Origin of the sequence: Bombiscardovia coagulans (genome assembly GCF_002259585.1) — a bacterium.
Lineage (GTDB): Bacteria > Actinomycetota > Actinomycetes > Actinomycetales > Bifidobacteriaceae > Bombiscardovia > Bombiscardovia coagulans.
In genome coordinates this window covers 1-55,046 of record NZ_MWWS01000006.1, presented here as the reverse complement: position 1 = coordinate 55,046, position 55,046 = coordinate 1, and the positions used below count along the sequence as shown (strand labels likewise).

Below are 55,046 nucleotides of genomic sequence, written 5' to 3'. Positions count from 1 at the left end.
CTGGAGCAGGTCCCAAGGGTTCGGCTGTTCGCCGATTAAAGCGGCACGCGAGCTGGGTTCAGAACGTCGTGAGACAGTTTGGTCTCTATCCTCTGCGCTCGTTGGAATCTTGAGGAGACCTGCCCATAGTACGAGAGGACCTGGGTGGACGAACCTCTGGTATGCCGGTTGTCACGCCAGTGGCACGGCCGGTTAGCTACGTTCGGATGGGATAACCGCTGAAAGCATCTAAGCGGGAAGCCCCCTCCAAGATAAGGATTCCGTGCACTCTTGAAGTGTGAGAGGCCCCATGTAGAACACGTGGTTGATAGGCCGGATGTGGAAGCTCTGTAAGGGGTGAAGCTGACCGGTACTAATGGCTGATGGTAATCATAATCCCAGCCTTTGATAGGGGTTGGTTGATGAGAGTGATGAACGTGATCAGGCGTGAAGCATGCGTGATGGTCAGGGTCGTTCTGCAAGCAGTCTAGTAATGAATGGATTATATGAAACGCGTCTACTAGCCGGTTCCCCGATTGTCACCCGGAACCTCACTTCTGTTGTGGAGGTGGTGGGATAAGTTAAGATTTGCGGTGGTCATAGCCTGGGGGATACGCCCGGTTCCATTCCGAACCCGGAAGCTAAGGCCCAGCACGGCAATGGTACTGCACTCGGTAGGGTGTGGGAGAGTAGCACACCGCCGCATTACACGTTATGGGTAGGACCCTGGGAAGCGTTTGTTTCCCAGGGTCCTACTGTATGTGATGGCGTGTGCTGGCGTGAGAGTGGTGTGTGAGAGTGGTTGTGTGTGAGTGTGTACGTATGTGAGTGTGGCTGTGTGAGAGTGTGTTGGTTTGGTAGTGCCGATCTTGAGTTGCTGGGGTGGTATTAGTGGTCTTGGGTGGTTGGTTTGGTCTTGGATGCTGGGTGTGTATGTGAGTTTGTGAGTGTGCCTGAGTGTGCCTGAGTGTGTTGGTGTGGTTGGTGGTTTGTGGTTGGTTGTTGGTTTGGTCTTGGGTGTTTGGTGAGTGTGAGGGTGTGCTGGTGTGTGAGTGAGAGTGCTTGAGTGTGTGAGGTGGTGCTGGTGTGATGATGGTGCCTGTGTGATGATGGTGGCTCTTATGTGTGGTGGTCGCTTTGGGTTTCGAGGGCGGGTGTTCAGTGCTTTGTAGTTGTAGGCTTGCGGAGACTGGCTTACGATAGTATCCCACCAGGTAAGTGGGTGGAGCGTATTCTGGTAGTAATGAGTGGTTTAAGCTGGTGAAAGTTTGGTTATAAGGGTTTTAACTGTATACCAGTCTTCTCACCCAACAAACACCAACCAACAACACAATGAACGTGAAACTGGTTACAGTGGTCAGAATTCTTACTATGAACGGCTTAAAACGAAAATACGCAAAGAGATTTAGATAGATGTATGAGCATACTTCAGTACCAGCTCTGGCCTACAGAGTTTCGCCTATTAGAAACAGCGTCTACTACCTTCAAGATTTTACGGTGATTGCTGTTTCGTTGGTGACAGCTTAATCATGTCTTATTGAGAATGCAGACACCTTGTTTAAGTTCGGTATCAAAGAGTTCACAATAGATAATAAAATACTTTTTTGATCAATTATTTTATAAGTACAAGTAAGGGGCACCCAGAGTCGGATGCCCCGTATAGATTTTTCTGGATAAAGTTACCTGTCAGTCCTCAGTAAGTTGACCATTACTGAGTGTTAGTAGTTTTTGAGCGTGTGCTAAGACAGCTGGACGGTGAGAGACAATGAGATAGGTCTTGCCCTGCTGGTTGGAGACTAGAGCATCTATTATCTTTCCCTCAAGTAAGGCATCCATGTTGCTAGTAGGCTCATCTAACGCTAGGAAGGGCGCTTGGCTTAAGAAGGCACGAGCAACTGCCACACGCTGTTTCTGACCCTCTGAGAGCTCTGAACCGTTTGCGCTGAGTACATGTTCTAAACCGTCTGGCAGTTGAGCAATGACATCGTCGAGACGTGCCTGCTGAGCGGCTTGTACAATCTCTTCTGTGCTGGCGTCAGGTCGAGCAATGGCGATGTTCTCTGCCAAGGATTGGCTGAAAATAAATGTATCCTGACTGACCAGTGTTTCCAAATTACGAAGGTCTGCTGTACGGATAGATTCGATGGGTTGGTCACTAATGGTGAGCTGGCCGCCAGAGCGCTCGCGGAAGTGCATCAGCAAGTCAATAAGGGTTGTCTTACCGCTACCATTATCTCCTTGTACTCCCACAACAGTGCCAGGTTGAATATCGAAACTAATGCCGTTCAATATTGGCTTGGTGTTGTCGGCCTGGTCACTATAGGAGAAGCTTAGGTCCTGGGCATTGATGCCAGTGAAGGAAGCGACCGCAGTGCCATCAGTGTTCTCTGTAACAGCTGGTTTCTCATCTAAGAGTGAGAACACACGTTTTGCGGCTGCTAGAGTGGGTTGGATGCCAGCGCTCAATCGAGCAACCGAGGTGATTGGTGCGAACGAGGCAGCGAAGCCAACGAAAGCGATGATCAGCTCTTGGAACGAAATCTGGCCTCTGAAAGCAGTAAAGATACCAACGATGCAGAAAGCTGTAAAGGCAAGCAAAGTAAAGATTTGTGTGAATAGGTTATTCCAACCGGCATTGAGCCCAGTCTGGTTGCGAGCATCCAGCATGGTGTCTGTAGCCTCGTTTAGGCGCTTGCGTGTGTTGGAGGCGGCACCTAAGCCGATGAGCTCACTGCGGCCTTCCAAGGACTCTAGCAGAAGTGTATGTAAAGATCCTTGGGCATTGCGCTCTTCTAAAGCTACCTGGTAGTTGGGATCCGCAGATAAAGCCGGGACGATGAGAAGAGTGAGATAGCATACAAGAGCAAACAGTCCAAGGAATGGGTTCAAGCAGAAGATCACTATTGTGTTAATGACGGCAGTAAAGATGGCGATAGCTATCGGGGATAGCGTATGAGCATAGAAGATCTCTAGCAGCTCAATGTCATGAGTGATGACTGTGACTAGGTTGCCTCGCCCACGTTTAGCTAATACTGCTGGAGCTAGTGAACGCATCTTATCAAAAACAGTGTTGCGAATGTCGCGTAAAGCACTAAATGCCATCTGATGGTTGAAGAACTGCTCACCATATGCAAGGGGACCTCGCATAAGAGCCATGACAACAGCGGTTGCTGCAAAAATACGCCAGTATTGGCTAAGACTTGTGTCTCCAATAAAGACACCAAGAATGGCAGCTGAGCCACATATAAGCGTGCCTATAGAACACAGGTGGCCTAAGGTTCCACATACGATGGCCCTGATTTCTATTGGCATGAGTGGACGCATGAATTCAAGCAACCGTTTCATGGTCGCTAAGGTACCTGTGGGGGCTATGGTTGGTCCATCGACAGATTCGTCTACGGTTGTATTGCTGCGGGTAGACGCTGATATTGCAGTAAACGGTTGACCTTGAGATGATAGTTGTTCGAGTCTGTTCTGTTCCTGCCATTGTTGGGCAAACAGTCCAGGTTGAAGAGTTAGTTGTTCGAAGCTGCCAGATTGGATTATGTGACCCTTGTCCAGCATAAATATGCAGTCTGCCTGACGTACACTCGCTAGCCTGTGCGTAATGGTGATCACGAGTGCTTCTTTACTGAGCTTGTTCATCAGTGCAGCTAAGCTCTGGTCGTGTTCACGGTCTACGGCGCTGGTTGCCTCATCAAAAATGTATATAGGTGAATGGCGCAGGAGTGCCCTGGCTATTATGAGCCTTTGACGTTGGCCTCCAGAGAGGTTGGCACCAGACTGTTCAATTGGGCTGTCTAAGCCGCCGCGTTCATCCAAAAGTTCCTGCAAGTCGGTTTCTAAGAGAACTCGAGTGAGATCTTCGTTGGAGTATTCCAATCCAGCTGGATCGAGATTGGAACGCACTGTACCAGCAAAAAGATGGTCACTCCCCTTGACGACGGTAATGAGGGAGATTAACTGTTCTTGGGCAAGGCCAGAGACTTCTTTTCCGTCGATGGTGAGTGAGCCTTCGTATCCTGGTAATCTGCCAGCTAACAGTGAAGTGAGAGTACTTTTGCCAGATCCAGAAGCACCAACTAGGCCATAGTGGCCTGTGGTCGGTAAATCAAGAGTGATATCTTCCAAGGCTTGGAAACCGCTAGGGTATGAGAAGGAGAGGTTGTTCAAAGCAACGCCTGTGGAAAGTATCTGGGTGTTTTCAAATTCGCCATTCGTGGCAATGCTTTGTGTTGTATCGAATTGAGAGTCCCCGGTGTGTTCAGCAGTAGTTTGTTTGCTGCTTAGGTCAGCTCTGACTGCAGCAACAGCCTTACCTTGCTTGATTGCTACCGTTGCTGCGTGTGTATAATACACCATCTGGCGTTCAGGACCGAAGAGACGAATCCCAACTATTGCTACTACTATTGCCGTTAGCATATTCAAGGGATTCATGCGATCCATGAAAATTGTTACTAGCGTTGCAAGTATGGTGGATAGGTAGATTACCCCATCTGATCCTATGAGACTGCGTAACTGACCGGCAAGTAGCTTCATAGTAACTTTACGGAAGCCCTCTGAGTCCTCACTGAGCTTGTCTGCTTCGGATTGGTCAGCATGGAAAATTTTGAGCGTTGTCAAGCCACGCAAGGCTTCCTCAAAGCGAATGCCGATATGGTTGTACTTTTTTAGGTGGGCAACTTGTTCGGCCACCTGCTTAGAACGCATCATGTTGGCAGAAAGGGGCAGGAGCAGCATTCCAAGCATGATGATGAGGCCCGCGGCCCAGTTTAGAGGAATTAAGACAAGAGCTGCAACCACAATCATCAGCAAGGATTGTATAAGAGTGGGGAGGAAAGTGGTGAAGTAGTCGGAGATTGACTTGATGCCTTCAGTAGATAGCATCGCCATGCTCTGATCAGACGTCTCTTCTCTTCCCTTGGGTATGTCAACTACAGCTTGCTGAGTGTTAAATAAGGATTGGTAAAGGTCTGAGGAAAGTTCCGCGCTCAGTTGGTCGCTGATGCTAAGCGAGGTCTGATTCGCAATCATGTCAGATAAGGCTTTAATTGCGGTAAGCGACAGCAGCCAAATGATAGTTGTAACTGGATCCAAGGTGAACAGCGCAATCCAGCTAGGAGGAATAATTCCGAAAATTTGGGTTAGGCCAAAAAAGGCAATGAGCAGTAAGAGAATCTCGGCTAGCGAACCGATAGCTTGTAGGATTCCCATAAGGATGGAACGGCGCAGGTCTGTACCTGGTAACTTAAGAAGTTCTTTACTAATCATTTCACTTGCTTTGTCTGTTGGTCAACGAAACGTACTATCTACGACCCTAGCAAAATCGTTAACCTTGGACAATAGGCTGATAGTAATTGTCTCGTGATACAGCAGCTAGTGAAAGGGTTATTGGGTAGAGGTTAATGTGGCATCAACGTTTTTGGGGCTAGCTGAGTACCGTCGTTCGTCATTCATAGTGGCAAAGTTAAGGCCAATGAGGATGCCACCACCAATGAAGTTGCCAAGCATAGCAACAAAGACGACAGCTATTGCTAGTCGCACATTGACTAGTCCATGTAGTCCTAAAATGAGGAAAAGAGCAGAATCTGCAATTGAGTGTTCGAATCCACAGAAGGAGAAGACAAAAACTGCAACTACCATGATGGTGCACTTAGTAAAATCATTAGTTAATTTGCCGTTATAAACCATGAGCATGGCTATGTTGATACAGAAGTTGCAGAAGATAGCACGCACAAGCAAGTCTGTTACGCCACTCCAGCCGTTCAGCACATAACCAGTTTTAGTACTAGCAGCAGCTAGCATCTGAGTCAGTGTCGAGCCGGAGATAATTGTGGAAAAGCGCAGAATGGTAGCCACAATCAAGACGCCGATTAAGTTTCCTAGCAGGCAGAGAGTAAGAATACGGAGAGAATCCAGCCAGCTGATTTTCCTATGGTAAGAGCCTATGGTAATTACCATCATGTTTGAAGTCAGCAGTTCAGAATTGGTGTAATAGATTAAAACCAAGGCCCAACCAAAGGTAAAAGCTCCTATAACACGGCCAACTAGTATCAGCCCTGGATTCGTAGGGGCAGCTGAGAACTGTCCAACGATCGAGAAGAAGGCTGTGAAAAAAGTGGCCACGAGGATGCCGGCCATTATGGCCCTTTGTAAGTATTTGCCAGTCATCTTGCCAGTCATGGTGTTTTTACTGTCAACTACTTCTAGCACGTTCGAGATAAAGGTGCGCCCTGGGAAGAGCGGCTTGAGGGACTCATCGATGTTGGCAGAAGGAGCTGATGCTGCCTGTGAGTTCGCAAGTGGTTCGTTTAGTCTCTGTTGTATAGGCATAATTCTGTTTCTGACTGGCATAAGTGCCTATATAGCAATGTTTGCCATAGGCAAATGTGCCAACATCCTCATGAGTTGATTTTCGTGTTACATTTTCAACTTAGCGTAAGCATTAGATTCTTATCAAATATGGCATAGGCGCTTATACTTTTCCTGTTTTAACTTTAATTGTTGAAAAGAAAAGCTCGGAAACTTATCATACAAAGTTTCCGAGCTGCTTGTGGAGCTAAGGAGACTCGAACTCCTGACCCTCTGCTTGCAAAGCAGATGCGCTACCAGCTGCGCCATAGCCCCGTACTTCGCAGATTCATAAAGAATCTAGCGTGGGCCCGGGAGGACTTGAACCTCCGACCTCATCCTTATCAGGGATGCGCTCTAACCAGCTGAGCTACGGGCCCGTACTGCATGATGCGTAATCATACCAACAAAGAGATTACCATATGGCGTGTAAAAGTCAATTCGTATGAGCTTCGAGTGTCTTAGCTAGTGGGTGGAAATCATCGGGTTGAAGGAAAATAGGTATATGTCTTCAATATGTTGCTCACAGGTACGTTCTGGCCTTGGTGCTGCTAGTGTAGCTCAGAACGAGTATTCAAGGCAATGGGTACAAACAAATAATGAACAGGTACTCGTGATACGCAAAAATATCCGCAATGCCTACTTGCGTGTGAAGTTACCTGACGGTCATGTTGAAGTGACTGCCCCCTTGACAATGTCTCAGGAGGAGATTCTACACTTAGTAAGGTCTCGCTGGGCTTGGGTCCTACGTATGAAAGCTCGGATCAGTGATGCGCAGCAAAGTCTCCAACATGATCATATGTCAGATGAGAAGGGAGATAATGCAGAAGAACGAATGAGTCAGGCGCGGCAGATTATTGCCAGTCAGCTGCCGGAATTATTGTCCAAGTGGGTGCCGATTGTGGGTAGGGAACCTAGCTCGATTACGCTCAGGCAGATGAAGACGCGCTGGGGCTCTTGTACTCCAGTTACGGGAAGGATTCGGCTCAATGTAGAGCTGGCTTGGTTGGAGCCACAGCTTTTGGAATATGTGCTCGTTCATGAATTGACTCATCTTCGCGCTTCAGGGCACGGTCCACTCTTTCAGCACCTTATGAGCTCATACCTGCCACAGTGGAAAAGCCTACGTAAGCAGTTAAATCAACATGTAATTGTGTGAGTAGGTTCCGAGTGTGAATAACTATGTGAATATATTTTCCTTCAACCACATTTGCTTCAAAGTCTTTCCATAAGCTGTAAGTGCGGGTATCTTGGCAAGTAGGCGGTCACTCTCAGAGTAGTGGGTGTTACGCGGGTAGACTGTCAATACGATAGAAAGGTGGTACGGGACCGTGAGTACAGAAGCAGGAATGTCTCAGAAGAGGCTTGCAGTTGTGACAGGTGCATCCAGCGGTATTGGGGCAGCTTCGGCCAAGGCATTGGTGGAGGCGGGCTGGGAGGTTGTGGGTCTTGCCCGTAGAAGAGAGAAACTCGAGGCGCTCGCCGATGAGTTAGGTCAGGCCTTTTCTTATCAGGTGTGCGATATAACTGATGAAGATTCTACTCAAATTGCAGTGGAGGCTATCGTAAGCAAGGGGCCAGTTAAGGCATTAGTGAACTGTGCAGGTGGGGCGATTGGGAAGTCGCCAGTGGCAGCTTCAAAGATAGAAGACTGGCGGGCCATGTATGAGCTAAATGTTTTGGGGACTCTTCGTATTACACAAAAGCTGTTGCCTTCTTTACAAGAGTCTGAAGGTAGTGTCTTAGTTATATCCTCCACTGCGGGCATTGAACCTTATGAAGGTGGTGGCGGATACTGCGCCTCTAAATCGGCAGAAAGGGTTATGGCTCGCATTTTGCGATTGGAGCTCATCGGTGAGCCAGTAAGGGTAATTGATATTGCGCCTGGTATGGTCCATACTGATGAGTTTGCTCTTAAACGTTTTGACGGTGACCAGTCCAAGGCGCAAGCAGTCTATGCAGGAGTGCCTAATCCTTTGACCGCTGAAGACATCGCTGACTGTGTCCAGTGGGCTCTAGGCCAACCGGACACCGTAGATATTGATCAAATCGTTGTCCGTCCTCGGGCTGAAGGTTCCTACACTAAGGTGTACCGCAAGTAGCAATCGTTGTTCCGGGTGCATGAGAGCAGCGCACTCTCAGCAGTGTTAGAGGGTGAACGGCCCAGTGCACCCGCTGTGAATCTGGGGAATTCACGAGTAGAGGATGCGAAATTGAGAAAGCTCATAAAATGCGTCTAACAGGTATGCAGGTTACACGCAGAGGGCTGGCTCAGTTCACGGAAAAGGTATACCAGTGAAAACTTGCTGCCGAGCAAGAAGGTAAGTTCTTTCTGCTGGTTTGATGAGCCAACAGCGGCAACGGAAGCAGTTTTGTGAGTAACTATGCTCAAGATGGACTGTGGGCAGAGATATACGAACGTAATTTATTCATCATGTCCCCGTGGTGTTCCAGTGAGAATGCAGTTTCGGGGTCTGACCAATAGTGGTCCTCGTAGAGCCAAACAGGCAGAGGCTTTCGTTCTGGAGGCTCCCAAGTATACCGAGGATAGACATGTGCATGAAGGTAGTTGTCGGTGTTGCCGAGGATGTCGTAATTAATGCGATCAGGTTGACAAACGGATAAGATTGCGTCGCCTAAGATGGACATGTCGAGTAAAAAATCAGATCGTTCGTTCATGCTTAAATCATTAAGAGAATCAGTCTGGTGTTCTGGTAAAAGAATGCACCAACCGGGTAAAAATTGCATATCACCCAGTACAGCGAAACCGCTCTTCATACGGGCTATAACAGTAGGATTAGTTCCTTGGCGGGCCGACTCAATGCGGTCACTCTTCCAGTCTTCACTCATAGTTGTTCATGCTCCTTCAGCACAGTGGAAGCAAAGCGGTCGTGGCACTGTGTGCGTGGTGACCGCTTTGCAGAAACTGCATAAATCAGATGAGATGGCTTCTCATAAACCATTGGAAGTGCTCAAGTTCTTGGACATGATCTTGAACAATGTTAGATGAAACAATATCTACGTCGTCGAGCTGTTTGATTGCTTCACGGTCGGCTTTGATGAAGTCGGTATAGTAATCATTGAGGGCCTTGAGATAGTCAAGAGCTTCTTGACGTCCGGCAATATCGAAGCTGTTGTGCGTGCGGTTCTTGATAATATCGTCGGGGCGTCCGTCAGCTTGGCCACCGAGCGTGGCTATGCGTTCAGCTGTTTCATCGGCCATTGCAAGTACTGCATCGACTTCGGGATCCATCATCTCATGAATACCGATAAAGTTCTTGCCTTTCATATTCCAATGGGCGTGCTTTAAAATAAGCGCGCATTCTTGTTCGTTGCTTAAACGGCTTTGTAAAATCTCAATAGCCTTTTTGCTGGAAGTCTCGTCGAGTCCGGGAACTGTGAATTCTAATGCCATAATTGCTCCTTCATTGGCTGTCTGCCGGATAGATTCCGGTCTAGCGCTGCATCTGGCAGGGGGCCAGTCGTTATAAGACTATGCCTTACATTCAAGAGTAGAACTCTCCGGCAGGAAGTCAACTTGAGACCAACATGTGGATTCGCGTGAGCGTTTTTAGCTAGTGACTTGTTCGTTGTCGCGCTTGCGAACCTCAATGGTTTCGATACGTCTGCCATCCACTTGGGTGACGACCATGTCGTAGCCATCGTCTGAGTGCAACACCTCGCCAACTTCGCCCAGCTTGCCAGTGTGTGCTAGGAAGTAACCCGCCACGGTCTCATAGGGACCATCTTCGAGTTCAATGCCAGTTACGTCAGCAAAATCTTCAATGGTCATGCCTCCTTCGACAGTGGCTACTCCATCGACAAAAGCTGTACGGTCGGGCCTTGCACCGCCTTTTTCTTCAGGTAAGTCGTACTCGTCACGTATGTCACCAACAAGTTCCTCGGTCATGTCTTCCAAGGTCACAATGCCATCCGTGCCGCCGTATTCATCGATAACGACTGCTAGGTGAATGCCGCGTTTGCGTAAAGTTTCAAGACTTGGTAGGAGCCTCGAGGTGCCAGGAAGAGAAATGCCTGGTCTCGTTACATCGGCTACGGTCTGAGCCGTGGGGTCGCGCACGTCAAGCAAATCACGGACGTGCACAAATCCCAAGACGTCGTCAAAGTCGCGACCGGTCACTGGATATCTGGAGTAAGGCTCCTTGCGAACAAAATCAGCTGCCTTCTCCAGCGTCATGTCTCCACTAATGAAGACCACGTCAGCTCGTGGCCTCATGACCTCTGCCACACTGGTTTCAGAGGCGTCAAAAACGTCGCCTAGAATCATGCGTTCATCTTTGCTTAAATTGGTATTAGATGATACTAGAACTCGCAGTTCATCATCGCTTACTTCGGTGTCAGTCTGCTGAGGATCGAATCCTAATAGTCGGACTAAACCATTGGTATTTTTAGCAATAAGCCATATGAGAGGCTTGCAAATAGTCGAGAAAACATCGATGGCAGGCACCACAGCACGAGCTATCTGTTCAGTGCGTTGCATGGCAATTCGTTTGGGGACAAGCTCAGAAATCACAATCGAAAAATAAGAAATAATCAGTGTCAATACGATAGTCGTTAACGTAGAAGCCAGGCTATTGGGAAGACCCCATGAGATGACAAGAGGGACTACAGAAGGGGCGATAGATGATGCCCCGAAAGAGGCTGACAAGAAGCCAGAAAGGGTGACTCCTATTTGGACGGTTGACAGGAAGGTATTGGGGTCTCGAGCGATTTTGGCTACGCGAGCCCCTCGAGCGTCCTCTTGTTCCATTTGATCAAGTTGGGAACTGCGAAGTGACACCAGCGCTAATTCAGTGCCAGAAAAGACTGACCCAATCACTAAAAAGATAAAAACCAGCAGAATATTAAGCCAAAGCTCCATACCACTAATTTACGGTACATCTGCGATAAACGCAGGAAATGGACTATGCCTATGTGCGTTATAGAAAGGTCAGAGACTCAAAACTCGCACTTTACTATCTGTAGTTGCGAGTTATCAGTCGCTCATTGTGTCGCAAAGGCACATAAATCGCAACAGATAGTGATGTGCCCATGTTTGACCACAGTATTCGGTAGTTCTCGTGATAGCTACTCGATATTCCTACACTCGCTAATATGAAACACAATAAACGAGTAGATGCTCTGGTAAGGCAAGCCGAAAGCCAGGGTCGCTGCTGTTTTGGAAGCAATAATGCCGAGTATAAGGCTCTGCACAGGAGGCTGCGCGTAGGTGAGTTGGTAAGTCCATACCCTAACCTCTATGCACGTTCTGCTTATTGGGTGACGCTCGATCCAAGCCGGCAAACAGTCCAGGTTGCTAAAGCCTTAGGGCTGCAACACAAAAACTGGGTATTTGCTGGTCCTACAGCCGCGGCCATATGGGGTTTGGAACACGAATGGAGTATTCATCATAAGCGCATACATATTGCTAGAAAGTACGGGCAGGGTGCGGGTAGTAAAACGTCTTGCAAGCAGCTCAAATATGTACGGATGAAGGAGGTATCTGCCTGCCGAGTAAGCAACTTGAGGGTAACTAATCCGGCGCGCACATTGGTGGACTGTGGGCGAATGTATACCTTTGAAGAAGTGCTACCGATGTTTGATTCAGCTCTTCGAAAGCGACTCACGACAGCAGCAAAGGTAGAGCTTGAGTGTTGCACAGTGCGCAAGGGTCGTCACACAATACTTCGATTGCTCTTTTATGCCAATCCATTAAGTGAGAACGGGGGTGAGTCGGCTTGCAGGGCAGCAATTATAGAAGCGGGATTCCAGGTGCCACAGCTTCAGTGTGAGTTTCGAGATCCGTTGGATAGGAGCAAGGTGGTGCGCGTCGATTTTGCCTGGTTTTTAACGGATGGGCGCACTGTAGTTTTGGAGTTTGATGGCACAGGTAAATATGTGAGTCCACACATGGTTGGAGGACGCAGCATTCGCCAAGTAGTGGCCGATGAGCGTGAGCGTGAAAAGCTACTTTATCGGGCAGGAGTTAGTGGGATTGTGCGGATTAATTACGAGCAACTGCGCTTGCGAAAGCCCCTGTTGGCTGCACTGAGACAGATTCGAATTCCACAGAGGGTAGGTTCATAGTGAGAGTATATTCGCAAAAATATGAGCCTAGCCTTTGGTCGGTTGCGCACGAAGGTTCTGGAAGACTGTACTCATCTGACGGACTGACTGGGAGTTGGATTGTGGGCTTATAGTCACTTGTTGGCGTTACAACCGCAGGATTGGCGGATGACGAGTTTGGCTTCCACGAGTTGGACGTCCGGTGTTGTTTCTGGTTCGAGGGCTGCCTGCATGGCTTTTTGGGCAATGTCGTGTGCATTTTGCTGCATGGTGGTCAGTTGGGGCCATGTGTAGAGAGAGTCGACGGTTCCGTCAAAAGAAACGATGGCAACATCCTTGCTAACATGAAGTCCTCGTTCGTGGATAGCACGAAGTGCTCCCAAAGCTTCCAGATCTGAAGCAGCAAAAATTGCGGAAGGTGGAGTTGCTGAATTCAGAAGTTCGGTAGTGGCCTCATAGCCACCTTCCCGCGAATAAAAGGATTGGATTATCGGACCTGGGTGTAAATTAGCGTCAAGATGGGCGTCATACCAACCTTGAACTCTCTTGTCGATAGAGTTTTTGGGAGAACCGCCGAAGAGCATGGCAACCGAACGATGTCCATGAGAGATAAGGTGCCCTACGGCTTGGTATGCGGAGTCATAAAAGTCTGTAGAAACGCATTTAGCTCCTGAAATGGGGCGTGGTTGATCCATGAAGATGAAGTGGGCTTCATCAAGATGGGACATATTAAGCTGGGCGTAATCCCTTGTAGATGATAGGAAAATGGCATCTACGTTACGTTCTATTAGCTTTTGTATGGCCTTGCTTTCTGCCTTTTTGTCACTATGAACGTTCATATAAAAGAGGGAGTATCCGTGTGCTGCGGCTATGTTTTGAAGCTCCTCATAGATGCCTGCACTAAAGGGGTTGGAAAAATCAGGGACTATAACACCCAACATTTTAGAGAAACCAGTACGTAGTGCTCGTGCGGTGGAATTTGGATGGTAATTTAGAAGTTGAGCTGCTTTTTTGACTCTTTCGGCAGTGTCTGGAGAAACATTGCGCGGCCCGTTGTTGAAAACATAGCTAACTACAGCTGTTGAGACATTGGCTAGACGGGCCACGTCTGCCCTCGTAGCCCGCTTCCGGGGTGAGGTTTCGGTGAACTTGCCTTCTGTCATACATGTCCTGTCTCTCAACTTGAAACACTGTTCTTTAATAATACCTTTTTTATTCTATCTACACGGGTAGATTCTCTTTAATTCTCACTGTTTTATTTTTCTGTAGTGTGATTTAATGTACAATTCCAGGAATCACTTGTGTGATAAATGAATGTTCGATATAGATTGTATGTAGCTTTCGTTTGGATAAGAACTGCTTGACATAGTTTGGAGCGAAACTAATTTTGATAATAGTATCTACACGTGTATACTCGATTCTTATCGAAGGTAGTTAGACAATAGTTCAATGCTGAGCCTGATTGCCACAGTAGGAAAATATCTACGAAGGAGTAGTTAATGAAACGAATTCGATATGTAGCCGCAGCCCTGTGTGGTGTTCTTGCGCTAGGATCTTTAACGGCATGTGGTTCTTCCTCGGGAAGTAAAAAAACTGTTGAATTTATGACCATGCAATCTATTGGCACTCCTCAGTTGAAAGCCTTAGAAACCATTACTAAAAAGTTCGAATCAAAGAATCCTGACATACAAATTAAACTGGTGCCAGGAACCAATACCAACGAGAATGACATAAAAGTACGTCTCGCTGGCCACAATCCTCCTGATATTTGGAACACCCATGGGTGGTCTCGTGATCGCTATGCTAACTTCCTGGAGCCACTTGAAAATCGTTCCTGGGCTAAGAGGATGAAGCCCTTGGGCGATGATGTGTTTAAAACCAAAGATGGCAAGTTCTATGCTTTGCCTGCCGACATTCAGGTTTCTGGAATCATGTACAACGAGACAGTACTGACACAAGCAGGAATTGATCCGAAAGCAATTAACTCTTGGGATGCTTTCAAACAAGCATGTGAGAAGCTTAAGAGCAAGGGGATAACTCCAATCGTCTCCAGTCCTAAAGACCCGGGGCCAAATGGCGATTTAGCTGACTACATTTTACCTGGAGTCTATAACGAGGCGCAGCTTTCTTCTCTCAAACGAGGTACATTTGACACCAAAGTTTATGAAGCTTACACCAGCCTGATTAGCCAATGGTCTAAAGATGGTTATTTCAACGTGGATTACACCTCAGCAACCCTAGATGATGTCGCGAGACTCATGGCATCGGATAAGGCTGGTTTCTACTTCCGATCTAATGGTAATGCCCAGTTGATTGCATCCTATAATCCAAACGTCAAGTTGGGTTTGATGCCCATTCCATCAAACACTGGTGATCCTTACTTCTCAACGGGAGAAGACATGGCCTTTGGAGTATCTAAGACCAGCAAGGTGAAAGATGCTGCTCTCAAGTACATCGATTTTATGGCTGAACCCGAAAATATGCAGGAGTTGGTCAACATACTCATGAATGACTCAGCTCTTACAGGTGTTACATCGGCGCTCGGGCAATTTGAACCCTCGTATAACTATTGGGTTAATGAGCGCAAAACCAAGACGGTGCCCTTCTTTGATCGAATCTACCTACCCAATGGCATGTATAACACTTTGGCTAAATCGACTGATGGTTTGATCACAGGGCAGCTTAATCCTCAAAGTGCTGCAGACCAGGTTAAGACTTCCTTCGAAAGTCTCAAAAATCAGAAATCTTCCTGACATGCAAACTAGGTCCGTTAGTTTGTATGCACAAAATGTGTCTTATCGATTGGGGAAAGCTGAGTAGTCAATCATGAAAGATGACGAAAGAACAACAAGTCCCTCGCCTTCTGCTGTGTCACAGGGGAATATTGGCACGGTGGAAGAAGAGCGAAGGTTGGGTGACCATCGCCAGGCAGGCAATAAGGTTCGCCCCCATAGCTCACTCAAGGGAGCCTCGGTTAATCTGTTTTATATACCTGCCCTCGTGGTGCTGGTTGTGTTCATTATTTACCCCCTCATCTCTGGTATCGGTCTCTCTTTCACCAATTGGGATGGGTACAATGAGGCTAAATCATTCGTGGGTCTGGCTAACTACAAGCAGATGCTCACAGATGCGAATTTTAAGCAGATTGTGGTCAATACGTTCATTTATGGCATTGGTAGCACAGTCATTCAGCAGATTTTAGGCCTAGCTTTGGCCTTGCTGCTGAATGCCAAGATTAAAGGGCGCACTCTCATGAGGGCAATTATCTACCTGCCCGCTTTAGTTGCTCCTGTGATTATGGGTATCATGTACTACTTTGTATTCCAATATCAGCAAGGAGCGCTCAATGCACTGCTTGCAGCGGTTGGTATGAGCAAAGTTGCGTGGTTTAACAATGCTGGATTTTCAGTAGCCATCATCGTTATCGTTAACTCCATACAGTTTGTAGGTGTCTCGATGATTATCTACTTGGCTGGCTTGCAAACTATGGACCAGGAAGTAGTAGAGGCGGCTGAGGTGGATGGGGCTTCAGGTTGGAAGAAATTCTGGAACATCACCCTTCCTATGCTAGCCCCATCGTTCACTACCAGTGTGGTACTCAATCTTATCGGTGGCCTAAAGCTATACGACATGGTGAAAGTGCTTACAGGTGGTGGACCTGGTTACTCTACGAATTCCATCTCTACCTACATCGGTACGGTCTATTTTGACAATCAGGCAGCTGGCTATGCCTCAGCTATAGGTGTTTTCCTTTTCTTCCTGATTGCAATTGTTACCTGGCTGGTCAACAAAGGCTTGGCGAAGTTGGATTGGGAGGCCTGATATGTCGAGTTCATCGATGAGCGTCAACAAGACCGAACGCGATTACAAGCGTGGTCGCTGGGCTATGTATCTCTTCTTGGTCATTGTCTGCCTAGTGCAGCTGTTGCCCTTCTATTTTGCTATTACAACTTCGTTTAAGCCTGCGGACGATATGTCGTCTGTTGTAACCTTGCGGACCCATGACCTGGCTTGGTCTAATTGGTTGCAGGCAGTCAACGAGGGTGGTATTCCTCGCTCAATTATCAACAGTGTCATTATTACCGTCGGTACTACCTTCTTGGTTTGTACCCTTGGTGCAGCGGCAGCTTATCCACTAGCCCGCCGCCAGACTAGGTGCAACAAGTGGGTATCATCCTTCATGTTGTCGATGATGATGATTCCGCCGTTAAGTATTTTGGTTCCTCTGTATTCGTTCTTAGTAAACATTAATGGGGTTAATAATTACTGGGGTATTATTTTGGTTTTAACCGCCACAAACTTACCGTTAGCTGTCTTCTTATACACAGCCTTCATCCGTTCAATTCCACCTGCTATTGATGAAGCCGGTTCATTGGATGGTGCCAATAAACTGACAGTATTTGTTCGCCTTATATTGCCTATGCTGAAACCGGTGACGGCAACGGTGGTTATCATGACAGGGTCGACAGTCTGGAACGATTACGCTTTGTCTAGTTACATCCTGACCGATCCGCAGGCCCAAACTATAGCTCCCCGAGTGGCCTCATTCTTCTCGGCGAATACTAACAATTTAGGAATAGCTGCAGCCGCTTCACTCATGGCAGCAGCGCCAATTGTTATTGCTTATATGTTCCTCCAGCGTTACTTCATAGCGGGCATGATCGCAGGATCGGTTAAGTAGGAGTCATTAAAACAGAATGCATGGCTTAGCGTAGCTGTGCCAAAGGAAGGATTTCACATGTTGTTCCCATCCGCATCAACTACTGCGAAACAACAGACCCGTCTGATGTTGTCAGAGGCTAAAGCTGGCGACGATTTACCTCAGGTATGCTCGCTGTGGGCTAGTACAGATGGAATGTCTCCTGTGAGTGGCCCAGCTCAGAAGATAGGGCGTACTCCGCTGCTGACAGAGCATTCGCAAGATGTATATATACATCCCGGAATTGAGGGGCAGCGAATACTGCCGCACCCTAACGGCATTTCTACAGGTCAGGATTGGTCACCCCGCTTTATACTTGATCGCGATCCTGAGTGTAGCGAGCAGAAGCTATGCATGTCTGCCAAGGATGAGGACTGTGGTTTAGAGGTAACCACGTGTATCGAAACGTTAGCCGGTGGTTCCTTGCGTATCCGGCATACAGTACGAAACATTGCTCCAGGTTCATACTTGCTGCAAGGTCTCAAGGTGCGCATACCGTTAGCTGACAATCAGACAGAAATTCTGGATTTTGCCGGCCGTCATGAAAAGGAGCGCCAGCCTCAGCGTCACGATGTACACGATGGTGCTTGGGTTAGGGAATTCCGTTGGGGGCGTACTGGTTTTGAGGGGCCTGTCATTATGGTGGGAACTCCCGGTTTTAACTTCCACCAGGGCCAAGTAGTGTGTGTGCAGCCAGCTTGGAGTGGCAATACTGTGCTGTCAGTTGATCGTAACAGTGCAACTGCTGCGGGAATTAGTGCTGGCGAGCTGCTCTTGCCCGGTGAAGTGGTACTGGAAGAAGGGCAGGAGTACAAGAGTCCTTGGGTCCTTGTGACAGCTTCTAATGCTGGTATGGACCCCATCATGCACAGTCTTCACAGCTGGGAGCGAACACTTCCCGCGCATCCGAAGAGTCAGCCCGTTACCTTGAACGTTTGGGAAGCAGTCATGTTTGACCATGACCTAGATAAGTTGCAAGATATAGCCGATAGGGCTGCGCGTATTGGTGTTGAGCGTTATGTGTTGGACGACGGTTGGTTCCACCTACGTCGAGACGATACAGCTGGCTTGGGTGACTGGTGGGTAGATAAGGAGGTATGGCCTCAAGGTCTGACCCCATTAGTGGATTATGTGCATGACAAGGGCATGCAGTTTGGCTTATGGTTTGAGCCAGAGATGATTAACCCTGACTCTGATACTTACCGACAGCACCCTGATTGGGCCATGCGTGCTCGCCAAGAAAACCCGCTACTTCAGCGCAACCAGCTGGTTTTAGATTTGACGAATCCTGAGGCTTTCGAATACGTCTATCAGAAGGTGAGTGCTGTCCTAGAAGAACATCAGATTGATTATGTGAAATGGGATCACAATCGTGACCTCCTGGAAGCTGGTTCAGATTTACATGGTCGGTCGCCGGCTGTCCATCAGCAAACCTTGGCGTATTACCGGCTTTTGGATCGTTTACGTGAGCGCTTCCCCCATGTGGCATGGGAGTCATGTGCCTCTGGCGGTGGACGCATCGATATGTCCGTTATTGAGCATGTGAGCCGTTTTTGGAATTCAGATATGACAGATGCTTTGAGTCGGCAGCTCATTCAACCCTGGACCATGCAAACGGTAGCTCCTGAGTATATTGGTGCCCATATCTCCCAGCCGTGCTCCCAACAGACTCATCGTTCGTACAGCTTAGATTTTAGGGCTGCCACTGCCGTCTTTTATTCGTTCGGTATCGAGTGGGATATTCGTGATGCTTCTGACGCTGATTTGGAACGTTTAGGGGCTTGGGTTGCCTGGTACAAGGAGCATCGTGATTTTCTGCATTCAGGTGATGTTGTTCGCTTAGATACAGCAGATGAGGCAGTGCTTGCTCAAGGTGTACTTGCGCAAGACGGTAGCAGGGCTATCATCGCCCATATTCAGTACGAAGAGTCAAGCAGTAATCGCGGAATCTTCCTTCGTATACCAGGTCTAGATCCCACTGCTCAGTACAAGCTGACATGGACCAGTCCTATCCAACCAGAGGCGACCCTAGAAACATTCGATGTTCTAGGCCCTCTTGGTCAGGAGCATGTGTCGGGTGAATATCTTGCTCAGGTGGGCTTCCGTATGCCTCGCTGCAGGCCAGAAACAGCAAGAATTGTTGACATAGAACGCGTGTAGTGTCCTCTTGGCATGGCTCAACGTGAGAGATGTTAGCCGCTTGCTCTGGTGACTTTTTCTGCGGTGGTGTGGTGATGCAGGAACGACTGCCAAGTGTTGACTTGAGTATGTATCACCGCTTAGTTGTGAAGAGGCAGTTTAGTAGGCCATACCCATAGCTGAACGGACCTGATTCAGGGTCTCCTCAGCTATAGCGTTGGCGCGCTTGTTGCCGTCTTCGAGGATGTCTCTCACGGTATCCATATCTTGAGCTAACTCGGCCCTACGTTCACGGTGAGGTGCTAGGAATTCATTGACTGAGCTGATGACATACTGTTTCAAGGCACCTGCGCCCGAGTCGCCAATCTCATTGGCAATCTCTGCCGGATCGCGTCCCGTGACAAGTCCTGCTGTAGTGAGTAGGGCAGAGACCTGTGGGCGAGCTACCGGGTCAAAGGTGATGCGGCGCTCAGAGTCTGTCGGACTCTTTTTAATTAACTTGGCAGTTTCCTCAGCGGTAGATCCCAGCATAATAGAATTGCCATAGGATTTGCTCATTTTGCGGCCGTCTAAGCCTGGTATTTCGGGTGCTTCAGAAAGAATGGCAGCAGGTTCTGGGAACACGGGATTGTTGCGGGCATAGCGTTCGTTGAATCGACGGGCGATAGTGCGAGTGAGTTCCACGTGTGGCAGGTTATCCTTCCCGATAGGAACGACGTTAGCCTTACAGAAGAGGATGTCACAGGCTTGGTGAACTGGATAGGTGAGCAGTAGGCCTGTGAGTGCATGCCCCGAGGCTTCCATCTCAGATTTGACTGTTGGATTTCTGTGGAGCTCTGCTTCTGTGACTAATGAGAGGAAGGGAAGCATGAGTTGGTTTTCTGCGGGGACAGATGAATGAGTGAAAATCATGGTTCGTTTCGGGTCAATGCCGGCCGCCAAATAATCTAGAACCATGTTGAGTACGTTGTCGGTGATGTGATCAGTGGTATCACGATCGGTGATGACCTGGTAGTCGGCAACTACAATATTGGTGTGTACGCCTCTGTTTTGCAGTTCGACTCGACTTTTGATGGACCCAAAGTAGTGACCTAAGTGCAAGCGTCCTGTGGGTCTGTCTCCAGTAAGCATAGTAAAGGTATCAGGCTGAGCATCCAGTTTTTCCTGTACAGCATCTGAGCGTTTCTTCGCTGCTAGGAAGCTGGCGCTTACCTCATTGCCTGCTGCTGTAACTTGCTGCTCGCTGCCCATGACTGCTGCTTTCCTTGTTCGGCTCCTCGAAAAAAGTGAGGTGAAACTTGTCACTAAATATTGCTTTTATCGTAAAAGTTCGAGCCGACAAGCGAGTAAGTGGTAATCTCGAAAGTAATGCACATATAAGAACACGTTGCTCAAGAGCACAAACTGGCGAAGGGGGTCGGATGGGCCGCGGACGTCAGAAGGCTAAGCAGACAAAAATAGCCCGTAAGCTCAAATATCTGACAACTGATACTGACTACAATCAGCTCCAGAAGGAGTTGGCTAGTCGGGGATCTGTTGGGAATCAGGCTGATTCATTTGAAGTAGCAGAGGAACAGCTTGATGCCAAGGAGAGCTTGGGGTCTGAGCATTCGGACATTGATCCGATTACTGCTGAGAAGCATTCAGCTAAGCCTTCAGTAGACGATGACTTAGACGATTACGCACGTTGGGCCGCTGAGGCGGCTGCAAAGGCTACTTCAGGTGAGATGCCGGTGGTAAAGCCTCGGCGTAAGCCGATACCGATTCCAGTGCCTGCTGCCCTCAAGCACAGGCACTCTGCGAGTGTAACGCCTAAGACACCTGTAAGTAAAAAACAATCGGAAGAGGTTGCCTCTGCAACTGGGGGGCAAACTGCTGAGAGTAAAACTGAGAAGAAAACTTCAACGGTCAAAACCTCTACTACAAAGGCTTCAAGTGCCTCAAAAAGTACTAGCAAGTCAACTGCTAAAAAGCCGGCGGCTGCTAAGAAAAAGACAGTAGCTACTAAGGCTACAAAACCTGCCAAGGCAACCAAGGCGGCTGAAGGTAAATAGCCTAAGAATTAGCCTAGTTATGTAAAAAGGCAGGAACTTGGCGCACAAGCTGATATCAGTGCTGCCGTGTTCCTGTCTTTTATATGAGGTTTTACACCAAAGGTAGGAGCTCAGAAAGGTCATCGCGCTCACCAACGGCGGATATGCGCCCAACTTCTTTTTCTTCTCTCCAACTCGTGATGCCAGTGGCCATACGCAGCCAAACATCTGGTTCTAGTTCAATGACGTCAGGTGGAGTCAAGTTATGAGGATCGGAAGCTGGGCCTTCCAAAATTTTTACGGCAGCCCAAGGTGACACGCGTACCTCTACACCCTGCCCAGGAGCTTTTATTTCCAGCATGTGGAGCGAGTATCTGATTGCCATAGCTATCTGCTGACGAGGTAAGTCTGGATTGATACTAAGCCGTTCTTCATCCTTGCTTGAAGTCATTTCCTGCGCCTTGGCTTTATCCCTCCATGCTAGGAAGTCACGGCGTCCCTCTGCAATGTCACTTTCACGTATAGCGCTCATGTTCTATGTCTTTTCTTAATTGACTTCTGCTAGATAGTAATAAAGCTCCGTGCAAAACCTATTTGGTTCATTGCACGGAGCTTCGTAGTTACCTGTCTGAAGGCCACCAGTACTGTGTCTTAGATTTCCTGGGCAACTGACTCAAAAGAGGAATCATTTCCTGCTGTAACTGCAGAATTCTGTTCTCCACTTTCTTCTTGTCCTGGCAGACCTAGATCAACTGGTGAAGAGGAGTTCTCCCATGGTTCTTCCCAGGGGTCATACTCGGGGTTCTGCTGCTTGTACACAAAGAGGGCCACGACAGCCGCTAGCAGAGTGCCGAAGAGCAGGGCAAAGAACTTCCAGCCGCTTGAAGATTTGTTCTCCATATTGCTTCCTTTCAACGAATCTCGCCGACTTCCCGCATAGTCGGTTCTCCTATTCTCTAAGTGTAGTAGACACATTGTGGTGGTTGCGTGTGTCTTCTAGTGATTTTTAGTGTTTTATCATCATATTGATGACTTCGTGTTGTTAGGTTGAATCATTTTGCTGCCATTGAAGGCAAGCAAGCTATGGATGAAATCAGTCTGGGGAGACCAAGTAGGATGGGAGCATGACTTACCAAGGCTCTCTTTTAGCGCATGATACTCGGTCTTTCCAGAGTGGGGCTGCTAGCCGTTTGAGAAGAGCGCTCAAGTATTACTGGGGCAGAGAACAGTACAATCCAACACCGGAGTATGGGCAGACTACCAATGGATCTCCGTATTACCCCTATGGTGCACCCGAGCAACCGATGTCAAGCAGTCCTCAGCCTAATAGACAGATGAGTAGGATCAGGTCTCGGTTGCGTTTGTATTGGCTCAATGATGGTCCGGTAATAACCACCATTATTACAGTTCTTTGTGTGATGGTTTGGCTTTTAGAGCTCTATGGTTATTACCTGAATCCCAGCTTTTATGAATCCTTGCTGAATAATGGCGCTTTTATCCCCCTTTTGGTCGGACACAAGCCTTGGATGTATATCACGTCTATGTTCTTGCACGCCACAAATGTGACTCATATTCTCTTTAATATGTTGACGTTGTGGACAGTCGGTCCTGTATTGGAACGGATGATGGGGCATTGGCGTTATCTAACGCTGTATCTATTGAGCGGTGTTGGTGGGGGTGCAGGCTTGTTGGTATCGGCGGTGATCCGTCCAGCAGATTGGCTGGTCTCCGCAGTAGGAGCCTCCGGCGCTATTTTTGGTCTTTTTGGCGCTGTTTTGGTGGTATACAAGCGCTCAGGAACTGACATACGGTCTTTATTGGTCTTTGTGGGTATCAACTTAGCTATGCCGCTCTTTGTACCAGGAATTGCCTGGCAAGATCATGTTGGTGGATTTATCGTCGGTGTGTTCTTTACTCTACTGCTGAATTCAAGAGCAAGATTCTTACGGGGGAAAAGTTTAAACACCAGAATGTGGATAAGTGGACTACTTGTTCTGTTTCTGTTGATTGCGGTGAGCCTGCTCTGCTGCGGGTATCGTCCTACAAATGGCATAATGATGCCGTTTTAAAAGGTTATAGCTGCTCACTTGCATCCATGGAATTACACACTTGTAATCTATCCACAAGTGTGAGTAAAGGTGTGGATAAGTGGAGGATAAGAGGTGGATAACGGTGGATAAGTAGGACATTACCTCCCAAAAGAGCTGACAAGGGTCTCAGATATCCACATACTGGCTAGAGGATTATTGAATATGCCATGGGTTAGCCGGTACTTATCTACAAACAACTGATACTCATTCATATATACTCAAACGGGCCTCACAAAAGTGAAGCCCGTTGTTAATTCGTTACTGTATCACAGTGGAAGAAGTATGAAACTCAATAGTCTCTATCGCCACCACATAGTCATCAGGAAGCCAACCAGCAAAATACCGAAGCCAACTAACAAATTCCACTGGCCAATGTGTGGAATGGGGAAACTTGTGTGCCCCATGGTGGCAGCCAGATAATATACAACAATCCATATCAGTCCGAGGATCATCAAGGTGATGAAAAGAGGGACGAACCAGCGTGGATTAGCGCGAGTGCCCTTAATAGTTTCCTCAACTCGTTTGGTGTTTTCTTCCTGTCGTTGCACAAGGCGCCGCATTTGCGGGGTCATGTGTTTGGTATCTACTTTCTGATTAAGTACAGCCTCGATTTTATCCATCGAAATGCCATATTCATCATCAGCATCTGTCTGCGTCTCAGTTGTCTGTGACTCCCCAGCCTCAGAAGCGCTTTCCTTCGCTCCGCTGAGCTTACCGTTTTCAGATACGTCGTCATCGCGGTCTTCGCGCTCTGCCATGAGAATATTCTCCTTTAATAGCTTATAAAGACATAGTAGCGGTTACACTCTAAAGTAACTATATCGCAAGCGGGAGAAGGGAGCTGCATGGCCGGGGAAAAGCCAAATGGGAATGACGGGCAGAAAGCCAAGCCACATGCCAAGCATGGTATGCATCATTCTGCCCTAGGAACGCTGAGCGTGGCACTCATTCTTGCACTCGTTGGGTATATGTTGGCTATTAATGTACGAGTGAACCGCACTGTAACGTCTACCTCCGATACGACCGGCCTTGTAGAGGAGCGAGAGAACAAGGTGGGCGATTTGCGGCATGAGATCAACCAAATGAGCGCTCAAATTGATTCGCTCAAAAACTTTACTAATAGCAAAGATGTATCGCAGATTAGTGAAGAAGCAGGTTCTGGAACAGTGTTGAAGGCTGTACGGGGACCAGGAGTGACTGTGACGCTCAATGATTCGCCCCTCTGGCAGCAAAAAGTGGATGCGACAGGTTCAGCTGTCAATATTAACGACTACGTCATCCACCAACAAGATGTTGAAAGCGTAGTGAACGCTTTGTGGGCGGGCGGCGCTGAGTCCATGCAGATTCAAGACCAGCGTGTACTTCCAACAACTGCTGTACGTTGTGTTGGCAACGTGCTTCTGTTGCATGGGAAAAAGTATTCTCCACCCTTTACTATTGCAGCTATTGGGCCAGTCGATGCTATGGTTTCCTCTTTGGATGAGTCACCATCAGTGCGTATATACAAGGAGTATGTAGCCACACTGGGGTTAGGCTGGAAGTTGGAACGTTCCGATAAACTTGAGTTTCCGAAGGCGACGTCCATGCTACAGCCACTTCAATATGCAACCGTCGATGAGAAAGCACAACAATGAACGAGGAAACGTCAGAAACGAGTAAACACCGCTCATCTGTCACTCACCATAAGAAACAGCAGGGGTCTGTATCACGAGTGGCTGGTATTGTAGGCGAAATTTTGGCCACATTAGCAATCTTATGTGGACTCTATGTTGTTTGGCAGCTGTGGTGGACTGGTATCCAGTCGCAGCACACACAGTACGAGACACTGAAAGCTACGTCTTGGTCTGCACCTGCCTCTCCAACAGGGGGTAAAGAGAAGGTAGCACCCGAGCAAACCGGCCCTATGCCTGTTCAGCCGCAAAACGTAAAACGCGGCGATCTTGTCGCTCAGCTGTACATTCCCCGTTTTGGTGCTACATGGGAACGAAATGTCGTTGAAGGAACTTCTGCTGACTTACTGGCATATGGCGGTATCGGCCATTATTCACAAAGTCAGATGCCCGGGCAAACTGGCAATTTTGCGCTCGCAGGGCATAGAGCTGGGTATGGCGAACCGCTTTCAAATGTAGACAAATTACGTGAGGGTGATCCGATAGTGGTTCGTACTCAAGACTATTGGTATGTGTACCACTATACGAATAAAAAAATTGTGGATCCATCCGAAGTCAGTGTGATTGCACCGAACCCTGAACATCCCGAAGAGGAAGCAACAAAGGCAGCAATTACATTGACTACTTGTGAGCCTAAATATGCGACAGCTGCTCATAGGTGGATTAGCTGGGGGGATTTTGATTATTGGGCCAAAGTCTCTGATGGTATTCCTCGAGAACTAGCTGCTAACAATAATGGTGGTGTGACTTTTGAAAGTAAACGAAGCCCATCGCCGCTGGTAAAGTTTGGATCCCTACTGCCGGTTATGACTCTACTCTTACTGGCATATGTGGTTATTTACTTATCTGCTTTGCTTGCTTGGCGTTATCCTAAGCTGAAAGCTATTTCTGATGGACGTGAACCTCGGCCTTATCTCAGTATGTATGGCTGGTTGAGTCGCCATCAATCTGGTATTAAACCAGTGAGATGTGTTTTAATGGTCCTATTAGCGCTCGTGGTAGCTTGTGCCATGTTCGAGTGGGGCTTCCCCTGGATGGCTGCTCACGTTTCCTTTATGCGCAGTATTTCTAATTTCCCAACGGTATAAGGTATAACGTGATCGGGAAGGGACTTGCAGTAACGAGATAGCATTACTAAGTGAGGCGGCAGGCTGAAAATCTAGCCTGCTGTCTCACTGCTGAGTAACAATCGTGGGATACATTCAAGGTATATTTTTGCACGCTGCTTAGGCTAAGCTACCCTGATCCACGAATGATTGGACATCTGGTTGTAAGCGTGCATATTTTTCGACTGTACCCTCGAAATCTACGAAGTAGAGCTTATACCAGGTAAGGAAAGTGAAAATGTTCCATACCTGCCGGCGGCTGTCGGTATCTCCCCGATAGTTGGCATCCAGTAAGTTTACGATCTGCTCTTGGTTGAAGATATCACTAACCCATTCTTCCTGGAAGAGTTCCCGTACCTGCTTGTAGTAGCGCTCCTGCCGTAGCCAAGACTTAATAGGTACGGGGAAGCCCATTTTGGGCCGTTTTGCCCACTCATCAGGCAGATGACGACGGGCTGCTCTACGGAATATGTCTTTACTGTTGTGACGGTTGAAGAGCATAGAGGAAGGAATTGTACTAGCCATCTCTGCCACTTGACGGTCTAAATAGGGGACCCTCAATTCAAGAGAGTGTGCCATTGAAATCTTATCTGCCTTCTGCAAGATATCGTTGAGCATGAAATGGTGAAGATCAATATACTGCATCTGCTTCACATCTTCCGCGTCTTTGACTTTGGCAAAGTCTTCTTGATACAAGCTGTTGACCGTAGTATCGTTGCGGTACTTGGGCTGAAGCAGGTCATTGGCCTGGCGTGAGCTGAAGATGGTTGGCTGTGCCATGTCGTACGCGTAGGCCTGCCCGCAGTAATATTCTGCTGGATTGGCTGTATGCGTGTAGAGCTGAGTTCGTCCGGGGAAGTTGGGTAGTTTTGCTAGAACATGCCCAATGCTATGACGCAATCCTTTAGGCAACTTCCCCATGCTGTCAGCCAAGCTGCGAATAAAGCTATTTCTGGAGTGATCTCCGTAATTGACATAACCAGCGAAAAGCTCATCAGCACCTTCACCTGAAAGCACCACCGTCACCTTTTTACGGGCTAACTTGCACAAGTACCACAGGGGAACCACTGATGGGTTGGCGTCCGGCTCATCAAGGTGGTATTGCATCTCTGCGAAGTCACGGAAGGCTTCATCCGCATTCACTGTAGTCTTGTTGAAGTTGAGGCCCTCGTGGTCAGCAAGTGCTTGGGCAGGACCTACCTCATCAAAAGGACCTTCCTCGAAATTGACAGAAAATACTTCTTGCGGCCGTAAGAGCGAGGTGACATAGGAGGAGTCCACACCCTCGGAAAGGAAGGCACCTACTGGCACATCTGCTACGGTGTGCGCTTTTACTGATTCCTGAACTGTCTGGTCAATAACATCGATAGTCTCTTCTGGCGTACGATGGTAATCCACCTTGTAAGAGGCATCCCAATACTGATGAACTTGGAAGTCATCGTCTTGCAACTGGAACCAATGTCCTGCTGGGAAGCGGTATACGCCCTTAAAGAAGGTTTCTTTTAAGTCGTTGTACTGGTTCATTAGGAAGGGCTTTACAGCAGCTTCATTGAGCTCTGCTGTAAAGTTGGGTTCTTTGAAAAATGATTTAATCTCGGATCCAACAATGAACGCGGAACCTTTTCGGTAATAGTACAGAGGCTTGATACCGAAGAAATCTCGAGCACCAAGCAGGGCTTTCTTGTTGTCATCCCAGATAAGGAAGGCAAACATGCCTCGAACACGCTGTAAAAGGCCGTCCATGCCCCACTCTTCGTAACCATGGAGGAGTACTTCGGTGTCAGCTTCTGATTTGAAGGTATGACCAGCATCAAGTAGCTGACGGCGTAGGGGTTGGTAATTATAGATTTCACCGTTGAAGGTGATGACTATGGAACCATCCTCGTTAACAATGGGCTGCTTGCCTGACTTGAGATCAATGATAGAAAGTCGACGGAATCCAAGCGCTGCTTGGTCATTAACATAATAACCTGAACCCTCCTGATTCGGGCCCCGATGCTGGATCATCTTCATCATTGCCTGGATGGTGATGTCCTTATCGAGGACTTCGCGGTCACGAAAAGCGATAATGCCGCACATACCACCCTCCTCTCATAGCAAGTTAACTGTTGCAAAGCCATTGACTCATAGATATTAGAACAAGGTGATGAGAAGACGCTCTGGGCTGAGCAGGTCCGTGGGCTTGTACGGCCCACGGGTAGATCTACTAGTTTGCCCCTGAACTTGAACCTGATGATGTACCGGGCGAGGGACTTGAAGATGCTGTAGTAATAACAGTAACAGTTGATCCCTTATCAACATTGCCAGCCTTATCTACTGACATAACCACAGCTGTACTGTCAGATGACCCAGAGATTTTGATAGACAGTCCAGCAGCTTCGAGCTTCTGCCTGTATTCACCCAAAGTTGTCACACCAGATGTGAAGTAAGGCACGGGAATACCGCCATCCTTTGTGGTCAGTGTAATGGTATCGTTGTCTTTGTCGATTGGAGTGCCAGCCTTAGGATCTTGGCTGACGACCACTGACCTGTCGTCAGAAGGACCGTTAACCACAATCTTCTTCGCTCCGTTGAGCATGCTTCTAGCATCAGCTAGAGTTTTATTGCTCACATCTTTAAGCATCATTCCATCTGAGACAGTCAGGGTTATCATCGAACCTTGGGCGACAGAGCTACCGACTGCCGGTTCAGTGGAAATGACCGCATCTTTAGGAACGGTATCAGAATGGCTCTTTTGGATAGTGACGGTGAAACGCTGCAACATATTGCGGGCGTCATCCTGCCTTTTACCTGTTACGTCTGGAACCTTCGTCATGCCAGAGGAAATGTATACGAGGATGCTAGAACCTTTGGGGGCCGATTGACCTCCAGCAGGGTCTGTGCGGGTCACACGGTTCTTAGCTACGTCGGCGCTGTCCTCAATTGAGGCAGAGGGGCTCACTTTGAAGCCCGCTTTTTCTAAGGAAGCACGTGCTTCTGCCTGGCTTAGGTTCTTCACGTCCGGGATTCTAGTGGACTGAGGACCAGAGGAGAACCAGACAGTGACTGTAGAACCTTTCTTAGCTTTCACTCCGCCCTTAGGGCTCTGCTTAGTAAACGTGCCTTCAGGTTCTGCTGAGTCGGGATCTGATTTTTCTGCGTACTCGAAACCAGCGCTAGTGATTTTCTCCTTGGCCAGAAGCCTAGACATCTGCGTATTAATTTCAGGCACGGTAGCTGTATCGTATTTGTCTTTACCCAGATAAGCCCAGGCTCCAAGCCCCACTAGGATAAGAGCTAGGGCAGCTGCAATGGAGGAAATGATAATCTTCTTCTTGCGTTTCTTGGCATCTTGGGCGGCTTTTCGAGAACGGGCTTCATTGGCAGTCTGCGCTGCCGCTGCCGCTAGCTGGGGGTTCATATCACTAATAGGTGCAAAAGCCTGAGTTGCTGCAGTTGCATCGTCGATAGGTGAGAGGGTAGAGGTGGCTGCCTCCCGCTCTGCTGCTTTACGGGCTTTCATATTGGCGAGATCCGTTAGAGGATTAAAAGCGGCAGCGACCGGTGTGCCACCATTCATGAATGACATAATGTCATTCTTGAATTCAGAAGCTGTAGCATAACGATTCTGGCGGTCTTTCGCCATTGCCTTTGCGCAAATCGAATCCCACATCTTGGGAAGGCCCGGCACAATAGCGGATGGTGGAACAGCGACTTCTGAAACGTGCTGATAGGCAATAGCGACAGCTGAATCCCCATTAAAGGGTGGGTGCCCGGTCAACATTTCATAAAGTACACAACCAGCCGAGTAAAGGTCGGAACGCATGTCTACGTTTTCGCCGCGAGCCTGTTCTGGGGAAAGATACTGAGCAGTACCTACAACCCCTTGGGATTGAGTCATAGTGGCAGCAGAATCATCTAAGGCTCGAGCGATGCCAAAGTCCATGACTTTGACCATGCCTTGCTCAGAGATCATGATGTTTCCAGGTTTAATGTCCCGGTGAATAATGCCCATGTGGTGGGAATATTCTAAAGCATTCAGAACGCCTAACATCACCTGTTCGGCATCCTGCTGGCTTAGAGCACCATTGGCCTTGAGAATGGCGCGCAGAGTCTGTCCTTTGACATACTCCATTACCAGGTAGGGTACCCTCTCCTGATTGCCTGACTCATCGGATAAGACTTCTTCCCCTGAGTCATATATTGAGACAATGTTAGGGTTGTTGAGTTGTGCCACTGAGTGTGCTTCACGGCGGAAGCGGCTCAAAAAGATTTCGTCGTTGGTAAGGTCCGATCGCATGATCTTAACTGCAACGGTACGACCTAGACGAGTGTCGATCGCAGTATGAACCTCGGCCATGCCACCACGACCAATGAGCTGGCCAATCTCATAGCGTCCATTGGCCAAGGAAGCGGGTAGTGCAATGCTCATAGGGAATCCCCTCCGTTTGCTGTCCGAGGATTGTCGGTTACGATTCGTGCTCTTGAATTAAAACTTGTTATTAAGTCCGTTACAGCGTTGCTAGAGATATTCACAGGGTGGTAAACCATGGCTGGCTTGTTGGCAGGCAGAGACGACTTGTGGGGTAAGCTAACCACTAATCGTGGCAAAGGCCTACGTCTATCAAGTGACTGAGTGTCAGTCACTTGCCGGTTCAGGAGTCGTTGCTCAATTTTAGCGAGAGTGCTCGAAACAGCTAAGGCATCCTTGGGCCGGTCAAGTGGTTCTTTGGTAAGCATGCACATTACGAATTGGGCCAGCTGTGTGTCCACAGAGTCTGGAAGAGGCGGAACTGGATCGTTGACATGGGCAGCAGCAATGTCTACAGCTGTGGCACCGGTAAATGGTCTATGCCCGCAGAGTCCTTCGTATGCCACCACCCCTAGCGAATAGATATCGGATTGGGGAGTAGCTGTTAGTCCTTGAGCTTGCTCAGGCGAAATATACTGGGCTGTTCCAACTACCATCCCGTCTTGAGTGATCTGGCCTTGGTTGCTGGAGTATGAAACACCGAAGTCAGTTATTTTGACTTCGCCGGTATGAGAAACCAAAATATTTGCTGGTTTCACATCCCGGTGAATTACTCCATGGCAGTGAGCTACGTATAGTCCTCTTGCTGTTTGAATGAGGATGGGAAGTAATTCTATAGGATCTACTCTGCCCTGCTGCTTATATACGTCCGCTAGAGAACCGGAAGGCACATATTCCATGATAATAAACCCAATACCATCATGTTCGTAGTATCCGAAAAGAGCAGCAATGTTGGGGTGTGCCAGGTTAGCGGAGTTATGAGCTTCGGCGCGCAGACGTTGGATGCGAGATTCCTCATTGGTTATATCTGGGCGCAGAGCTTTAATAGCGACATCTCGCTTGAGCTCAATGTCGTATCCTTTCCAAACTTCACCCATGCCCCCCTGGGCTAGTAGCTGATCCAATCGGTATCGTCCGTGGATGAGCTGTCCTTCGACCAGCTTCATTTCAGCCCCTCCTGTATCACTTGCTTCATGATAGGCCCTGCAGATGCCGCCCCAAAGCTATTGGTGGAATGGACTACTACTGCTACTGCAATCTTAGGCTGTCCAGCAGGCGCAAAGCCGATTGTCCAACCGTCATTCGTATCGTTATTGACACCAATTTGTGCAGTACCAGTCTTGGCCGCTACCTTGACACCTGGAATTTGCAAGTTGGGAGAATCTTTAGTAACTACTCCTTCCATCATGCCAGTTAACGCTTGGGCCGTATTTCCTGAGAATGGTTCAGCATATACAGTAGGTGACGTTTCACTAAGTACACTCAAGTCTGAAGAGCGCACACGGTCTACTAATGTTGGTTGCATCAGTTTCCCCCCGTTTGCTACTGCAGCGGCAACCATAGCATTTTGCAGCGGCGTGGTGACAGTGTCTCCTTGCCCAATCGAAGCTTGCGCGAGTTTATCCGGTGTTGCTTCAGCTGGGAACTTGGAAGCAGTAGCTTTCATAGGCTGACCTGTGGAATTAGTGCCATCAACACTTAAGGTGGATCCGTAGCCGAATTTTTTGGCTTGATCGGCGATGGTTCCTCCGCCCAGACTGACTCCTAACTGAGCGAATGCTGTATTAGAAGAGTATGCCAAAGCGTCTTGCAAGCTTAACTTACCACCGTAACCGTTACCAGCTCCTGTGGCGTTGGTTAAGCCTATGTTAGTGCCAGGTAACGTGTACGTCGCACCGGCTGGAATCTCTGTGTCCGGGTTGTACTTACCGGATTCCAATGCGGCAGCTGCTACGACCACCTTGAAAGTGGACCCTGGTGGGTAGAGCTCAGAAGTAGCCCTATTAAGCATAGGATTGTCAGATCGATTGATGATCTTGTTATAAGATTCCATTGCGGCGTTAGTGTTATGAGTGGCAAGTTCATTCGGGTCATACGAAGGAGTAGAAACCATGGCTAATATTCGGCCAGTTGAAGGCTCAATCGCCACTACAGATCCAGACTTTTGCCCCAGGGCTTGGTAAGCCACCTGCTGGAGTCGCGGATTAATTGACGTTTCAATCGAAGCACCCCTGTTTTGAGCACCTGTAAAGAGGGTTTTAATCTTGTCAAACCACAAGCTGTCAGCTTGACCAGTCAGAAGACGGTTACGAGAGTTTTCAATACCACGATCGCTACCGTTTGTAATGGAATAGAATCCAGTGACTGGTGCGTACGTTGGACCCGCTATGTACTTACGTTGGTACTGGAACGTGTCGTTGATATGGTCCGAGTGGGCCAAAATTGTGCCGTCAGAGGCCAAAATAGAACCGCGAGGAGCACCATACTCGGCATACAGTGCACGTGTATTACGGCTGTCATTGTTGAGGGCATTGGCGCGAATACCCATAATTGTCGTGGATGAAAGACCTAGAATGACAAAAAGAACGATGACGGCGGTAAACAGTTGACGGAGTGCCTTGTTCATACGCTTGCCTCCAGTCTGATTTTGTTGAACATCCTGGCGGATCCCTGAGAGCCTAACTCCTGTTCTTCCTGCTGCTGGTCAATCTCATGTTCGCGCAAAACAGCAAGCGCTTCGTATCTAAAGGTGTCAGAAGATACTTCAGGCGCTGGTCGGTTAGCTGCATTTGAGATAATGATAAGCAAAATGGCAAGAATGCAGTTAGCTATGAGAGAAGAACCACCTGCTGCCATATAGGGCATGGTCAAACCTGTTAACGGTATAACGAGGGTGATGCCTCCTACTACGGTGAAAACTTGGAAGGCCATCGTGAAAACGAGTCCAGAGGCTAGCAGTTTGCCAAAACCGTCCTTAATTTTCATGGCAACGACCATGCCTGTAGCAACAATGACCAAGTAAAGAGCTAGTACAACGAGTAGTCCTGTTAAGCCAATCTCCTCACCAAGAGAAGAATATATGAAGTCAGAGTTAGCCAGTGGTGTGATCCAAGGATGACCTTGTCCCAGGCCAGTCCCTAAGAGTCCGCCAGTAGCTAACCCGAAAATGCCTCGTACCAGCTGCCCTGATCCGCCGAAGTCCTTGTTGTATTCTTCAGGGCTGAAGGGATGGAGCCAGGCATCTACACGCGCTCCAACATGGGCAAAGAGAAGAGTTGCAGCTACTGCGCCAATGATAAAGAAGACTGCACCAATGGCAATCCAAGATTTGCGACCTGTAGCCACGTAGAGCATTGAAACGAACATTGCGAAGAACATCAGCGAAGTGCCTAAATCGTGCTGAAGAATCAAGACGCCTAGGGAGAGGGCCCAAACTACGATAATGGGCCCCAAATCCCGCATGCGCGGCATGCGCATACCTAGGAATTTTTTACCGGCAACCGCTAGTTGATCCCTGTGGTCGAAGAGATAAGCAGCAAAAAAGAAGGCTAGAAAAAGCTTGGCGAATTCGCCCGGCTGCAATGTGTGAGAGCCGATACCTACCCAGATGCGGGCACCACCAATTTCCCGACCGAAGTGAGGAATCATCGGAGAAAGCAGGAGGACGATACCGACGACCATACTCACATACGAGAATTTTCGTAGGACACGGTAATCTTTGAGTGCTACAGCTAGGACGCCACTTAAAACGATCGCTAGGCACAACCAGACTAGCTGATTGATTCCGGCAGAGGTAGGGTTGCCAACTTTTATGTTGCGCATATCAATCCGAGCAATCATGGTGATGCCCAGAGAGCTCAAGACCACCAAGCAGGGAAGGATTACCTGGCTGGCATATGGCTGGTAAATCTCCAGTACGACCCACAGTGCGATAAAGAGAAGTGCCGTGACTGGCAAGAGAATCGCGTAGTTTTTTGGGATGCCACCCTGTGTCCGCTGGAACATCTGGAAAAAACCAATGAAACCAGTAAAGAGTGCTAAGAGCAAGAGGGCCATACGGCGTAATCGTGTGACTATCATATTGTCGGTGTGGCCCCCTTCCTTATCTCTCCTGGCTTGATAGAGGGCTTGCCACTGGGCTGTCTACTAGGCGCACTTGGAGTGCTAGTACTTTGATGCTTGTTCTTACCTGAGCCACTTTCCTGTAAGTTGTGGGATTCGTGTCGGATGAGGTTAGCATGTTCTTGGGCTTGCTCGCGTGACGAAACAGTGATGCCTTGTTGCAGTTGTTCGCGCCAAGACAAGGGCAGTTTGTGTACCGATATGTCAGTATGTTCAACCGGATGTGACAAGTTCAATCCGAAAACGTTTGTGGGTACGCCTTGGTAAATGGTGACTACAGAAGCATCTTCACCTAGGTAATACTGCTGTTGGCTCCAGTAATAAGCGCCATATGTTCCTGCACCCAGCAGTGAAATAATAGTTACAATGGCACCAGCAATCATTAACTGAAGGTGATGCTTACGAGCACGCTCACGCTTGCGGCGTTGGTTGTACTCCTGATTGATGGCCTTAGCAACATCTGGGTCGTAGGGGTCTGCTGTCGCAGAACCATCCTTCTTATGGACAATGGGGATTTCTCCAGTATCCGGTATAGCTCGATCTCCTGCCTCTTCACGGCTTTCAGAAGGTTCGGCAAGTCGCAGAATTTCATTGTTGCCTTCGGGCTCTCCGCCGGATTGGTCAACTTTCTTGTGCTCCAGTTTAGGTGCCTTATGGTCGCCATCAGATGCAGGATCGGTCTGGACGCTTTGAGCCAGTGCTGCTGCTCGCTGGGCGGGCGAAGTTGTTGTTTCTTCCTGCAGATGCGGAGCTGCTGCTACATTCCGGTGCACGATGTCTGCCAGGGCTTCTAAGTTACTTGAAGCCGCTCCTCCTATAAGAGGAGTTTGCTGTGGCAAGTCGATGGCGTCTGTATCGACCGAAAGGGTAGCGTCACCAATTACAACTGTCACATTGTCAGTGGAACCGCCCTTAAGTGCCATGGTCACCAGTTGTTGTGCGCACTCTTCTTGGTCCGTTACCGAGGATAAGGTTTGGGCGATGGTAGAGTCTTCCAATACCCCGCATAAGCCATCTGAGCAGAGCATCCAGCGGTCACCGGGCTGAGCCTTGTGAATGGCAATATCTGGATGAGGATCAATGTCGAAATCACCGAGAACGCGCATAACCACATTACGCTGTGGATGATTCTTGGCTTCTGCTGCTGAAATACGACCAGTGTCAATCAAGTGTTGTACGTATGAATGGTCCTGAGTCATCCGTAATAAACGACCATCGCGTAGAAGGTAACCTCGAGAATCACCGATGTGTGCTAGTACCCAATGGCCTCCAGCTAGAGCAATTGCAGTAACAGTGGTGCCCATGCCGGAAAGCCTGCGCTCGCGTTTTGCCTTTCCTACAATAGCATCATGAGCTGCAATGACAGACGTATCCATCATCTGAGCGAGACGCTTTACATTACCGCTTTGGTTGTCATACTCAATGTGAGCTAAGGAACGAATAGCAATCGTTGAAGCTGTATCTCCACCAGCATGACCGCCCATACCATCGCACATAGCGATCAGGTGTTGGCCTGCAAACGAAGAATCCTGGTTATCGCTACGCACGTAACCTGTATCAGAAACTGTTGTGGAACATATCAACAGTTCTTCGCCTGAGTTGGTTGATCTCGTCATAGCGCTTACCTCAGTTCAAAGGTGGTGGCACCGATACGAACCGGTACGCCAGCAGGCAAGATCGTGGGTGTTTGGATGCGTTGATCAGCTACCACTGTTCCGTTGGTCGATCCTAGATCTTCAATAGCCCACTCGTTTGAAATCGGATCTTGGTAGATACGTGCATGATGGGAAGAGACAAATTCGTCATCTAAGACCAGTGAGTTAGAAGCTGCTCGGCCCAGGGTAATAGGTTGCTGCCCTAGTGGTAACGAGGATCCAGCAAGTGGCCCATCAATAACAACGAGTAAGGATGGATTTGCTGGTGCTGGTTGTCTGTGCCCGCCTCTTGCATGAGCAGGTTCTTCGACAACCACAGACGAAGCTGGTGTCACTGCCTTCTTAGCGGCACGCTGACGCCTGCGCTGGGTGCGTGAAACCTTTGGGCTGAACGTTTCGATATCTTTTTTTAACGATCGAATCGCCAGCCAAAGGAAGACCCAGAGCAGTATCAGGAAGCCATATTTTAAAATGGCGAAAGTTAGTTCGGTCAGCATATGTAATTCGACCTTACTGCAAGGTCTAGGCTTGTCCCTCTTCTTGACCTTGCGAGGAAGCCCAGTAGAGGATCCGTGTGCGCCCAATAGTAATCGTGTTGCCATCGAGCAGGGTGGCGGCCGGTACCTGGTGGCCTTCCACATAAGTTCCGTTAGTAGAGCCCAAATCTCGAGCTATAACGCCTTTGTCGCTGATGTCGATTTGTAAGTGCTTGCGAGAGATTCCAGGATCGTCAATGACAATATCGCAAGCTGATCCTCTGCCAATCACCGTGGTTGGAGCAGTGAGTAGGTATTGGCGACCGTTAATCTCCAAAACGGGGCAATCCGTGCTTGCTTCTGTTGACGTAACAGGAGCGGCATTACCTTGCACTGATTCTGAAGACAGGTGGAAATCGCCCTTACTGAGTTCAAGGTCTTCCTCGAAGATCACCACTACGGGTCCTACAAAGGCGTAGTGTTGGCTCTCTGCATACTTCGTTAAATTGTCTGCAAGCTCATTTGCTAAGGCTTCAGAACCCCATTGCTCAATGCGGTCGAAGTCTGGCGTAGATAGCTGGAACCTGTATTCATTGGGGGCCACCGTGCGGTCACGGCCGACAGGCATGGCCTGCGCATCAATCTCACGCTCAAGTGCGCTCGACAGATCAACCGGCTGTAGATCTTTGGAGCCGAACTTTGAAAATACGCCATTAACGGCGCCTTCAACGCTCTTCTCAAAACGATCGAGAACGCTCATAGTCATCCCTTTCTATTTAACTACTCTATCCTACGCAAGAGGTCTTAAAAAGCCCAAATAGTCATCGGATACTTGCAATTTCTTCAATCCATACAACCTGTTTGATCCTCAAAGAACGTATTTGGGGTGGTCGGGCCATAGAGTATAGAGGTGCTGGAAGAGCATTACCTTAATAATGTAATGCTGAAAGGGTGCGACTGCGCATGGTGGGGCACTACAACGGTGCTTAAGAGTGGAGGAGAGTATGACTAATCAGGTAGCCGATCAGGTGAGAATGGTAAATGATGGTCAGACTGATGCACAGGAGCGAGTTTCTGATTTTCCGCAGGCTAAGGCCCGCACCCTCCGTTTCACATTGGGGGCACCTCGTTCTATTCAGGTAGTCGGTGATGGTAGGAGGGCTTTCTTCTTACGTTCTGATGGTCCTGAAGATTTCGAGACTAGTCTTTGGATGAGTACTTTCGATTCTGATAATACGCACAAGGAGACGCTATTAGCTGACCCTCGATTACTTGCAGGCGAGCAAGCTGAGGATGTTCCACCTGAAGAGCAGGCTAGGCGTGAACGGTTACGTGAGGGCGGGCAGGGGATTGTGTCATACAGTGCTGACGCTGCCGGTCATCGAGTGGTCTTTGCCTTAGGCGGGGAACTTTGGCTTACTGAGATAGGTAAAGACGGCCTGTGCGGGAAAACTCGTAAGTTAAAGCTACTGGAAGACAAGCAAACCCAGATGGGTGGCGGTATTTTGAACCCCAGGCTTTCGCCAGATGGTACCAGAGTGGCTTATACGACAGGTAGGCAGGTAGTCGTTATCACCATTGGTTACGAAGGTGAAGAAGATGGTGTACAAGTGGCTTTGGCACTGCCTCAGGAAGCCAGTGAGGACTTCAAGTTAGGTCTCGCTGAGTTTGTAGCCGGTGAAGAAATGGACCGATATGAGGGGTTCTGGTGGTCGCCCGATTCGGATGCACTCCTGGTAGAAGCATTTGACGCTTCTTTGGAGCCGACTTGGTATGTAAGCGATCCTGCTAATCCTAACCATCCCGCCATTGCTCGTCGCTACCCTCAAGCGTTGACTGCTAATGCACAGGTGAGACTTTTTTATGTGCAACTGAGTTCTGACGGAAGTGCCAAAGACCTGCACCAAGTGGACTGGGACCGGCAGGGTTTTGAATATCTAGCAGTGGTGCGCTGGCAAAGTGGACATTCGCCTCTTCTGCTGGTGCAAAATAGGCGGCAGACAGCTGATCAGGTACTCAGCGTCGAGGTGGATGGACTGCAACGGACGAAGGACACATCCCAGGTAAACACACTCGATTATTCTACTTTGGATAATTTGCCTACTGCCCCAACGCGGGTATTGAGTACCCATTCCAATCCTCAGTGGATTGATATTGTGCCAGGTTTACCTGCATACACACCTTCAGGTCAACTGGCTGAGGCTTACATCGACACCAATGCTGACACAACTAGATTGAGTTTGGATGGTAAACCGCTGTCGGCAGTCGGCTGCCAGCTGCGAGAGGTTCTGGACTTAGGTGAGCGGGATGCTCTTGCTGTGGTTTCTAGTGATCCTCGCTCTTTTGACCTCGTCTGTTATGGTTATGACGGTCGTTTGAAAGTCCTGAACTCCGGACCTGGAGTGTGGACAGGCTCCCGCTCTGGTAGAGGTTTTGTTATCTCAGGAAGAACCATGAGGGAATCGGGAGTACTTGCTTGGCACTCCATAGTGGCATCAGACTCCCATCTCGATGCAATGGTTTGCGGTGGTAAAGGTCATGAAGAACATGGTCTGGAAGCCTGTGCTCGTCTGAGTAGTCAGGCAGCCGAACCCGGATTTGTTCCTAATGTTGATTTTGTGCGTTTAGGCAATGATCAGCTCTTTGCTGCTGTAGTGCGTCCATCGACTTTCAGCCCTTGGTCTGATGAAGAACAGTTACCGGTATTGCTTAAACCATATGGTGGTCCTGGTTTTCAGCAGGTAGTCTTTAGTCAGTCATATTACTGGGAATCACAGTGGTGGGCTGACCAGGGATTTATTGTGTTGACGGTAGATGGACATGGAACTACTGGACGAGGTCCAGCTTGGGATCGGGCAATCTTTGAGGACATGGCACAGGTAACGTTGGACGACCAGCTTGCTGCTTTACAGTCGCTGCCAGATGTGATACCTGAGGCTGACTTGAGTAGGGTAGCAATGATCGGTTGGTCTTATGGAGGTTTCCTGTCTGCTCTATCAGTACTGCGGGCACCAGATGCCATACATGCAGCCTGTGCTGGTGCTCCCCCAACGGACTGGACCTTGTATGACACTCATTACACTGAGCGGTATTTAGGCATGGATCCTGATATTTACCGTCGTAACTCGATTGTGGATGACGCACCTCACCTACGCAGACCACTTATGCTCATTCATGGTTTTGCTGACGATAATGTTTCGGTTGCTCATAGTCTTCGTCTTTCACAAGCTCTGACGGAGGCTGGACGATCTCATACGGTACTGCCTCTAACCGGTATTACGCACATGACCAATGATCCGAGTGTGGCTGAGAATTTGCTCGTGTTACAGCGGGACTTCCTCTATCAATCGTTGGGTATAGAGACCCGCTCATAAGTTTGGAGGCACGAATCGTAGCCCTGTAGAAAATTTATACATGGCATTGTGATTGTTCGATATCTGGGCCGGCTTCGTTTTCGGGTAATTTCGTGAAGATGGGACTGACCAACATGGACAGCAACATCGTACGGGAGCGTATACTCTGATGGTTCCATCGTATTCTCGCGAGACAGGTGTTTCAAGGTCGGTGGTGACGCTTAGCGGTTGAGATGTATAGAAACTGGTAACACTTGACTGAGTGGTCCACTAGATTGGTAATTGTGGAAATGAAACCGGCAGATCATCCAGATATACAAGTGTCAAGTGGCGGGGCAGGCAACGACGGCATTCACCTGTCTCACTTTGCTGGCATTGGCCTATCTTGTCTTGTTTTGGGAGCTGTGGTGGGTGTCTCATCTGGCTTGCTGGGTATGTTCCTAGATGAAGTGGAGAAAGTTTTTCTGGGGTTTGTGGAGAGTTCCTCGCAGCCAAGTCCGCTCGGGGTTCCTGCTATACGTCGCTTGATATCAGTCGTAGTGGGAGGGTGTGTTGCCGCTTGTATTTGGTGGTATCTGCGGAATAAAACAACGCGCGTACCTTCGGTAGCTCAGGCTGTTAAGGGTGCTCGAATGCCGGTGTGGCAGACCCTGCTGCATGTCATAACACAAATATTTTTAGTTGGCACAGGTGGCGCAATAGGTAGGGAGGTGGCCCCAAGGGAGGCTGGTGCCATGCTTGGAAGTGTGTGGTTCCGCTGGGCTCGTAAATTCGGTTTACGTGAGTCTGATCGTCCTCTTCTGGTAGCTGCTGCTGCGGGTGCTGGGTTTGCCGGTATTTATATTTCTCCCCTGACAGGCGCACTTTTTGGGTTGGAGATTCTGCTAGCCAGTACAGATATGACTGCAGTTACTGTCTGTCTGACGATGTCATCAGTGGCTACCCTGGTGGGCGGTGCTATCAAAGGGTTCGGGCCGTATTATATTGTTGGCGAGCAGCCATTTTCTCACTGGACCATGCTCTTTGCTCTTATAGCAGGTCTGTTGGCTGGCGTGGTGGGGGCTGTCTTTAGGTGCCTGACACGTTGGGCGGAAACTAATCAGGCTACGGGCCTTACCATACTGTGGATGCTGCCTGCGGCTGCCTTGTTGACCGGTCTTGTGGCTTGGATATTGCCGGAAGTGATGGGTAACGGCAGAGCCATTGCCCAAAGTGCTATGCGTTTGTCTGCTAGTAGTATCGGCCAGGCTGGAAATTATTCTGCAAGTTCTGTAATTGCTTTCTTTGCTGCTTTGGGCGTTTGGAAGTTTATCTGCACTTCATTAACTATTCGAGCTGGCGCTTCGGGTGGCACCCTCACACCTTCGATTGGCATTGGTGCAGCATTAGGTGTGATTTTAGGAATTGTAGCTAACTGCTGTGGCTTGAGTGTACCGCTATGGCAGGCTGCTATTATCGGCGCTGCCTCCACCCTTGCTGCCTCCCAGCAAGCGCCGCTGATGGCACTTTTCATGTTGTTTGAGATTTGTCACTTGCCGGCGCCAGCTTTGCTGCCCTTGTCTCTAGCTGTAGCCTTGTCGACTGCCGTATCGCACAGGATATTGGTGAACCATAACAATAGTAAGTTTGAGGCAAGCAACTAACGTTTATCTGGTTTTGTGAGATTCAACAGCCGTATCAAACGTTTTTTGCTATTGCAAGTACTATGTTTTGTGCTCAGTATTCACGATTGGCTTGTTTACTACCTTGGGTTTACTTCTTTTGTTAGGTAAGCTGTGACTATGGAGTTTGATCTCATTGATGAAGGGTCATATGAGCAGATTATGCAGCAAACGGTGTTGCCTGCTCTGGAACACTGTAAGCGAGAGGGTTGGATCCGCTCATACAATCCTGATGTCGGACAATCGTCCTCGACTCACAAGGCTGCGGTCCACGCTGCTGGTGCAGGCCTTGGCAACTTTCACTATATTTGCTATGAGTCAGCACGTTTCGATGAATTGGCTATGCCTGGATCCCAGGGCCGACACCAGGGACTGGTTATTATTTCCCATGGTTTTACTGAGTTTGCTGGCAAATACACTGAAATGGCTTGGTATTTCCTCCTAGCGGGGTACACAGTCTGCATTATTGAATATTGGGGGCATGGGCTCTCAGGTCGTGGAATCTCTGATCCTAATCTGGTATGGGTTGACTCCTATAAGCGATATGTTGAAGATTTGGCTGTCTTCTGCCAGGAGATGGAGGCAGCTTATGCTGGAGACCAGCAAGTGTGCCTGTATGCCCATTCAATGGGGGGTGGCATCGCGGCCTCCCTCATGGAAACGCATCCTACGCTCATCGACCGAGCAGTTTTATCTTCTCCGATGATAGCTCCTCAAACTGGTGTGCCGCTTCGATTCGCTTCGGCAGTATTAGATGCTGCCTGTGCTATGGGTATGGGGCAACAGAAGGTACCTGGTCACCATCGCTTTAAACCCGAGTTTGACCCTCATTCTGTGGGTAAAGCTAGTCCAGCTCGAATGAAGTGGATTCACGGACAGCGGTTAGCATGTTCGGAATACCAAACTTCAGCAGCTACTTACGGTTGGGTTCAGCAAGCTATCGCCCTTTCTCGTAGTATTTTGAAAAAAGGTCTGTGCGAACAGGTCGAGGCTTCTACCCTGCTCTTCCAAGCTGGTTCTGATTCATTCGTTTTGCCAGGACCGCAGGAACGCTTCGTAGAGCAAGTTAAGGCTGGAGGATGTGATATCAATTTTGTGCGTATAGCTCATGCCTCCCACGAGCTTTATACCATGCCCAACGAAATCTTAGGTCCTTATGTGAACCGTATTCTAGACTTCTTTGCCCAGACCGAAACCTTCAGCGCTGGTAACTAAGAGTTTGTAATTCCATATCTTTCGCTGTAGCGAGTATGTGTGAAACATGCATACTCAAGCTAGAGCAGCATATGTAGCATACGTGATACGACAGCACTAAAGTAATAGTGAAATCTTCAAGCAACAATAAGACACGAATAGAGAATTTTTGTACTACCCATTTCTGTGTTTTATCTTTGTGAATGCTACACTTGCAGCGATGTTGTCAATTAGTCTAGCTCAATAGTTGAGAACACCTCTTGTATGACAGTGTCATCGTCACACGCGTCTTTGAAGGCTGTGATGAACGTTCGCAGCGCATCTTTATCTGATGAATAAGCGCAGAACATCTCTGCTTCAGGATCGAACATAATGGAATTTTGTATTTTTGGAAGGTGTTGATGTAAGAATTGTTCAGCCAGAGATGCCCAATCGTATCCGTTACCTTCAAAACCTTCCTTGGCTCGCGTACTGAATAATGCTGCTTTGTATGTTCCCGGGGTTAAGCAGACCGATGCTTCTTCATCGTGTTCTACCCAGATAAACGGTCGAATAGTATCTTTCCATTCCGAGGTATTCATACAGAGCAACTTCCAATCAATGAAACTCATCAAATTACAGACTAACCCTATTATAAAACCTATAGGCTTATCAAACGAGACTTTTGTTGTACGAACCTGTGTTAGGGTGTCCTCACGCAGAAACTGTCAGTGCTCGATTGTCTTTTGGGTCTGAAAGCGATACAAGAAAGCGTTAGGCAGAGAGTCTCTCCCTGCCTAACGCTAGTTACCCAGTTTTGTCTTACTTGTTGATGACCTTGGCTGGGTCGGCGTCGAAGGTGTCTACGCAGTTCTGGGAGCAGAAGTAGTAGGTCTGTCCCTGGTATTCACGCGTAGCTGCTGCGGAGCTTGGATCAATACTCATGCCGCAGACGGGGTCCGTTACTTTGCCGTTTGCTGTCATACCGGTACTTCCTTTCGATTGGTTATTATGTACAGTCTTACTTGTGCTGCTCGTTTTACGTGCGACCAGTGCCTTCAAGGTTGGCAAGTCTATGGGCTTCGGAGTTTTGAGAGGGTGAGGTGTCAGTGGTGTAAACCTAAGGCGGTTTGCATTGAGAACGACTGACAGTGAGGAGAAGGCCATGGCTGCCCCTGCGATCATGGGGTTGAGAAGTAGACCAATAAAGGGGTACAGAATTCCAGCGGCAATTGGTATACCTAGACCGTTGTAACCGAATGCGAACCAGAGATTCTGGTGAATATTGCGCATGGTGGCTGCAGACAGATCGATAGCAGTGACTGCGGCGTTAAGGTCACCAGACACAAGCGTGATATCAGCAGATTCTATAGCTACGTCGGTTCCTGTGCCAACAGCTAGCCCTAAGTCAGCTTGGGCCAGTGCTGGGGCATCATTGATGCCATCACCAATCATTGCCACCGTATGGCCTTGTTGTTGTAAGGCTTTGACAATAGTTGCTTTGTCTTCTGGCTTCACCTGTGCGATTACTTGGTCAACTCCTACCTCGTTTCCCACTGTATGAGCGGTACCCTCATTATCGCCAGTGAGCATGAGGGTGGATATATGTCGTTTATGCAATGCTTCAATAGCATGTGTGGAACTTGGTTTAATCTGATCAGCTATAGATAAGACTCCAGCAAAGTGACCGTCAACAGCTAGATACACTATTGTCTTTCCTTGCTTGGCCCAAGTCTCAGCTTGATGTGCTATTGCTTCATCTGCCTTCATATCGATGTTCTTGTCTACCAGCAAGGAACGATTGCCAATAATTACTTCTACCGATTTCGGGTTGTTCTGTGAACCTCCAGAAATTGGCAGCATGGCTGTAATGCCTGCACCTGTGATAGAAGAGAACGAACTGGCCTGAGCTATTGGTAGCCCCTCCACACTTGCGGCTTCTATGATCGCCTTTGCTAAAGGGTGCTCAGAGGCAGCTTCTGCACCTGCTGCTGTTTCGATAATCTGTTGCCTCGTAAATCCTTGCGCGGCAGCTACACCTTCAAGTTGTGGTCTACCGACGGTAAGCGTCCCAGTCTTATCCAGCACGATAGTGTCGACAGTATGGGCCATTTGTAGAGCTTCAGCCGACCGGTAGAGCACTCCAGTGCGGGCACCGCGACCTGTCCCAATAGTCACTGAAAGCGGAGTAGCTAAGCCTAAGGCGCAGGGGCAAGCGATAACCAGGACAGAAACAGCTGCCACGATACCGTAAACGCCTTTTGGTAGAGGTCCAAACAGCCACCAAACCACAAACGTCCAGATAGCTACGAGTATGACCGTGGGTATAAAAACTGAGGCAATCTTGTCTGCTAGTTTCTGGATGGGTGCTTTAGATGATTGAGCGCTTTTAACGAGACGAATAATCTGCGCAAGCACGGTGTCTTGACCTACCTGAGTTGCCCGGTAACGCAGAGAGCCAGTAGCATTAATGGTTGCTCCTACTACAGTGTCGCCTGCTTCCTTGCGCACTGGCATGGGTTCGCCCGTAACCATGGACTCGTCGACCGAAGATGATCCAGTAACGACGATTCCATCTACTGGTAGTTTTTCTCCAGGATGAACCAAGACGATGTCGCCTACTTTGACGTCATCTACAGCTACATCTTGGATGGATTCTTGCCCTTTGGCTGATACTACTATTGTGGCAGTTTTTGGTTGCAGGCCAATGAGGGATCGAATTGCATCACCTGTACCTCTACGGGCACGAGCTTCAAAGATTTGGCCTAGGAGCATAAGAGTAATTATGGTTCCTACAGCTTCATAATAAGGATGACGGGCGTTCGCAGGAAGTATGCTCGGTGCCACAGTTACTACTAGTGAGTAGAGGAAGGCGGTCACTGTGCCGAGCGTGACTAACGAGTTCATCTCAGGTGTGCGGTGGAATAAAGCTAACCAGCCGACACGATGGATGGGCCAGCCTGAGTAGAACATGACTGGAAGAATCAGTATGAGCTGAATCCAGGGATTAGTCAGGGTGGCAGGTAGGTGCACAAACATTCCCAGCATGGAAGCTGTAAAAACCGGCAGGGTAAAGACAACACCTACGATAAAGCGAATGCTCAGGGAACGAATGTCCTTGTCTCTTTCAGCATCTTCAGCTTCAGAACTGTTTTGAACAGAGTTACTGTTATTTACTTTGCTGCTGTTAGTAACAGCAGCTCGACGACTTTCTTTAGTGTCCATGGGGCTGTCATGGCTATCGGCAGTGTCTTTGAATTGCGTATTCGTTGTGGAAGGGAGCGCTCGTAGCATGCCGTGGAGCATATTCATTCCACAGGCAAATGGATAGTCTCCTGCCTGGAGTGGAGCCAAGTCTATAGTCGTAGTTGTGAAAGCAGGTAGCATCTGATCAATGCCGAGGTCAGAAAATAGTACATGAGAGGAGCACTCACCTGATTCCTGTCGGTCAAATATCAGTCGAACAGGCTGATTTGCTGCAACTTCTATCAACTGAGGGGAGTATCCGCCTTTTACGGTGATGTGCACAGTTTGTAAGCCTTGCTCCATGGTTGCAGTTGTCGCGCGTCGTGGAGCGAAAAAATACCAAGTGATGGCGAGTGTTAGTGCAGCTGCGATAGAAATGACAATAGCATTCAGCAAGATTCCTCCTTCTTTCTTCGGTGAAGGATATAGCGCTATACTATACCTCTAGAACTAATGATTGCAACAGTTTGTGAGGTTCCTCAAGCACACACCCTCTGTCATTAGAGTGGATATTTGTGTTATTAAGGATGAGCTGTAAACGAGAAGATGGTCAACGATAAAAGGAACAACGTATCATAAGTGATGGGAAACAAGGATTTTTAACAAAGGTTATCTTAAACCATAAGACGTGCGGTTGCATTTCCGAATATAGGTCAAGATCAAAATGACGGACTACTGATTTACTGGTTTCGTCGGACAATCTTGTAGAGTGATTTTACAAATGGTGACCTTTAGTCAAGATGGTAGTGAAGCAAAGGTAAAGATGCGGTAATTTTTGACACAATTGGATTATGCAACTGCTTTGCTTATAGACCGCGGGTAATAAATAAAGGTGGAGTAGGAGAGCTGGTTACGCTTCGCGCAAGGTGTACAATCATAAAACTGTGCTATGTTCAAGCGGTACCTTGCATTTGAGGGATTAATCGTTTCAGCAGGATATAAGAAGCTCGCACATAGGGTGATTTTTGAAGGTGGTGACATGGCTAAACATGCTCCTGAAAGCTCGGGCAATGTGAGGCATGCCCAGAACAAGTCACAAAAGCAACCAAGTAAAGCTAAACATGCTGGTTCTTCCGCAGCTGAGAATAAGAAATTAGCCAAGCACTTGCGGACTAGGAAGAATCGTACACATAAATCGGCAACACCAGCTGTCCAGCAAGCAGCTGTGGAAGTCTCTGCTGACTTATCGGGTGCTTCTTCCAAGCGGAACAGTCATCGCAAGTTTAAAGCTACGAAAATGGATTGGTCTGTCTTAACCGCGGTTGTCTTGGTTTGCATGTTCACCCTTGGATATTTACTATTTAGTAGCAGTTTACTGATTCAAAACAAAAATAGTCACAAATCTGTTCGTTCGGCTAATGAATATGAGGAAGCTGTAAGTAAATTAAAACCTGAGGATATTGATAAAATTCAGAAAGACATTATTAATTTTGACAATCAAGTGAGTTCACGAAGTGCTCCTGATCCGTTTAGCTCGGGCGCAGGGGAAGGTGCAGAGCAGCAAAGCACTGCTGATAAATACACTGATATTCTAGGTAAGGTTAGTTCTGATATGTTAGGTTATCTAACTGTTCCTAAAGCTGACTTTTCAGGACCTATATACTATGGTGATGTCAATCAAACATTGAATAAGGGTGTAGGTTATCTTTCATACACTGCTATTCCATCTCAAGTGAAAGGGACACGTACGGTTCTTTATGGGCATACTGGATTAGATAATTTGCATGTATTTGATGATCTAGATAAATTACGTACGGGTGACTCGGTGTACGTGCGAGTGCTTAAGACCACTTACCATTATAAAATCGTTGATTCAACTGTTGTCAGACCCAGTCAAATTGATGTTATACGTCCGCAAAAAGGCAAAACTTTGGTGACTCTGTTGACTTGTACTCCTAAGGGGGTTAACGATCACCGCCTATTAGTTTCGGGTGAGTTGGTTTCGGTGGATGAGGATAAGCCCGAACTCAAGCTTACTCAAGATCCTTTTCTCCTAGCCGTTACCTTAATTCCACTAGCAGTATGTGCGATAGGTACTGCATATGTTTGGATGAGGCGACAGCAAATCAATTCACTCACTAAGAATTCGCCTAAGTCCGGTAAGATTAAGGGACAACATGAGTAGCGGTCGTAGTTGGGTTCGCAAGCGTTCTCAGACGGAGGAAACTATAGTGCCAGTGAGCGCCGGTCTGATTAACAATAACAGGACAACTAAGTCTAAGGAAGACAAGCCTGAGCATGCTGGTCGTTCAATCAAGTGGCGTTCTTGGATTGATGCAATTGTCTTTTTAGTTGGATTGAGCATTTTCCTTTATCCACTTGTGGCTGCATACGTTAACTATCAGGCTGCGTCTAAAGCTATTGATCAGTACGATGCCATTGTCTCGAGGTTGACACCAGCACAAAAGAAAGCTATGTGGCAGGACGCAAAAAAGTACGATATTGAACTAGGTAAACCTACCCTGCGAGATCCCTTCAAATACCACAAAATTAAGTCTCCTGTGGAGCGTTACAGTCAGACGTTAGATGTGGATGGAGAAGGCATGATGGCCTACGTTGATATCCCTAAAATTTCGGTTAAATTGCCTGTATACCATGGTACGAACGACGATACCCTACTTAAGGGTACTGGTCACATTGCTACGACCCACATTCCTACTGATAATCCCACCTTACATGGTGTTATTACTGGACACACGGGAGCTGTCGGACACATCTTCTTCGACAACTTGACGCAGCTGAAGAAGGGGGATGTTTTCGAGGTCCGTGTGCTTGACCATCACATGAGCTACAAGATTGATCAGATAAAGGTTATTGTACCTACAGATGTGAGCAATTTGCAGCCTGTTGAAGGCCGTAACTACGTGACATTGCTTACCTGTACTCCCTATGGCATTAACTCGCATCGTTTGCTGGTACGTGGGCACTATATTGGTGAGAATATCCCAGCAACACAACCAACAGGCGTGCCACAATGGGTACTTTGGATCCTTTTGTTGATTCTTTTGCTCATAGCAATCTTGATGCATGTTGTGACTGTTAAACGTCGCAATTGCCGTATTGCCATAATACAAATTCGCCGTTCTTACCAGCTTGATCCAGAGCGTGGTGACTGGCCATTGCCAACACAAGGCCAAGGTTCTGGAAGGGCCACTGCCAGTGTGAAACCTGATTCGCCTGGAGGTCGTGACCTTACCGATTCCGGAGCACCTGGCCCCGCGTCATAGGCCGAGTTGTAAATAAGGTGATGGAGCGCATTCGAAAGACTAGCCTTGTAATTTGAAGGTATTTCTAGGATTCCATTACAAGGCAGTTATAGTAAGGTATGTATATCTGTCGCAGTGTGAAGGTTGTTATCTTCATCTTTTGCGGCAATGGCGGTTTAAGGGGAGTTGGTATGGTTTTAGATGGACATTTCGACTTTTCTCCAACATCATCGGGGGATAACTCAGATATGAAGGCTCATAAGTTCGAATACTCTGTGGCACAAGCAGCTGCCGCAGCGTTTGGTGCTCGGTCTGCGAAACGCGTCAAACCAGTTGCCCCAGTACGGCTATCCCAGAACTCCTACAAAGCTGATGACGAAATGTTGCGGGTTCCAGAACTCACTACGCAAGCAGGACAGGATCAGGATACCCTCTCTTCCCAGTACTCTCCCTCTCCTCCTTCTTCTTCGTTTTACGATTCAACCTGGGAGTGGACCGCTAAGCCTGAGGAACCTATTGTGCCCGTGCAGTCAGGTGTCCCTGTGCAAGCAACTACAACACCCAATGCCTATCCGGTTGAAACACTTGCTACCTCAGATGCGGTCAACTATTCAGCTAGCCAAACACAGTCCTATATTCAGCCACTACAACCGCGTTTACAAGATCCGGTTCAAGTTCAACCACAAGTTGAACAGCCATTCACAATGATGAATTCATACAAACAGACGCAGCCAGAAATGCCCGTAGCTACACAACTGGAATCTGATCAAATTTCCTCATCGAGTCAGAACTATGATTCACAGATCGGCAGTTCAATCCGAGACAGCCGTAAACATGGTGATGCGCGTGTACCTAAGGCTAGGCATACACCTGTGTGGACTAAAAAAAGTCCTAAAGATATTAAAGCTCTTCGTTCTCGTGCGTTGCGCTTAACGATATTATGGTGGATACTAGCTGTTTGCGCTGTATTCTTCGCTTGGGCTTCTTTCGGACTGATGATGCGGATAGGTTTTCTGCCAACGCTAGATTTAGGGTATTCTTGGTTTGATTCTCACATAACTTTCTTCTTTGGAATTAATGGGTTAAGCTAGTTTTTAAAAGCACAGCTACTGTCAAAACTACCGATAGGTAGCAGGTATGCGGATAGCTAGAGGCATACTGAACAGCTAAGTTCACGGTTGAGAAACTCCTAACCGAGCTAACGATTCGTATTTATGATGACTTGCCTTTGTCCCTGTGACTCCTCTGATGTGTATGATCCCAGCAGGTAAGATGAAGAGTGCCATATTAGGGACGGAACTCTGGTAACGATGCACTAAAAACAGAGTGCGAACGAAGGGAGTTGAACCCTCACGAGCATGAGCTCACTGCCACCTGAAGACAGCGCGTCTACCATTCCGCCACGTTCGCAAACAGTCCTTTAATGTAACATGTTTCTATCCTCATTGCAACTTAGGAAAAGCTATGGTCGTGTTGTTAAAACCGGGGTTTGCGTGAGTTCGATGCGGATCTCAGCCCTTAGATCCGTTGGCATAAAATCTTTTCAAAGTTTCCTGCTTATACTCGTCGAATCGGTCGGCATCTATAGCTGCGCGAATCTCGTCAAGCAAACGCACGAAGAATCGTTCGTTGTGGATTGTGGCTAGGGTATAACCATTGAGTTCGTGCGCATGCAAAAGATGGCAAATATAAGCACGAGAGTAGTGTTGGCAGGCATAACAGTTGCAGTCTTCTTCAATTGGGCGGTAGTCTGTGCGGAACTGAGTACGTTTGATATTCCAACGGCCGTCCCGGGTGAAAACCGCGCCATTTCGTCCGCAACGAGCGGGAGAAACACAGTCAAAGGTATCTCCGCCATTTTCCACGCCTGCAAAAATGTCATCAACCGCAGCAATTCCGAGAACATGTCTAGGCCTATCTTCTGGCATTTCATCACAAATCCAAGCGCAAGTCTGTCCTAGCAGCCGCTTCTCGATTGCTCCGCCAATTCCCACTCCATCGAAATCAAGGGAAGCAATCTGCCTGGCAGCTTTTCGACGTAAGTCTTCGTAATTGGCGCCTTGAACAACTCCATAAAGAGCTTGGTATGGTTTGTTCGATCGCTCCGCAGTTAATCGTTGATGTTCAATCACGCAGCGTTTTGCCCACCTGAATGTGCGTTCTACAGAGCGTTCCTGATATCCGCGGGTATTCATAAGTGTCGTAAGTTCGTCAAAAGCGAACATAATGTCGGCGCCGATCTTATGTTGAATACCCATAGAAATTTCTGCAGAGAAGCGATGTTCCGATCCATTGAGTGGAGATTTAAAAGTTACGCCATCTTCATCTACGAAAGCAAGTCGCTCTTTTCCTTCAGCAATAACGTCGTCTGACTTCATTCCGCTAATGTCCATAGCTAAGGTTTTTTTGAAGCCGGCCCCCAAGGAAAGTACTTGGAAACCACCGGAATCGGTGAAGGTTGGTCCCCTCCACCCCATGAATTTGCCAAGTCCACCAGCTTGATCAAGAACTTCTTCCCCGGGGCGCTCGAATAGATGAAAAGCGTTAGAGAGTAGGGCCTGAGCGCCTAGATCTTTCATCTGCTCTGGCAAAACAGCCTTCATAGCTGCTTGTGTGGCAACGGGGATAAAAGCGGGTGTGTGAATGTCGCCGTGGGGAGTGTGAATAGTTCCTGTTCGCCCATAGCGTCTTCCATCTCTTCCTAAACCACTTGCCTGAGATGGAAGACAGGTGTTGCTTTCAAAGCTAAAAGTTCTTGGATCGTTGGACTTATCTGTGCTTATTGCGCTCATGTTCTCAACTTTAGCGAAGGCCTTGTAAAGCAGTTCCGGGGCAATGTCGTAATAGTTTCCCAAGCATATATGGATAAAGAATTATGGTGGATTTCAGATAACGCTCAGAAAACTTCCAGAATCCTTGTTTTTACTGTAGATAGTTAGCAAAAATAGCGTAGAGCGAAGTCAATGGCACGTATAATCGTCGCAGACAACCCGATGGAACGGTAGCCGGAAGTGACAAGCAACATGCCTATAAGTGTGAAGGAGTGGTGATGGCAGAAGACAAGGAAGACAAAAACATTAGCCCTTGGACAGGTGGAGACGATCAGCAATCATGGCAGCCAAGCAGAATAGAAGATAATTCTGCGCAAAAGGCCAACCAGCCAGGTGAAGAGGCAGGAAGTGATACAGATGAGACCAGTTCTCAAGATGTCCCGGCGCAGACAGCAGGAAATGCAGTACCAGATCAGCCGGTAACGCCTTCTCCAGCAGATAGTTCTTATAAGCCTGCGCCGCTTTATGGTGCCTATGCTGATAGTTTCCCAGATCAGTCATCTACCATGCCTATAAGCACCCAGCCCCAACCTACTCAACCTATCCAGTCACAACAGCCTCAGCCCAATTTGGCTTCCGGCTATGGCTACGGCAGTCAAGGTAGCGGCACGCCTCAGCAGGGTATCCCAGTTGGTGACATTGGGCGAGGTCAAGGTTTTCAGCCACCCGTCGGCAACCGGCCGAATCAACCTTATACTGCCCAGCTATCCAAAGGGCAGTCGCATTCGATATTAACGGCAGTCATAGCTGCTGTAGTGACCGCAGTTCTGATGCTTGCCTTAGGTTGGGCAGCGATTACTAATGGTTGGATAACTATACCTGGTTCGTCCTCACTGAGTACAGTTAATTCTAATAGCTCGGGATCGGGATCGGCCAAGGTGGAAGCAGGTAAAGCACCTGACTGGCAGGCAGTGGCCAAGCAGGTTTCTGATTCAGTTGTTTCGATTCAAGTACAGGTAAAAGATGGTGTTGGAGCTGGATCAGGCGCCATCCTAGACACTGAAGGTCATGTGGTGACCAATAATCATGTTGTCTCAGGAGCAGAAAAAATACAGGTTACTCTTTCTAATGGTCAACTGTATACAGCTGAGGTAGTGGGCACTGATTCTACAGCTGATCTCGCCGTAATTAAGTTGGAAGATACCGCCAAGGATTTGAAACCTGTCCAATTTGCAGATTCTGATAAGTTAGCTGTCGGTGAAGATGTAATGGCAATTGGTAATCCCTTAGGATACGACAATACAGCCACTACTGGAATCGTTTCGGCTTTGAACCGTCCTGTTACAGTTATGGATGAATCGGGTGACAGTCCAATTGTCACTAATGCTGTTCAGCTTGATGCTGCCATCAATCCAGGTAATTCCGGGGGGCCAACCTTCAATGCTGCTGGTCAAGTTGTGGGTATCAATTCATCTATTGCTTCCACCGCAACTTCTAAATCCCAAGCTGGTTCTATTGGCATTGGTTTTGCTATTCCTTCCAATCTTGCTAAACGTGTCGCTGCTGAAATCATTAAAGACGGCAAGGTCAAACACGTGGCTCTCGGTATTACCATACAGAATGGTAATGCAGAAGCTGACGGCGTCACTCGAGGCGGCGCAAAGGTAGTTAAGGTCAGTCCAGGAACTCCTGCACAAAAGGCTGGCATAAAGGCAAATGACACAATCGTGGCATTTAACGGTCATGCCGTCAACAATAACTACTCACTTTTGGGCTTTGTGAGAGCTGCTGAATTCGGTTCTCAAGCCAAAATTACTGTAGTTAGGGATGGTAAAACTTTGGACTTGGACGTCAACATGAATCAAGAAGAGCAGGCGGTTAGCGGTACACCAAAGTCCGATCCGAATGGCCGTAGGAAGAGGCAGGGATCAAATAATAATCCTGGCAATAATGGAGACTCCAATGGGAATCCCGATAATGGCTCGGGAAATGGGTTCTTCGATCCCTTTGACTTCTTCTTCGGGCAGTGAGAAGTAGTACTATTCGGTAAAGTAAAGCTGCCTAGAGTACTGGATCTCTTACGGTAACACGATCGGTGTGTGGAACAACGTTTCACACACCGATCTTTTTGTGTAGGCTGTGTTGTAAATCACATGTATGGTACTATGGTCACGTTGATTTATTGCCTTATTTAGGTAAAAATGATCCAACCACCGTTTCATAAGGTTGCTAGATGCGCTCTGTAGATGAAATGGGTGTGAAAACCGAAAACTAAATGATGAATGGGGTAATGGGCTAGTAGCTGTTTGTACGGTTGGTGCTAGTAATAGGGTGTGTTATGAGTGAACGTTTCTGGGGGTTTGTGGTTAAGAATGCGGCTGTGGTGAGGCTGTTTCTTTCGTTGTTGCTGGTGGTTGCTGTGCTGTTGGTTTGTGTTCCGGCTGCTCATGCTGAAGTGGTTTTAGTTCCGGGTGATGGTGATACTTATACTTCTGCTGATCAGTTTGTACCTGATTCTGATTCGCGTAAACCTGATAAGGCTTATTTGACGGTGACGAAGCTGTTGAGTAAGAGGGATGGTACAGCTGCTGTAGGTTCGGATAAAGATGCCAGTGTTCTGAAGAACCCCAATGTTGGTGTTCAGTTTTCTGGTGTTGGTGTTGAATTCATGGTGACTCGAGTTACACCGAAGGCTGGGGTGTCTTCTGGTGATATGGATCCGAAGTTGTCAAATTTTGATACTCATGAGCGTTATGTGGGTAAGACGGATGGTAATGGTGTGATTAAGAATGCGCCGAATGCCAGTGTTTCTTCTGCTTCTGATGGGTTTTGGCGTGTGGTTGATAATGGTGGTGTTGTTACGCAGTTCCCTGTGGTTGATAACGCAGGAGTAGTAAATTATTACTTGTTACGGGAGATGGATTCTCCGTATTCTCGTGCGGATAATCCCTTGTATGAT

General features: G+C 48.1%; 39 protein-coding genes, 3 tRNA genes, 2 rRNA genes and 1 pseudogene. 21 read left to right on the top strand and 24 right to left on the bottom strand.

Annotated elements, in window-relative coordinates; genetic code table 11:
- A 23S ribosomal RNA gene (locus BOCO_RS05815) occupies positions 1–376 on the top strand; the annotation flags it as partial.
- 192 nt (positions 377–568) lie between these two features.
- Positions 569–685, top strand: a 5S ribosomal RNA gene (rrf, locus tag BOCO_RS05810).
- Positions 686–1,665: 980 nt separating this feature from the next.
- Here the strand turns inward: rrf and BOCO_RS05805 are convergent.
- The 4 genes from BOCO_RS05805 to BOCO_RS05790 all read right to left on the bottom strand — a co-directional run bounded on the left by BOCO_RS05805 (position 1,666) and on the right by BOCO_RS05790 (position 6,710).
- Positions 1,666–5,250 carry an ABC transporter ATP-binding protein/permease gene (locus tag BOCO_RS05805; RefSeq protein WP_094723159.1) on the bottom strand — a complete coding sequence of 1,195 codons (3,585 nt, stop codon included), beginning with the start codon at positions 5,248–5,250 and terminating at the stop codon, positions 1,666–1,668.
- 117 nt (positions 5,251–5,367) lie between these two features.
- On the bottom strand, positions 5,368–6,312 hold the full coding sequence (locus BOCO_RS05800; protein ID WP_094723158.1) for a formate/nitrite transporter family protein: 945 nt from the start codon (positions 6,310–6,312) through the stop codon (positions 5,368–5,370).
- Positions 6,313–6,533: 221 nt separating this feature from the next.
- Positions 6,534–6,606 (bottom strand) — tRNA-Ala (locus BOCO_RS05795).
- 30 nt (positions 6,607–6,636) lie between these two features.
- Positions 6,637–6,710 (bottom strand) — tRNA-Ile (locus BOCO_RS05790).
- Positions 6,711–6,835: 125 nt separating this feature from the next.
- On the opposite strand from BOCO_RS05790, the gene BOCO_RS05785 reads away from it, so the two are divergent.
- Positions 6,836–7,489: a M48 family metallopeptidase gene (locus tag BOCO_RS05785; protein ID WP_094723157.1), complete on the top strand. Its 654-nt coding sequence runs from the start codon at positions 6,836–6,838 to the stop codon at positions 7,487–7,489.
- Positions 7,490–7,661: 172 nt separating this feature from the next.
- Positions 7,662–8,432, top strand: a complete 771-nt coding sequence (locus tag BOCO_RS05780; protein WP_244568768.1) for an SDR family oxidoreductase — start codon at positions 7,662–7,664, stop codon at positions 8,430–8,432.
- Positions 8,433–8,718: 286 nt separating this feature from the next.
- Here the strand turns inward: BOCO_RS05780 and BOCO_RS05775 are convergent, their stop codons facing one another.
- The 3 genes from BOCO_RS05775 to BOCO_RS05765 form a co-directional block, all read right to left on the bottom strand.
- Positions 8,719–9,180: an HIT family protein gene (locus BOCO_RS05775; RefSeq protein WP_094723156.1), complete on the bottom strand. Its 462-nt coding sequence runs from the start codon at positions 9,178–9,180 to the stop codon at positions 8,719–8,721.
- An 85-nt stretch (positions 9,181–9,265) separates the two neighbouring features.
- Positions 9,266–9,745 (bottom strand): Dps family protein, encoded by a 480-nt coding sequence (locus BOCO_RS05770; protein WP_094723155.1) that lies wholly within the window; start codon positions 9,743–9,745, stop codon positions 9,266–9,268.
- 156 nt (positions 9,746–9,901) lie between these two features.
- Positions 9,902–11,212 (bottom strand): hemolysin family protein, encoded by a 1,311-nt coding sequence (locus tag BOCO_RS05765; RefSeq protein ID WP_094723154.1) that lies wholly within the window; start codon positions 11,210–11,212, stop codon positions 9,902–9,904.
- Positions 11,213–11,445: 233 nt separating this feature from the next.
- Here BOCO_RS05765 and BOCO_RS05760 point away from each other — a divergent pair, with 233 nt between their 5' ends.
- Entirely contained in the window at positions 11,446–12,417 is a 972-nt protein-coding gene (locus tag BOCO_RS05760) for a hypothetical protein (protein ID WP_094723153.1), read from the top strand.
- 113 nt (positions 12,418–12,530) lie between these two features.
- Here the strand turns inward: BOCO_RS05760 and BOCO_RS05755 are convergent, their stop codons facing one another.
- Entirely contained in the window at positions 12,531–13,559 is a 1,029-nt protein-coding gene (locus tag BOCO_RS05755; RefSeq protein WP_094723152.1) for a LacI family DNA-binding transcriptional regulator, read from the bottom strand.
- A gap of 336 nt (positions 13,560–13,895) precedes the next feature.
- On the opposite strand from BOCO_RS05755, the gene BOCO_RS05750 reads away from it, so the two are divergent.
- The 4 genes from BOCO_RS05750 to BOCO_RS05735 all read left to right on the top strand — a co-directional run bounded on the left by BOCO_RS05750 (position 13,896) and on the right by BOCO_RS05735 (position 19,255).
- A complete protein-coding gene (locus BOCO_RS05750; protein ID WP_094723151.1) occupies positions 13,896–15,149 on the top strand; it encodes an ABC transporter substrate-binding protein in 1,254 nt (417 codons plus the stop codon).
- 73 nt (positions 15,150–15,222) lie between these two features.
- Entirely contained in the window at positions 15,223–16,218 is a 996-nt protein-coding gene (locus tag BOCO_RS05745) for a carbohydrate ABC transporter permease (protein WP_094723150.1), read from the top strand.
- 1 nt (position 16,219) lies between these two features.
- A complete protein-coding gene (locus BOCO_RS05740) occupies positions 16,220–17,077 on the top strand; it encodes a carbohydrate ABC transporter permease (RefSeq protein ID WP_094723149.1) in 858 nt (285 codons plus the stop codon).
- Between the two features lie 57 nt (positions 17,078–17,134).
- Positions 17,135–19,255 (top strand): alpha-galactosidase, encoded by a 2,121-nt coding sequence (locus BOCO_RS05735; protein ID WP_094723148.1) that lies wholly within the window; start codon positions 17,135–17,137, stop codon positions 19,253–19,255.
- A 138-nt stretch (positions 19,256–19,393) separates the two neighbouring features.
- Here BOCO_RS05735 and trpS read toward each other — a convergent pair whose 3' ends face one another.
- A complete protein-coding gene (gene trpS, locus BOCO_RS05730) occupies positions 19,394–20,485 on the bottom strand; it encodes a tryptophan--tRNA ligase (protein WP_094723147.1) in 1,092 nt (363 codons plus the stop codon).
- 170 nt (positions 20,486–20,655) lie between these two features.
- On the opposite strand from trpS, the pseudogene BOCO_RS07565 reads away from it, so the two are divergent.
- Positions 20,656–21,033 (top strand): annotated as a pseudogene (locus BOCO_RS07565) (DUF3073 domain-containing protein); the annotation flags it as partial.
- Positions 21,034–21,379: 346 nt separating this feature from the next.
- Here the strand turns inward: BOCO_RS07565 and BOCO_RS05720 are convergent.
- Positions 21,380–21,718 (bottom strand): sterol carrier family protein, encoded by a 339-nt coding sequence (locus tag BOCO_RS05720; protein WP_420835408.1) that lies wholly within the window; start codon positions 21,716–21,718, stop codon positions 21,380–21,382.
- Between the two features lie 200 nt (positions 21,719–21,918).
- Positions 21,919–22,167: a hypothetical protein gene (locus BOCO_RS05715; RefSeq protein ID WP_094723144.1), complete on the bottom strand. Its 249-nt coding sequence runs from the start codon at positions 22,165–22,167 to the stop codon at positions 21,919–21,921.
- 224 nt (positions 22,168–22,391) lie between these two features.
- On the opposite strand from BOCO_RS05715, the gene BOCO_RS05710 reads away from it, so the two are divergent.
- A complete protein-coding gene (locus BOCO_RS05710; RefSeq protein WP_338023405.1) occupies positions 22,392–23,336 on the top strand; it encodes a rhomboid family intramembrane serine protease in 945 nt (314 codons plus the stop codon).
- 320 nt (positions 23,337–23,656) lie between these two features.
- Here BOCO_RS05710 and crgA read toward each other — a convergent pair whose 3' ends face one another.
- Complete coding sequence (gene crgA, locus BOCO_RS05705; RefSeq protein ID WP_094723143.1) at positions 23,657–24,115, bottom strand: cell division protein CrgA; 459 nt, start codon at positions 24,113–24,115, stop codon at positions 23,657–23,659.
- 87 nt (positions 24,116–24,202) lie between these two features.
- On the opposite strand from crgA, the gene BOCO_RS05700 reads away from it, so the two are divergent.
- Both BOCO_RS05700 and BOCO_RS05695 read left to right on the top strand, forming a co-directional pair.
- Positions 24,203–24,991 carry a DUF881 domain-containing protein gene (locus tag BOCO_RS05700; RefSeq protein ID WP_244568767.1) on the top strand — a complete coding sequence of 263 codons (789 nt, stop codon included), beginning with the start codon at positions 24,203–24,205 and terminating at the stop codon, positions 24,989–24,991.
- On the top strand, positions 24,988–26,115 hold the full coding sequence (locus tag BOCO_RS05695) for a class E sortase (RefSeq protein ID WP_094723142.1): 1,128 nt from the start codon (positions 24,988–24,990) through the stop codon (positions 26,113–26,115). Before BOCO_RS05700 ends, BOCO_RS05695 begins: the two co-directional genes overlap by 4 nt.
- A 138-nt stretch (positions 26,116–26,253) precedes the next feature.
- Here the strand turns inward: BOCO_RS05695 and asnB are convergent, their stop codons facing one another.
- From asnB to BOCO_RS05655, 8 genes are all read right to left on the bottom strand, one after another.
- On the bottom strand, positions 26,254–28,212 hold the full coding sequence (gene asnB, locus BOCO_RS05690) for an asparagine synthase (glutamine-hydrolyzing) (protein WP_094723141.1): 1,959 nt from the start codon (positions 28,210–28,212) through the stop codon (positions 26,254–26,256).
- A gap of 127 nt (positions 28,213–28,339) precedes the next feature.
- On the bottom strand, positions 28,340–30,544 hold the full coding sequence (gene pknB, locus BOCO_RS05685) for a Stk1 family PASTA domain-containing Ser/Thr kinase (protein WP_094723140.1): 2,205 nt from the start codon (positions 30,542–30,544) through the stop codon (positions 28,340–28,342).
- Positions 30,541–31,590, bottom strand: coding sequence for a serine/threonine-protein kinase (locus BOCO_RS05680; RefSeq protein WP_094723139.1), 1,050 nt, complete (start codon positions 31,588–31,590; stop codon positions 30,541–30,543). Before BOCO_RS05680 ends, pknB begins: the two co-directional genes overlap by 4 nt.
- Positions 31,587–33,050, bottom strand: a complete 1,464-nt coding sequence (locus tag BOCO_RS05675; protein WP_094723138.1) for a peptidoglycan D,D-transpeptidase FtsI family protein — start codon at positions 33,048–33,050, stop codon at positions 31,587–31,589. Before BOCO_RS05675 ends, BOCO_RS05680 begins: the two co-directional genes overlap by 4 nt.
- Positions 33,047–34,504, bottom strand: coding sequence for an FtsW/RodA/SpoVE family cell cycle protein (locus tag BOCO_RS05670; RefSeq protein ID WP_094723137.1), 1,458 nt, complete (start codon positions 34,502–34,504; stop codon positions 33,047–33,049). Before BOCO_RS05670 ends, BOCO_RS05675 begins: the two co-directional genes overlap by 4 nt.
- On the bottom strand, positions 34,501–36,162 hold the full coding sequence (locus tag BOCO_RS05665; RefSeq protein WP_094723136.1) for a PP2C family protein-serine/threonine phosphatase: 1,662 nt from the start codon (positions 36,160–36,162) through the stop codon (positions 34,501–34,503). The genes BOCO_RS05670 and BOCO_RS05665 overlap by 4 nt, the downstream gene beginning before the upstream one ends.
- Before the next feature lie 5 nt (positions 36,163–36,167).
- Complete coding sequence (locus tag BOCO_RS05660; RefSeq protein ID WP_094723165.1) at positions 36,168–36,695, bottom strand: FHA domain-containing protein FhaB/FipA; 528 nt, start codon at positions 36,693–36,695, stop codon at positions 36,168–36,170.
- Between the two features lie 28 nt (positions 36,696–36,723).
- Positions 36,724–37,437: an FhaA domain-containing protein gene (locus tag BOCO_RS05655; RefSeq protein WP_094723135.1), complete on the bottom strand. Its 714-nt coding sequence runs from the start codon at positions 37,435–37,437 to the stop codon at positions 36,724–36,726.
- Between the two features lie 244 nt (positions 37,438–37,681).
- Here BOCO_RS05655 and BOCO_RS05650 point away from each other — a divergent pair, with 244 nt between their 5' ends.
- From BOCO_RS05650 to BOCO_RS05640, 3 genes are all read left to right on the top strand, one after another.
- Positions 37,682–40,051, top strand: coding sequence for a S9 family peptidase (locus tag BOCO_RS05650; protein WP_420835407.1), 2,370 nt, complete (start codon positions 37,682–37,684; stop codon positions 40,049–40,051).
- Positions 40,052–40,320: 269 nt separating this feature from the next.
- Positions 40,321–41,673, top strand: coding sequence for a chloride channel protein (locus tag BOCO_RS05645; RefSeq protein WP_094723134.1), 1,353 nt, complete (start codon positions 40,321–40,323; stop codon positions 41,671–41,673).
- A 138-nt stretch (positions 41,674–41,811) separates the two neighbouring features.
- Entirely contained in the window at positions 41,812–42,906 is a 1,095-nt protein-coding gene (locus BOCO_RS05640; protein ID WP_094723133.1) for an alpha/beta fold hydrolase, read from the top strand.
- A 209-nt stretch (positions 42,907–43,115) separates the two neighbouring features.
- On the opposite strand, the gene BOCO_RS05635 is transcribed toward BOCO_RS05640, so the two are convergent.
- Together BOCO_RS05635 and BOCO_RS05630 are read right to left on the bottom strand one after the other, a co-directional pair.
- Entirely contained in the window at positions 43,116–43,466 is a 351-nt protein-coding gene (locus BOCO_RS05635; protein ID WP_094723132.1) for an Imm51 family immunity protein, read from the bottom strand.
- A gap of 220 nt (positions 43,467–43,686) precedes the next feature.
- On the bottom strand, positions 43,687–46,503 hold the full coding sequence (locus tag BOCO_RS05630; RefSeq protein ID WP_094723161.1) for a heavy metal translocating P-type ATPase: 2,817 nt from the start codon (positions 46,501–46,503) through the stop codon (positions 43,687–43,689).
- A 586-nt stretch (positions 46,504–47,089) separates the two neighbouring features.
- Between BOCO_RS05630 and BOCO_RS05625 the strand changes: the two genes are divergently transcribed.
- From BOCO_RS05625 to BOCO_RS05615, 3 genes are all read left to right on the top strand, one after another.
- On the top strand, positions 47,090–48,235 hold the full coding sequence (locus BOCO_RS05625; protein ID WP_158520426.1) for a class C sortase: 1,146 nt from the start codon (positions 47,090–47,092) through the stop codon (positions 48,233–48,235).
- Positions 48,228–49,337, top strand: a complete 1,110-nt coding sequence (locus BOCO_RS05620) for a class C sortase (RefSeq protein WP_094723130.1) — start codon at positions 48,228–48,230, stop codon at positions 49,335–49,337. Before BOCO_RS05625 ends, BOCO_RS05620 begins: the two co-directional genes overlap by 8 nt.
- A gap of 170 nt (positions 49,338–49,507) precedes the next feature.
- The gene (locus tag BOCO_RS05615) at positions 49,508–50,407 is read left to right on the top strand and encodes a hypothetical protein (RefSeq protein ID WP_094723129.1); all 900 of its coding nucleotides are present in this window, start codon (positions 49,508–49,510) and stop codon (positions 50,405–50,407) included.
- A 236-nt stretch (positions 50,408–50,643) separates the two neighbouring features.
- Here BOCO_RS05615 and BOCO_RS05610 read toward each other — a convergent pair.
- Positions 50,644–50,726: transfer RNA gene (locus BOCO_RS05610), tRNA-Leu, on the bottom strand.
- Between the two features lie 101 nt (positions 50,727–50,827).
- Positions 50,828–52,108: a tRNA guanosine(34) transglycosylase Tgt gene (gene tgt, locus BOCO_RS05605; protein ID WP_094723128.1), complete on the bottom strand. Its 1,281-nt coding sequence runs from the start codon at positions 52,106–52,108 to the stop codon at positions 50,828–50,830.
- A gap of 257 nt (positions 52,109–52,365) precedes the next feature.
- Here tgt and BOCO_RS05600 point away from each other — a divergent pair, with 257 nt between their 5' ends.
- Together BOCO_RS05600 and BOCO_RS05595 are read left to right on the top strand one after the other, a co-directional pair.
- Complete coding sequence (locus BOCO_RS05600; RefSeq protein ID WP_094723127.1) at positions 52,366–54,117, top strand: S1C family serine protease; 1,752 nt, start codon at positions 52,366–52,368, stop codon at positions 54,115–54,117.
- A gap of 308 nt (positions 54,118–54,425) precedes the next feature.
- Positions 54,426–55,046 (top strand): hypothetical protein (locus tag BOCO_RS05595; RefSeq protein WP_148140068.1); only part of this gene is annotated, 621 nt, incomplete at its 3' end.

What these genes read in the sequence shown, in the direction of transcription:
- BOCO_RS05655 (WP_094723135.1), bottom strand. Translation starts at nt 37,437, where the DNA reads ATGAGCGTTCTCGATCGTTTTGAGAAGAGCGTTGAAGGCGCCGTTAAT.
- BOCO_RS05650 (WP_420835407.1), top strand. Translation starts at nt 37,682, where the DNA reads ATGACTAATCAGGTAGCCGATCAGGTGAGAATGGTAAATGATGGTCAG.
- pknB (WP_094723140.1), bottom strand. Translation starts at nt 30,544, where the DNA reads ATGAGCATTGCACTACCCGCTTCCTTGGCCAATGGACGCTATGAGATT.
- BOCO_RS05645 (WP_094723134.1), top strand. Translation starts at nt 40,321, where the DNA reads ATGAAACCGGCAGATCATCCAGATATACAAGTGTCAAGTGGCGGGGCA.
- BOCO_RS05680 (WP_094723139.1), bottom strand. Translation starts at nt 31,590, where the DNA reads ATGAAGCTGGTCGAAGGACAGCTCATCCACGGACGATACCGATTGGAT.
- BOCO_RS05745 (WP_094723150.1), top strand. Translation starts at nt 15,223, where the DNA reads ATGAAAGATGACGAAAGAACAACAAGTCCCTCGCCTTCTGCTGTGTCA.
- BOCO_RS05715 (WP_094723144.1), bottom strand. Translation starts at nt 22,167, where the DNA reads ATGGAGAACAAATCTTCAAGCGGCTGGAAGTTCTTTGCCCTGCTCTTC.
- BOCO_RS05620 (WP_094723130.1), top strand. Translation starts at nt 48,228, where the DNA reads ATGAGTAGCGGTCGTAGTTGGGTTCGCAAGCGTTCTCAGACGGAGGAA.
- BOCO_RS05695 (WP_094723142.1), top strand. Translation starts at nt 24,988, where the DNA reads ATGAACGAGGAAACGTCAGAAACGAGTAAACACCGCTCATCTGTCACT.
- crgA (WP_094723143.1), bottom strand. Translation starts at nt 24,115, where the DNA reads ATGGCAGAGCGCGAAGACCGCGATGACGACGTATCTGAAAACGGTAAG.
- BOCO_RS05615 (WP_094723129.1), top strand. Translation starts at nt 49,508, where the DNA reads ATGGTTTTAGATGGACATTTCGACTTTTCTCCAACATCATCGGGGGAT.
- BOCO_RS05675 (WP_094723138.1), bottom strand. Translation starts at nt 33,050, where the DNA reads ATGAACAAGGCACTCCGTCAACTGTTTACCGCCGTCATCGTTCTTTTT.
- BOCO_RS05800 (WP_094723158.1), bottom strand. Translation starts at nt 6,312, where the DNA reads ATGCCTATACAACAGAGACTAAACGAACCACTTGCGAACTCACAGGCA.
- BOCO_RS05670 (WP_094723137.1), bottom strand. Translation starts at nt 34,504, where the DNA reads ATGATAGTCACACGATTACGCCGTATGGCCCTCTTGCTCTTAGCACTC.
- BOCO_RS05720 (WP_420835408.1), bottom strand. Translation starts at nt 21,718, where the DNA reads ATGACTTCAAGCAAGGATGAAGAACGGCTTAGTATCAATCCAGACTTA.
- tgt (WP_094723128.1), bottom strand. Translation starts at nt 52,108, where the DNA reads ATGAGCGCAATAAGCACAGATAAGTCCAACGATCCAAGAACTTTTAGC.
- BOCO_RS05770 (WP_094723155.1), bottom strand. Translation starts at nt 9,745, where the DNA reads ATGGCATTAGAATTCACAGTTCCCGGACTCGACGAGACTTCCAGCAAA.
- BOCO_RS05635 (WP_094723132.1), bottom strand. Translation starts at nt 43,466, where the DNA reads ATGAATACCTCGGAATGGAAAGATACTATTCGACCGTTTATCTGGGTA.
- BOCO_RS05755 (WP_094723152.1), bottom strand. Translation starts at nt 13,559, where the DNA reads ATGACAGAAGGCAAGTTCACCGAAACCTCACCCCGGAAGCGGGCTACG.
- BOCO_RS05775 (WP_094723156.1), bottom strand. Translation starts at nt 9,180, where the DNA reads ATGAGTGAAGACTGGAAGAGTGACCGCATTGAGTCGGCCCGCCAAGGA.
- BOCO_RS05600 (WP_094723127.1), top strand. Translation starts at nt 52,366, where the DNA reads ATGGCAGAAGACAAGGAAGACAAAAACATTAGCCCTTGGACAGGTGGA.
- BOCO_RS05740 (WP_094723149.1), top strand. Translation starts at nt 16,220, where the DNA reads ATGTCGAGTTCATCGATGAGCGTCAACAAGACCGAACGCGATTACAAG.
- asnB (WP_094723141.1), bottom strand. Translation starts at nt 28,212, where the DNA reads ATGTGCGGCATTATCGCTTTTCGTGACCGCGAAGTCCTCGATAAGGAC.
- BOCO_RS05625 (WP_158520426.1), top strand. Translation starts at nt 47,090, where the DNA reads ATGGCTAAACATGCTCCTGAAAGCTCGGGCAATGTGAGGCATGCCCAG.
- trpS (WP_094723147.1), bottom strand. Translation starts at nt 20,485, where the DNA reads ATGGGCAGCGAGCAGCAAGTTACAGCAGCAGGCAATGAGGTAAGCGCC.
- BOCO_RS05640 (WP_094723133.1), top strand. Translation starts at nt 41,812, where the DNA reads ATGGAGTTTGATCTCATTGATGAAGGGTCATATGAGCAGATTATGCAG.
- BOCO_RS05805 (WP_094723159.1), bottom strand. Translation starts at nt 5,250, where the DNA reads ATGATTAGTAAAGAACTTCTTAAGTTACCAGGTACAGACCTGCGCCGT.
- BOCO_RS05665 (WP_094723136.1), bottom strand. Translation starts at nt 36,162, where the DNA reads ATGACGAGATCAACCAACTCAGGCGAAGAACTGTTGATATGTTCCACA.
- BOCO_RS05760 (WP_094723153.1), top strand. Translation starts at nt 11,446, where the DNA reads ATGAAACACAATAAACGAGTAGATGCTCTGGTAAGGCAAGCCGAAAGC.
- BOCO_RS05785 (WP_094723157.1), top strand. Translation starts at nt 6,836, where the DNA reads ATGTCTTCAATATGTTGCTCACAGGTACGTTCTGGCCTTGGTGCTGCT.
- BOCO_RS05750 (WP_094723151.1), top strand. Translation starts at nt 13,896, where the DNA reads ATGAAACGAATTCGATATGTAGCCGCAGCCCTGTGTGGTGTTCTTGCG.
- BOCO_RS05735 (WP_094723148.1), top strand. Translation starts at nt 17,135, where the DNA reads ATGTTGTTCCCATCCGCATCAACTACTGCGAAACAACAGACCCGTCTG.
- BOCO_RS05710 (WP_338023405.1), top strand. Translation starts at nt 22,392, where the DNA reads ATGACTTACCAAGGCTCTCTTTTAGCGCATGATACTCGGTCTTTCCAG.
- BOCO_RS05700 (WP_244568767.1), top strand. Translation starts at nt 24,203, where the DNA reads ATGGCCGGGGAAAAGCCAAATGGGAATGACGGGCAGAAAGCCAAGCCA.
- BOCO_RS05765 (WP_094723154.1), bottom strand. Translation starts at nt 11,212, where the DNA reads ATGGAGCTTTGGCTTAATATTCTGCTGGTTTTTATCTTTTTAGTGATT.